The following is a 49,684-nucleotide window of genomic DNA, read 5'->3' as shown; positions in this document are numbered from 1 at the left end:
CGGCGCGGCCCGACCGTTCTCGAACAGACGGAAGCGAGAGCCTTGCTCAAGGTCGACGACGTCAGCATCCGTTTCGCCGGCCGCGACGGGGCCGCCACCCATGCGCTTCGCAGAACGAAGGCTCGTGCCTTGGCGGGGAAAAAGCTGACGACGTCGCGGGACCGGGGCACCGACGCGCATCGCAATCGACGCAAGGGAGATCCGACGTGCGATTTCGAACGCTCGCAGCGATCGCTCGACGCTGGCGGCTCCAGCCGCACCAGTGTCCGTTCAGGCAACGGCAGGCGCTGGCGATGATCGACGCCGGCGCGTCGTACCGGGAGATCTCGAGGGAACTCGGTTTCACCGGCGCCGAAATCGACGGCATCCTTCGCCAGCGATCCGCGACCCCGTAACGGCGGCGGAGCGTGCCGCTCGTCTCCCCGCAGCGACGGTCCCGCGTCCGTTATGGCCGTTGCAGATTACCGTTTCGGTAGGGCGACTCTCTATCGCGTCGCCGAACGCCTCCGGATAGTCCCATGGATAGTCTCGACAAGAAAATCCTGCGGCTTCTGCAGGGAGACGCGACGCTGGCAGTGTCCGACGTCGCCAAGCGCATCGGCCTTTCGACCACACCCTGCTGGCGGCGAATCCAGAAGCTGGAGGAGGACGGGGTGATCCGCCGCCGCGTCGCCGTGCTCGACCCAGCCCGCGTCAATCTCGGCGTCACGGTCTTCGTCGCCATCCGCACGAACTCTCACTCGATCGAATGGCTGCGGCGACTCTCCGAAGTGGTCCACGACTTTCCAGAAGTGGTCGAGTTCTACCGGATGAGTGGCGATGTCGACTATCTCCTGCGCGTCGTCGTCCCGAGCATCGCCGCCTACGATGCGTTCTACAAGCGTCTCATCGCCCGGATCGACATCCGCGACGTGTCCTCCTCCTTCGCAATGGAGCAGATCAAGTACACAACCGAGCTGCCGCTCGATTACGTAATTCTCGATCGGAGCGGTTCGCTTCCTGCGATCTGACTGCCAACGCACCGACGGATTGAGAGAGGGCCAACTTCTCGAGCGGCAGTGAACACGGCAGAGATTGATGCACCGATGGTCGCTGTGGAATCGCTGGCGAGCCGAGACTGCCGATTTGCCTCGGTTCGGCGCGCCAGCTTGCCTGTCCTTGCTTGGGAAACCTCGCGAGCGCGGTGGAGGCGCAAACGTCGTTCGTCAAAGCGAGGGACGGCTTCGTCACGACGTTCGGCGAGGTTCGCGACGCGGGCGCTCCCGTACCCGCAGCCCCACCGAACGAGGGGCGGCTCGTGAACTAACCTTCCGCCGTCGGGCGGTTGGCGGTGCTCGTCGGCACCATCCCGCAGGACGGCCGGCATCGCCCGGCCATCGTCTGAATCACCGGCGGTGCTCCCAACACGATTGAAGGTTTGGTCTGGTGGAACGAGCTGCCCGACAACGACCAGACCGCCCACCAGCATCGCGACGCCGGCATCGTGACGCTCTATCCCTCGCTGCGCGGTGGAGCCGTCAGTCCGCTCGGCGGCGGCGTGCGCCCCTACGCGTTCGACCAGAGCCACGCAGACGCCCTCTGGGCCAAAGCCGCGGACCTCGTCGGCGAGCGGTTCTGAGCCGCCGTGGCGGTCGCAGCAGCGACCCGACCCGTTGGCAACGGCGTTCGCCGAACCGTCGACGGGCCGCCAACTCCCATACGCGTCTGAAGGCCGCCAAGCCGGCTTTCACCCTCTACGGTCGTTCAACGCACCGCCGGTTCGGACCGATGGCGGCATGTCCGCTTCTGGGCGACCGATGTGAGAAATCCGTCCTTCAGGTCACGATCCAACTAGGACGTTGAACTGCGCAGTTTCCAGTCCCGGAAGCGGACGTTTCCGATCAGAGGTTGTACATATACGGATGAAACGGCTGATAGTGTGTCAGCTAAAGTTCCCCAGTCACGAACTGCGCCCGACCGTCGCCGAACGACCAGTCGTCGTCCGTGTTCTGCATAAAGGCGATCATGACGTCCGACGGCTCGATTCCACATTGCTCGCGCAGATCGGTGCAGAGGTTCGCGTAGAAGGAGAGTTTCTGCTCACGCGGCCGCGGACGGGAGACGACTTCGACCAGCACGAAGCGTTCGGTCCGGGGGATGTCCAGCCCGGTGTCGAGGGCGCGCATGTGCGATGCCTCGTGCTCGTGGACGATCTGGTAGCGGTCTCGCTCCGGCACCGCGAAGGAACGCACCATGGCGCCGTGCGCAGCATCCAGCAGGCGCCCCATTTCCTCCGTCGTCCGTCCCGTGTGGACGTGGAATTTCAACAGCGGCATGGGCTTCCTCTCTGTCCGTCGGCCAAAAGGGTCGGGTGCCCGTTACGCGTCGCGCCGCATGATCCATTCGACGGCGGGGTCCGGCACGAAGCGCCACTTCCGCAAGGGCCCCGCCATGACTGCGCGCCGCAGCCGACAGGCTGCCCGCTTCCACGACGGCGAGGAAGGCACGCTGATCGTCCCAGCCAAGTTCGCGCTCGCTCATCGCTTCTCGATGACCGGACTGTCGATCCTCGTCAATTCTGTCGACGCCTGCTGAAGCCTAGCTTGCCGTCCAGCAACTCAGGAGGGGCCGCCATGGCACCGCATACGGACAAGACGGTTTTCATCCTCGGTGCGACGGGCGGCATCGGCGGGGCGGTGGCACGCGTCGCGCTCGGGCGCGGCTGGAAGGTCCGTGCCCTGGTGCGCGACCCGCAGAAGGCCGGCCACGACTGGCGCGGCCACGACTGGCGCGGCGCGTGCGCCCCCGAATGGGTTCGCGGCGACGCGATGGTGCAAGCGGACGTGGTCGGCGCGGCGGCCGGCGTCGCGGCGATCGTTCACGCCGTGAACCCGCCCGGCTACCGGAACTGGCCGAAGGCGGTGCTGCCGATGATCCACAACACCATCGCCGCCGCACGCGCGGCTAATGGCGCGCGGATCGTCCTTCCCGGCACGCTCTACAACTACGACCCGCGCATCGTACCACGCGTCGACGAGACGACGCCGCAGCAGCCCCGCGGCCGGAAGGGCCGCATCCGCGTCGAACTGGAGCAGAGCCTCGCCGCCGCGGCGCCCGACGTCCCGAGCCTTGTGGTGCGCGCCGGCGACTTCTTCGGCTCCGGCGCGCGTCAGACCTGGTTCACTCAGGCTCTGGCGAAGCCGCCGCTCCAGCGGATCGTTGCGCCCGGTCGCGACGGGGTCGGACATGCCTGGGCGTATCTACCGGATCTGGCGGAGGCCATGGTGCGGTTGCTGGAACTGCCGCCGGGAGCGCTCGCTGCGGCCGAGCGGGTGCAGTTCGCCGGGTTCTGGGACGCCGACGGCAGCGGGATGGCGGCGGCGATCCGGCGGGCGACGGGGCGACCCGACCTGCCGGTGAAGGCGTTTCCCTGGTGGCTGATGCGCCTCCTGGCACCCTTAGGCGGCTTCCCGCGCGAGGTCCTGGAGGTCCAGTCCTTCTGGCGGCATCCCATGCGGCTCGACAACGCGCGCCTCGTGCGGCTGCTTGGCGAGGAGCCAGGAACCCCGCTCGACCAAGCCGTCGCGACGACGCTACAAAGCATGCCGAGGTGAACGGGCCGAAAGCGGTCCGGCAGCTTTTGGGCAGATCAGTTCGGTAAGCCGCCATTCCGCACATGATCCATCGAAGTCTTTCGACCGGGTTTCGGCAGTCCCCAGAAGCACGGCAAGCGATGAGGCCGAGCCCGATGCGGCGAAGCGTGGCAGACGCTCACGAGGTCTTGACGCGGCTTCGCCAGCATCAACCAGCCGACCGTCGCCATGCGATGCGCGGCTTACCCACTGGAATATCGATAGGATAAATCCGACCCATTGCGTTTTTCTTTTCATCTGATAATTGAGATGAAAGGAGGAGTGGAATGCGTGGAGAAGCTTTGCTCGCGATGACGGACATCGCGCGCAGCTTCGGCGGCGTGCGGGCGCTGGACGGCGTGTCGCTCGTGCTCCGGGCTGGCGAGATTCGCGCCCTCGTTGGCGAAAACGGTGCCGGTAAGTCGACGCTGATCAAGATCCTGTCGGGCGCCGTCCCACCGGAAGCCGGCTCGATCGAGTTCGACGGTCGTTCCCTTGTCGGAGCATCGCCGGCACAGACGCTCGCGGCCGGCATCGCAGTGATCTACCAAGAGTTCGCGCAGGCGCCGCACCTGTCGGTCGCCGAGAACATCGCGCTCGGCGCGCTGCCGCTTGGTCGTTTCGGCACGGTCAGCCGTGCGCGCATGCGCCGACAGGCGACGGACGTGCTGAAGCTCCTGAACGCCCGCATCGACGTCGACCGGCGCATCGCAACCTTGAGCGTCGCACAGAGGCAGATCGTCGAGATCGCGCGGGCCGTCGCGCGCGACGCGCGTCTGATCGTCCTCGACGAGCCCTCGGCCGTCCTCGGCGAAGCGGAGATCGGCGAACTGTTCCGCCTGATGCGGCGTTTGCGCGACGAGCGCGGCGTCGCCTTCGTCTACGTGTCGCATCGGCTGGACGAAATCTTCTCGGTCTGCGACTCGGTTACGGTGCTGCGCGACGGGCGGCACATCGAAACCGGCCCCGTCGGCGACTTCACGCGCGAGCGGCTAATCCGGCAGATGGTCGGGCGCGATTTGCATGCGCTGTACCCGGACCGGGACGGCAAGGCGCCGGGCGACGTCGCGCTGGAAGTGACGGGCCTCGATCGGCCGGGTGTACTCCGCGACATCGCCCTCACAGTCCGGCGCGGCGAGATCGTCGGCCTCTGCGGCCTGTCGGGGGCCGGACGTAGCGAGGTGCTGATGGCGCTCGCCGGCGCGGACAGGGAGGCGTCGGGCACGATCCGCGTCAACGGCCGGGAGGCGAGACCGCGTTCGCCAGGCGAGGCAATCCGGCTCGGGCTTGGGCTCATCCCGGAGGATCGCAAGACGCAGGGGCTCTGTCTCGGGCACAGCGTCGCCTTCAACATGTCACTGGCCGCCCTCCCACGCATGGCGAGGGGTGGGGTGATCGACGGGCGGCGCGAGCGCGACCGGGTCGAAACACTGATCCGGCAACTCCGGATCAAGACACCCACGGCCGCAGCGCGGGTCGGCAACTTGTCGGGCGGCAACCAGCAGAAATGCGTCCTCGCCCGCCAGTTGATCGCGAAGAGCGACATCCTCCTCATCGACGAGCCGACGCGCGGCGTCGATGTCGGGGCGCGGCGGGAGATCTACGACCTGATGGTGAAGCTCGCGCGGGACGACAACGCCGCGATCCTGATGGTCTCGTCCGACATGCCGGAAGTCATCGGCCTCTGCGACCGGATCTACGTCATGCGCGAGGGGCGCATCACCGCCGAGCTCGACGGGCCCACCGCCACCGAACACGAGATCATGCTCCATGCCGCCCAGTGATCCCGCAACCGGCACCAGCGGGCGAATGAACGCGTCGGCCACAGAGACCGAACCGAAGCGGCGGTCGCTCGACATCGGCGCTTTTCTCCGCCGGACCGGCCTGTTCTGGATCTTGCTGGCGCTCTGCATCGTCGCCGGCTTCCTGTCGCCGAACTTCTTCAAGTGGCCGAACCTCGTCAACGTCTCGCGCCAGGTGGCGCTCTACGGCATCGTAGCGCTGTCGACGACGATGGTGATCCTGACCAAGGGCATCGACCTGTCGGTCGGCTCCATCGTCGGTGTGGTCGCGGTCACCTGCGCCGGCATGCTGGCGGACGGTTGGAACGTGCCGGTCGTGGTCGCGAGTGGCCTCTCCATCGGCGCGGCGATGGGCGCGGTGAACGGCCTCGGCATCACGCTCGGCCGCGTGCCCCCCTTCATCATGACGCTCGGCATGATGGTGGTCGGGCGGGGCCTCACCCTGATGATCTCGAACGGCACGCCCGTGAACCTCGGGGCCGGCGACGGCGGCTCCTTCTCCTGGCTCGGCAGCGGGCGGATGCTCGGGCTCCCCGTGCCGGTCTGGATCTTCGCGATCCTGGCGCTCCTCCTCGGCTTCGTCCTGACCCGGACGGTGTTCGGCCGTTCGATCTACGCGGTCGGCAGCAACGAGGAGGCCGCGCGCCTCGCCGGCATCCCGGTGCAGCGGACGATCTTCCTCGTCTACGTCGTCAACGGCGTCTTCGCGGCGCTGACCTCGCTGATCTTCGTGTCGCGCCTCACCGTCGGCGATCCGACGGCCGGCACGGGACTGGAGCTCGAGGCGATCACCATCGTCGTCATCGGCGGCACGAGCCTCTTCGGCGGCGAGGGCGGCGTGTTCGGCACCGTCGTCGGCGCGGCGATCATCGCGGTGCTCGCCAACGTCCTCAATCTCTTCGGCATCTCGCCGTTCACGCAGCAGGTCGTGAAGGGCACCATCATTGTCCTGGCGGTCCTCGCCGAGACGCTCCGGACCCGGCGGACGTAGCCGCCGCGGACGCGCGCCACGCGGGAGGCGGGCGCGCGAACTCATCGAACGAGGAGGCAGCATCCATGAACCGTCGTGAACTCATCAGAAGCATCGGCGCGGGCGCGCTGATACTGCCGACCGGCCTGGGCGTGCTCGGCGGCCGCGCCTTCGCCCAGTCGACCTACCTCATCGGCTTCAGTCAGGCGCTGATGAATCATCCGCACCGCGTCGCGATGGCCGAGGTCAACCGCAAGTACTGCGAAGCGAACTTCAAGGACTCGAAGTTCGTCATGACCGACGCCAACGATCAGGCGACGAAGCAGGTGGCCGACGTGGAGAGCCTCGTCGCGCAAGGGATCAACGTCCTGATGATCAGCCCGGTGACGGCGCAGGCGCTCACCCCCGTCGTCAAGGACGTCATGGAACAGGGCATCCCGGTGCTCACCATGGACCGCAAGGTCAACACCGACGTCACCTGCCACATTGGCGCCGACAACAAGGTCATCGGCACCAACGCCGGCACCTACGTCAAGAAGCGCTTCGGCGACGGCGCGAAGATCATCGAGGTGCAAGGTACCGCCGGCGCCTCGCCGACGATCGACCGCTCCGGTGGCTTCCACGCGGCGCTCGGCGGCAATGCGGAGAAGCAGATCGTCGCGACGCAGATCTGCGACTACCGGCGCGAGAACTCGCAGAAGTTCGTGGAGGACTGTATCAACCGCTTCGGCCCGGGCGAGTTCAACGTCGTCTACGCCCACAACGACGAGATGGCGCTCGGCGCGATGCAGGCTCTGGAAGCCGCCGACCGGCTGAAGGACGTGGCCGTCGTCGGCATCGACGGGCAGGAGGAGGTCTACAAGGCGATCAAGGCGGGCAAGATCGCCGCGACCTTCGTCTACTCCTACCTCGGACCGGACGCGGTGATCCTCGCGCACAAGATCGCCACCGGCGAGAAGGTGAAGAAGGAGATCGTCGTCGACTCGCCGACCGTCACCGCCGAGAACATCGACAAGTTTCTCGGCACCGGCTTCTGAACCGGACGGCGGCGGCCGGCCAGCTTTGGCCGCCGCCGCCGGCAACCAGGCAGGACATCCATGAAGGCTGTGGTGATTCATGCGCCCGGCGATCTTCGAATCGACGAGGTGGGCGAGGAGCCGGTGGGGACCGGCGAGGTGCGGGTGCGGATCGCGGCGGGCGGCATCTGCGGCTCGGACCTCCACTACTTCCGGCACGGCGGCTTCGGCGCGGTGCGGCTGAAGGCGCCGATGATCCTCGGCCACGAGATCGCCGGCGTCGTGGCGGAATGCGGCGCCGGCGTCGCGGCCCTGCGCGTCGGGCAGACCGTCGCGGTGAACCCTTCCCTCCCGTGCGAGGCCTGCGAGTATTGCCGGAAGGGCCTGCAGAACCATTGCCTCGACATGCGCTTCCTCGGCAGCGCCATGCGCTGGCCCCATGTCCAGGGTGGCTTCCGCGAAACGCTGGTCTGCCGCGAGACCCAGGCGGTTCCCGTGCCGGACGGCGTGTCGCCCGCCGAGGCCGCATTCGCCGAGCCGCTCGCCGTCGCGCTGCACGCCATGTCGCGGGCGGGACCGCTCGTCGGCCGGCGCGTGCTCGTCACCGGCTCGGGGCCGATCGGGGTACTGGTCGCGGCCGCCGCCCGGCGCGCCGGGGCGGGCGAGATCGTGGTGACGGACGTCCTCGACGCGCCGCTCGCCTTCGCGGCGAGGGTCGGCGCGGACCGGACCCTCGACGTCGCCGCCGAGCCGGACGCGCTCGCCGCCTTCGCGGCCGGCAAGGGCACGTTCGACATCATGTTCGAGGCCTCCGGCAGCGGCGCGGCGATCGTGCCGGGCCTGGCGGCGCTGAAGCCCCGCGGCGTCCTCGTCCTGGTGGGCCAGGGGGGCGAGGCGGCTTTGCCGGTCTCGCTCGTCGTCACGAAGGAGATCGAACTGCGCGGCGCATTTCGCTTTCACGAGGAGTTCGCGACAGCCGTTTCCTTCATCGCGAGGCGGTTGGTCGACGTCGCGCCGCTCCTCACCGGGACGGTCGGGGTCGCCGACGCGAGGCAGGCCTTCGAGCTGGCCGGCGATAAACGCCGCGCCATGAAGGTACAGCTCGGCTTCTGACGGGCGGAACGGGGCAAAGATGCGCGATTCCTTCGATCTCGGCGGGCGCGTCGCGCTCGTCACCGGCTCCAACCGCGGCATCGGCCTCGCCGTCGCCGAAGGACTCGGCCGGGCGGGCGCCCGCGTCGTCCTGAACGGGCGCGGGGCGGAGCGGACGCAGCGGGCGGCGGCGGACTTGCGCGCGGTCGGCATCGACGTGCGCACGAGCGTCTTCGACGTCGCGGACGCCGCGGCGGTGGCCGACGCGGTCGAAAGGATCGAGCGGGAGGTCGGGCCGATCGACGTCCTCGTCAACAATGCTGGCATGCAGCACCGCGCCCCGTTCGAGGACTTCCCCGTGGAGGCGATGCGACAGGTGATCGAGACCAACCTGATGAGCGCGCTCTACGTCTCGCAGGCGGTCGTCCGGCACATGATCTCCCGCCGGCGCGGCGCAATCCTCAACGTCGGCTCGGTGCAGAGCGAGCTCGGCCGCCCGACCATCGTGCCCTACACGGCGTCCAAGGGCGGAGTGTAGATGCTGACGCGCGGGCTGGCAGCGGAGCTCGGGCCGAAGGGCATCCGCGTCAACGCCATAGCGCCTGGCTACTTCGCCACCGAGCTGAACGCAACGCTCACCGCCGACGCTGCTTTCTCCGAATGGCTCTGCCAGCGCACGCCGCTCGGGCGCTGGGGCGAGGTGGCCGAACTCGCCGGCGCCGCGGTGTTCCTCGCCTCCGACGCGGCCAGCTTCGTCACTGGCCAGATCCTCTTCGTCGATGGCGGCATGACCAGCGCTGTGTGAAGCGACTTCCTTCGACCGCGCTTCGCTCGAGCGTCGGCCCGGCTTGCGGTCCGCATCGGGCCGGCGCACCTTCCGGAGACGAGACGGGTCCGACAACGTGAAATCCAGTACCTTCGCAGCCAACGCTACGCCCTTTGCGCCGGGGCGCTCGACGGTCACGTCGGGCAACGTCACCGTCGACCTCGTCAACCGCCTCGGGTTCGACATCGTCACCGGCCGGGTCGACCAGGGCGCGCTCCTGCCGAACGAGGCGGAGATGTCGCTCGCCTATGGCGTCGGCCGCAGCGCCGTGCGCGAGGCGGTGAAGATGCTGGCGGCAAAAGGATTGGTGAACACGCGCCCGCGCCGCGGCACGCAGGTCAACCCGACCGGGGACTGGAACCTGCTCGACGCCGAAGTGCTCTTCTGGCTGCGACAGGCGCCGCCGGACCGACGCACGATCGTCGAACTGATCGAGCTCCGGCTCGGCTTCGAGCCCGAGGCCGCGGCGCTGGCAGCGCGGAAGGGCCGCGTCGCGCGGATCGCGGACATCCGGAGGGCCTACGAGTTGATGGAGTCCGCCGGTCCAGGCACCGTCGATCCGGTCGAGGCGGACTGCCGGTTCCATGAGGCTGTGCTGGCGGCGACGGAGAACCGCTTCTACCAGCCGCTCGGGTCTCTGGTCCGCACCGCCCTGTCGCTGACGGCGCCGGTCACAAATGCCCTGTTCGGCCATTCAGTTGGCGACCTCGAGGCGCATAGGGACATCCTCGTCGCGATCGAGGCGCACGACGACGCACTCGCCTACGATCGTGTCCGCCGCCTGCTGCGCAGCCTCGTCAACGCCGTGGAGCACGCCGAGAAGCTGCCCGCCAGCTCGACCATGACACGGCGTGCGTAACCCCGAACGAATGCCGACGAATCACCGGCGATGCCACTGATATGTGTAGCAAGCGGTCGTAGCGCGAGGTCCACCGCACCACCGCGGCTTCGGAGTGGCGCATGAGCTTACACGTACGAAAGTGCGGTCGAAGTTCGTCCGGCAAGGGCGTGCGCTTTCCTCCCCACGTTTTTTGAAACCGGACCGCCAGCTATTCGTGCCGTCCGGCTGTTCCAACAAGTTCTTGCTCTGGGCGCATCCTCGATGTCAACACCAGAATAACGAACCATGCTTTCGACCGTCGTATGGCCGGGCAGGCTTCGAACCGCTCGTAGGTTCGTCAGCCGGTCGCTTGAAGGCTCATGTCCTTATCAGCGGTGGTGAACGCACCGTCCCGCCACGTTCCCAGCAGCGCGGTCAATCGCAGCGGATCCTGTGGCTTGGCCAACAGGTAGCCCTGCACCTGATCGCAGCGCTCGCCTTGGAGGAACGCCATCTGCCCTGCCGTCTCGACGCCTTCCGCCGTCGTCGTCATGCCGAGGCTCTGGCCGAGCCCGACCACGGACCGGACGATCGCCGCGGCGCTCGGGTTCGTCTCGATCGCGCTGACGAACGAGCGGTCGATCTTGATCTTGTCGAACGGAAAGCTCTGCAGGTAACCGAGGCTCGAATAGCCGGTGCCAAAGTCGTCCATCGCGATCTTCACGCCCAGCGCCTTCAGCGCGAGCAGCGTTTCCAGCGGCTTCAGACTGGCGTCGAGCAGCAGCCCTTCGGTGATCTCGATCTCCAGACGCTCGGCCGGGAACTTCGCCTCCGCCAGCGTCGCGGCGACGAACGGCACGAGATCGCGATCGCGAAACTGCGCCGGCGACAGATTGACCGACAGCGAGATGCCGGGCCACATCGCCGCCTGCGCACAAGCCGTTTGCAAGAGCCAGCGTCCCATCGGCACGATCAGTCCGCAGGTTTCGGCGATCGGGATGAATACGGCCGGACTGATCCAGCCCCTTTCCGGATGCTGCCAGCGCATCAACGCCTCGACGGCGACGATCGTCCCCGAGCCGACGTCGACCAGCGGCTGATAGTGCAATTCGAGATCGCCTCGCTCGAATGCTTCTCTGAGATCGCCTTCCAGTTCCCGGCGTTCCGCGATCGCCTCGTTCATCTGCGCATCGAAGAAGCGGTAGGTGTTCCGCCCTTCCCCCTTCGCTCGGTAGAGCGCGACATCGGCATGCTGCAGCAGCTCCTCCGCGGTCCGGCCGTCGGCAGGTGCCAGCGCGATGCCGACGGACAGGGTGAGCGGGAACTTGCGGCCCTCGATCTCGACGCGGTCCTTGAACGCCGCGAGCAGCGCCTGGCACAAATCGTCCACCGCCGACACGCCGCTCTGCGTCGTATGGACCAGCGCGAACTCGTCGCCGCCGAGGCGCGCGGCGAACCCGTTCAGGCCGACGGCTGCGCGCAGCCGCTCCGCCACGATCTGCAGGAACTTGTCGCCGGCAGCGTGCCCCAGCGTGTCGTTGATCGTCTTGAAGTGGTCGATGTCGAGGCAGAAGACGGCGAGGGAGCTGTCGTTCGCCGCTAGGGCTTCCGCAAGGCGTTGCCGGAACAGGGCTCGGTTGGGAAGGCCGGTCAATGTATCGTGGGAGGCGAGATAGCGCAGCTCGCTCTGCGCCTGCTCGTTTTCGGCTTCCAGCTTGCGTTTGGCGACGAGGCCGTCGCGGAAGATCCGCAGCGCCCCGGCCATGGCACCGATGGCGTCGCGCCGGTTGTCGAGATCGATGGCAACGTCCGTGTCGCCGGCCGCGAGCCGCTTCGTCGCTTGCGACAGGCGGGTTAGCGGGCGCAGCGCCGCCACGCGCAAGAGGATGTAGATCGCTGCGAGCGTTCCGATGAGGATGGCAATCGCTTCGCCGATCTGCCGGAACAACCCGGAACGCCAGTTCTGCAGCGGCGCCGTCAGGTCGACCGCGGCGCCGTAGCCGCCAATGACCTCGCCCTTGGTGATGTCCATCATCGCCGTGTGGCATTCGGCGCACCGTGGGCTCGCGGCATGGCCCTCGCCGAGAACGACCGGTCGGGACAGACGGAACTGGTTGCCTTCGAACGACTGGCGAGGCTGACGCGAGGCGACGACCGCTTCATCGACCGCATCGCGCGGACCTTCGATCTCGGTTTCGCCGGCGGCGCGCTGGAAGTCGAGGACCTTTGGTCCCATGAACACCCAGAGCTTGGTACCCTGGCTGGCGCTGGAAAACTGCTCCATGCTGCCGTTCAAGGTGTCGATCGCCGGGTCGCCGTCTTCGATCCGGTTCCGATGCAGCATCGCCTGGATGTGGACCGCCTCCAGCATGTCGATGGCGGCGGTCGCCTGACGTTTGGCGGCGGCCTCGACGGCATGGCGTTCCTCGACGACATCCGTCCAGACGCTTGGGACCTGCACGGCGAGCAGCACCACCGTCACGGCGGCGAGGATGCCGTAGAGGAGCGAAACATGGCGAAAGCGCGCGAGCATCGGTTAACAGCCGTTGGTCGCAGGATCTAACCCGAACTTGCTTGAAGTCAGATTAAGTTAGGACAGTCTAGATGTGAGGTGACTCGCCGCAGCTCGTCCGCCTATGGGACGTTGCACTTTCCCCCATCGTATCGGCGCAACCCTGCCTGGGCTGAACGTCCGCTTTCAGAGCATCACGAAATGCCTATGATCGACCGCAACGGGCGCGAAGCTGCCCTGAGGTGTATAAGCTATCGCGGTTTTCGACCGCTCTTCAACGGCTGTGGTTCGGCGTCTTCTGAGTTCGGTAGGTCGAAGAAGGCGCTGACGTCGACGCCCAATGCGTTGGCGAGTCGATCGATGATCTCGATCGTCGGGTTGAATGTCTGCCGCTCGATGCCGCTGACGTAGCCGCGGTCAACGCCGGCATCGACGCCGAGGCTTTCCTGCGACAGCCCGCGCTCAACCCTCAACCGGCGCAGGTGCCATGCCACGCGGGCGCGTCCGTCCATGACGATGACGCACCAGCTTGCCGGCTATCAAACCATCGAATATCTTCGACATATTAGCTGTTCGCGATCGCCTTCGAACAGTTTCCTAAACTCGTCTCGGTTGGGTGCGTCCCTCGCATGCATGTCCGCATTCATCGAGGCACGCGGGAGATCGGCGGGACGTGCATTGAACTGCAGGCTGCGGACGGCGCGCGCCTCCTGCTCGACCTCGGCCTATCGCTCGGCGGCGACCCGGACGACGCGGCGACACATCCCGCCATCGATGGTCTCGCCGGCGGCGGCGATCTTTTGGCGCTCGTCCTCAGCCACGGCCATCTCGACCATTGGGGCTTGGCGCACCTCGCCGGTCCCGACCTGCCGGTCGCATTCGGCGCAGCGACGCACCGTATCCTCCGCGCTGCCGCCCCCTTCGTGCCGAAGCCGTGGGTCCCGACGAAGGCGGTCGAGTTCAGCTCCGGCACGCCGCTGCGCTTCGGCCCGTTCACGCTGACGCCGCAGCTCGTCGACCATTCCGGCTTCGACGCCTACGCGCTGCTCGTCGAAGCCGACGGCGAGCGGCTGTTCTATTCCGGCGACCTACGCGCCCACGGCCGCAAAGCCGCCCTGTTCGAGCGCATGGTCGCAAAGCCACCGCGCGACATCGACGTCATGTTGCTGGAAGGCTCGACGCTCGGCCGCCTCGATCCGAACCAGCGATTTCCGACCGAAGCCGACGTCGAGGCTGACTTCGTCGAGGCGTTCCGCGCCAGCGCCGGCATGGTGCTGGTCGCGGCCTCGGCACAGAACATCGACCGCATGGTGTCGATCTACCGCGCCGCCAAGCGCACCGGCTGCACCCTCGTCATCGACCTCTACGCGGCGGAAGTGCTGCGAGCGACCGGGAACGCAAACATCCCGCAGTCACACTGGCCGAACGTCGCCGTCTACGTGCCGCAGTACCAGCGGATCCGCATCAAGCAGACCGCACGCTTCGATCTTCTCGAACCGCACAAGGCGAACCGGATCTACAACGAAGACCTGAAGGGCATCGCCCCGAAGGCCGCGTTCCTGTTCCGCCCAGCGATGCTGCGCGATCTCGACCGCGCCGGCTGTCTCGAAGCGGCCAGCTGCATCTGGTCGCAATGGGACGGCTACCTCGCCGAGCCGCGGGGACAGGCGCTGCAGGCAGACCTCGCCGAGCGCGGCATCCCGCTCTGCTCCATTCACACGTCCGGCCATGCGGCCGTCGGCGACCTGCAGCGGCTGGCGACAGCCATTGCGCCGCGCCAGCTCACCCCGATCCACACCTTCCAGCCCGAGCGCTTTCTGGACCTCTTCGCCAACGTCCGACTGCGCCGCGATGGCGAATGGTGGCCAGTCCGGGACAGTGCCACGTGACCGTCGGCTCTCTCCTCTTTGCCGCTGTCTTTCCTTCCTACCAAGAGTCCCCACTGTGACGAGTTCCTCTACCTCTTCGCCAGCACCATCGTCCGGATCGGCCACTCCGACGTCGCTCGGTCCCCGCCGCGGCTTCTCGCCGGCCTTCGCCGCCGAGCTCTCCCGCTTGGTGCATGTCGCCGAAGGAGCCTGGCTGCGGGACGTGCTGCGGCATCCTGATCTCGTGCTCGCGGTGCGGCGCGACGCGCTCGCCGTCTACCATCGCGGTGCCTCGATCTTCCTTGCCGAGTTCGCCAACGGCCGGATCGTCCCGAAGACGCACGTGAAGTACCTGCAGCGCTCGCGCCAGGCCTACGCGTCGCTCGGCGACGACGGCAGCTTCGGGCTCGACCCGGCGGCGGCGATCTGGACGCGCTACGAGGGGCCGCAAACCCTCGCCGATATGCTGCGCGCCGCCACCAGCCTCGCCGGCCCGGAGAAGCTCGGCCTGCATGCGCTGCTCGTGAACAGCCCGCACGTCGTCGATACCGAGATCGTGCTGGAAGGCGGCACAGCAACGGCACCGGGGTCATCGTCCGCTCCGGACATCGCCGAGCCGCAGTCAGACCCGGCGGCAACCGGCAACCCCACCGATGAGCGGGTAGAGATCGCCGAGGCCATCGAGACCGCCGACGCTGCCAGCACGACAACGACCGAAGCCGCGACGATCGCCGATCCCGTCGCGACCCGCCTCGACCGGCTCGACGTCGCGACGCTGGAGGAGGGGCAGGGGACGATCCGTCTCGTGTTCCACGAGGCCAAGCACTTCGCCAACAAGGAGCTGCGCGCCGCCACCAGCCGCACGCCGCCGGTGCTCGAGCAGATCGCGCGCTACGAGGCGACGCTGCGCCGGCACGAGACGCGGCTCGTCGCGGAATACGCCGCCGTCTGCCGAGCGCTAGCCGAACTAGACGTGCTGCGCCGCGAGGTCGGCGGCGCCGCCGCGCCGCTCAATCCACTGATCCGCCGCGTCGCGGACGGGGCGGCGCTGCAGCTCGACCCGCTGCCTCGGCTCGTCGTGTTCGGCTTCGACGAGGATCAGCGCGCTGGCGCGGTCTGGACGAAGCACCGCGCCCGGCTCATCGAGGCGCTGGGGTCCCGCCGGCTCTACGCCGTCGGCAACACCCGCACGAAGGCGACTGCGGCCTTCTGGTAACAGTCGCGGCGCGATGGCGATGCGGAGGTTCATTCAAACCGGGCTCGCTTGAATACGGCTTCGGACGACCGGTTCGGACGTCTGCAAAAGCCAACGCCGTCGGTCCGCCACCGAGATCATCCCGTTCAGAGAAAGGCCCACCCCGCTGCCCGTGCTCGCCGTCGCTTACTATCGCGCCGTCCCTGACCCTGCGGTGGCGGAGGCGGAGCTCGCCGTGCAGCGCCGCTCGGTCGAGACCTGGGTGGCCGAGCACGGCGCGGCGATCATCGCCGAGTTCACCGAGACGGAGGGGGAGGGCAGGGCACGGCCGGTGTTCGGCGCGGCCCGCCGAAGGGCTGCGGAGGCCGGCGCCGTCACGCTGGTCGCCACCGACAAGCCGATCGGCCCGCGCGGTGCGTTCCATCCATCCTCGCCATACCGCGGACCGCAGATCGTCGTCATCGAAGACCCGGCGGCAATTGAACGGCGCGCTTGGGCCCAGACGTCGCGCGTCGTCGTCTACCTGCGCGACCCGGACGGCGATGCGAAGCTCACCGCCGTCTCGCTCGCTCAGCAGGAGGCTGCGATCGCCGATGCAGTCCGCTGCTCGCGCTACACCGTGCTCGCGACCTTCACCGAGCCGGAAGGGGGAACGCCGCCGTCTGCAGGAGCCGGCCAGCCGGACGACGCCGACCCCGCCCGCCCCGAACTCGCCCGAGCGCTGGCGCTCTGCCGTGCCGAGCGCGCCCGCCTGCTCGTCGGCACCGACCTGCGCCTTCGCGCCGGCGGCCAACCGCTCGATCTCGCCGGCATCGACGTTCCGCACATCATCGGCTTCAGGCCAGAACCAGTCTGGCCCGAGCGGATCGACTGTCCGTCAGACCTACCGGCGCCGGTCGCGCTGCAGTTCGGCACCGTCTGGCACGGCAACCGCCGCGCCCTCTACCTCGCCAACGGCACCGGCGCCGACCTACACGACGTCGTCGCCACCCGCGCCGGCTGGACGCTCGGCTTCGGCGACCTCACCGTCCTGCCGACACACACGGTCCGCATCGCGAAGCTCGCCGCCGGCATTGGCGTGCGCGTCGACACGCACGACCTGATGTTCGACGCCGACTTTGTCCTGTCCTGGCGCGTCACCGCGGCAACGGCGGACGGCCGGCGCTGGCAGGGCACCCTCACGCTGCCGAAAGGCGATCCCCGCAACCGGCAGCTCGGCCTGCGCGACTGGGCCCCGCTTCCGCCGGACGCGGACGCCGCCGCGAGCGATCGTCCCGCCGACAGCTGACGTCCGGCCCGCATGCGAGGTGTCCGCCACGCTGCGAACCGTCCTCCGCCACCGCTTCGCTTCCTACCCTGTTCCCGAGGCTTGCCACCATGCCAGACGCTCCTCCTCGCCCGCCTCGTCGCCGCAGCGCCCGCGGCGCGGCGCTTGCCGGTGCCGCCTGCCTCACCGCGGTACTGCCACCGATGGTTGCTTGCGCCGAGACGCTCGACAACCGCACGATCCAGGCGGCAACGCCGTACCCGACCGAGCTCGGCACAGCTGCGGCGTTCTTCCGGCACTACCCGGCGGCTCGCTGCGGCGAGCGCGCCTTCGACGCCGACACCGTCGTCTATGTCTGCGTCACCAACGGCCGGCCGCAGCAGTTCACCTTCGACACCGGTATCCCCGGCCTGCTCGTCCTCACCGGCGTCAGCCTCAACGGCGAGACCCCGAACCTCGACGGAAGCCTGCAGCAGCTGACCGCCGAGCTCGGGATCGCCGCCGGCACCGGCAACTCTGCCGAGACAGGCAACGGCGCGGCGCGGACTGCCGCCAACGCCAACCGAACAGCGGCGAAGCGGCCACCGCCCTTCGTCGGGGCCTGGGGTCAGTCCGCCGCGACCTGCGCCGAGCGCGACGACTTCTTCGTCAACACGCTGATCGGTCCGACCAAGCTGGTGCGCAACGAACTCGAATGCCGCATCACCGCGGCAAGCCCGATCGGCTCGACCTGGATCCTGGCGCTCGCCTGCGCGAACGCAGGCGATGACCTCGACACCCTCGCTCGCGTGACGCTCGACACTCCCGACCGGATGACCTTTGAGTTGAAGGACGGCACGAAGGAGAACTTGCGCCGCTGCCCAGGTCCGGTGCCGGCCGAGTACGAAAGCGTCTTCCATGAATGAGCGCGAGCCGCCCCCGTTCGGCGACGCGCCGTCCCTCGTCCCGCCCGTCGCGCCGCCGGACCCGCGCATCCTGCCCGGCGAGAAACAGCGTGAGGCCAAGGCCGAGCCCCGGTCCCGTCCCCGCTCGGCGCGCGAGGCGGACGCGTCGTTCTTCACCTCGCGCAAGTACGTGCTGCTTGTCGCCGGCCTCGTCGTCTTCGCCGGGGGCGCCTACAAGAGCGTCTTCGGTCCGACCTCGGCCGAGCGCAGCACCGCCGTTCGCGCCGACCTCGCCGCGAAGCACGGCAACGACGCGTCGACCGCAACGTCTACGGCACCGCTGTCACCCGTCGCACCGGTCGTGGTGGATGCCGGCAACGGGGCAGGCGGCAACCCGTTCGGCTGGCTGTGGTCGGCGGCGACCGGCACGATGACGAACGGCATGGCGCCGAGCGAGCTGATGCGCCGCAAGCTCGTCGCCGGCCCGATGCTGAGCGACATCGGCTTCACGCTCGGCGAGCTCGTCGCCGGCTTCGACACCTACATGCATCCAAGCTTCGAGCCGATGGACGCCGACCGTTTCATCCTGCGCATCAGCGGCACCGACCCCCTGTCGAAGGCGACCTACGAATACGCCTTCCGCTTCGTCGCGACGGACGGGCCGGAGGACTTCCCCAGCCGGCACGTTGAGTTCACCGGTCCCGCCGTCATCATCACCGACCTCGCGCTGAACGGCGAGTTGCTCGGCGAGAACGATGCCTTCACCATCCTCCTGCAGCTCCAACAGCAGGCGAGGATCATGCGACGGTGACCGTGATGCACGAACAGGACGAAGCGAACCCCAAGCCGACCGATCCGTCGTGGGCCGAGTACGATGCCGTTCCTTCGTCACGCGACAAGCGAACGGCTGTCGCCGACGACGCTGTGGTGCGCGACCGGGCTCGCGGCGCGCTGCTCGGGCTTGCCGTCGGCGACGCGCTCGGCACGACGCTGGAGTTCAGCCAACGCGACAGCCGTCCGCATCACGTCGAGATCACCGGTGGCGGGCCGTTCCGGCTGCGTCCCGGCGAATGGACCGACGACACCGCGATGGCGCTGGCGTTGGCCGACAGCCTCGTCCACTGCCGCAGCTTCGACCCGGACGACCTTATGCGGCGCTTCGTCGGCTGGTGGCGCGACGGCGACTATTCCTGCACCGGCAGCTGCTTCGACATCGGCACGCAAACCCGCGACGCGCTCGCCCGCTTCGAGTGGACCGGCAACCCCTATGCTGGCACCACGGCGGAAAGCGATGCCGGCAACGGCTCGCTGATGCGCCTCAGCCCCGTCGCGATCTACGCTCTCGACGACGCCGAGCTTGCCGACCGCATCGCCTGCGACCAGAGCCGCACCACCCATGGCGCACCGCAGGCCGTCGATGCCTGCATCGTCTTCACCCGCATCCTGCGCCATGCCATCCTCCGCCATGCGGATCCTCTCGCTGCGGCACTGGCGGCTACGGACATGGCAGCGCTGCATCCGAGCATCGCCGCGGTCGCGACCCGCAGCTATCGCACCAAGGACCGCGCGGCGATCTCGTCGTCCGGCTATGTCGTCCACACGCTGGAGGCGGCGCTCTGGTGCGTCCACAACACCACGAGCTTCGCAGAGGCCGTGGTGCGTGCGGTGAACCTCGCCGACGACGCCGACACCGTCGGGGCCGTCACCGGCCAGCTCGCCGGTGCGATCCACGGCGCCAACGCCATCCCAGAACGATGGCTCCAGACCCTGGCGTGGCGGGAGAGACTGGACGCTGCGGTCGACCAGTTGCTGCATGGAGGCAGTACTTCTTCGCCGGCAACAGTTGATCCGTGAGGTTTCTAGGCGCAATCGCCAGCACCGTCACCTGAAGCATGCTGAGCGCCAGGGCGGTCATCTTCGCCCCCTCCGGCTCTTAGAGCAGCGGCACCAATCGGTGAGATTGCGTTGTCATGCGGCGCGAACTGCATCCAGCGTAAGGGTCGGGATCTTCTCCAGCTCGCGCAGCATGGCGGCCATGGGGTACACGCCATAGGCGTTGCCTACACTCTTCGCCGCATGCCCCGTCATCGCGTCGACGATGTCCAGGCGCAGGTCATGCCGCCGCCCGAGGGTCTTGAACCGATGCCGCCATGAGTGGTTCGGTGCCAATCGCGTATCCGTCAGCCCGAGCTTGCGCACCCAGCGCCCGATCACCTTCGTGCCGTTGCCGCCCCGCTTTCCGAACTTGTCCGGCGGCAGGTCCGCAAACAGCGGTCCCGCCTTCACCCCTTCCACGAAACGCAGGAAGCCGTTCTCGATCAGCGCCGGATGGACCGGCAGCGCCCGCTCCGAGTTGGCGTTCTTCAGCGGTCCGGCTTCCGCTGCAAACCGCATCACCCAGATGCCCTCGTGCTGATGCACATCCTCGCGCCGCAGCTGGCAGGCCTCCGACAACCGCGCCCCAGAATAGGCGCAGATCCAAGGCACCCAGCGCAACACTACGCTCTTCTCCGCCATCGCCGCCTGCAGAACGATCGCCGCTTCGGCGTCGGTGAAGTCGCGCCGTGCTTCCGCCGCGACCTTCTTCACCGTCATCGTGATCTTCTCGGCTGGGTTTGCCTCCAGCTTCCGGTTCTCGACCGCCACCTGCAGGACCGCTCGCACCGGCGCGATCTTCGCGTCGCGCACCGTCTTCGGCGCGCGCTGCGCCTCCAGCATCGCGTTCTTCCAGCGGATGAGGTCCTCGACCGTCAAGCGACCGGCATCGCTGTGCCCGACGAACGCCGCCAGCTCCTTCAGGACGCGGCGCCATTCGTAGACGGTGCGTTCGCGCGGTTGCTTCTCGGCGATCCAAAGCTTCACGGCGTCATCGAACGATAACGACGTCTGCGGCCTCGATGGTGCCACCGGTCGAGTGGGTGCGAAGGCACCAGCAAAGGCACCTGACAGAATGTCCGACCCTTGCGCGGACGCGGCAAGCGCGAGGCTGGCTTGCTGCAGCACGACGCCGACGGCCTTGGCGAGCTTGCTCCTCCCGGCATCGTCTGTGCGCAGCCCGCGCCGCCGCAACAGTAGGTCCGCGCCTTCGAAGGCTAGCTCCCTCATTCGAAACAACGGCACGACGTTCAGGTCGACGCTGTCGAGTGAGGACCCCGCCGGCATGCTGGGCAGCCATAGCTGCACATACAGTTCGGACCGCCATTCCGTTTGCTGGCTCGGCTCGTCGCGATGCCGCTCGATCCAGTAGGCGTGCAGCTCTTGGGCGATCTCCAGCGCCTCGCGCTCGGACAACGCCTTTGGACCGGCACGCAGCATCGCCCAACGCGCGTCTACCTCGGCCAACACTTTAGAATGACGTTCTCGGGCCTCAACGGCATCCTTCGTGCGAAGGCTTACTAGCTCCTCGCGCTTGCCGAGCACCGCGATGAGATCGGCCGGCACGCGGCGGCGCAGCCAGTACATGCCCGTCTTTGGATGCTTGAACGGGCGCGCCATCGCCAGGACCATGTGTATCACCCGTGCGTATCACTCGGGCAGCACCAAGTCACTGTTATTGCGGAAACTCCTGCATCTCAAAGGACTTGAGAGAGGATTGGTGCCCAGGGGCGGAATCGAACCACCGACACTGCGATTTTCAGTCGCATGCTCTACCAACTGAGCTACCTGGGCGCATCGGAAAGCCGCGGCGAATCCGAGAACGCCGGCCTTATAGGAACAACCGACAAAGCTGTCCAGCCCGATCTCTCGGACAATGCTGCGACCATCTGCACGGTCGAACGAAGCCCAGTTCCGCTCGAGCCGATCGGATCTGGCGCGAGGCTGACGGCGGGACGCGCCGTCTCGGTCGTCGTTCTTGCGCTCCGGTGCGCACTATGGCAGAAGGCCGGCGCGCCAAGCTGCGGTAGCTCAGTGGTAGAGCACTCCATTGGTAATGGAGAGGTCGAGAGTTCAATCCTCTCTCGCAGCACCACGCGATCCTCAAGAACATCGTCGCGAAGTTTTTCTTCCGCTCGATCGGCGCGCTGATACCGCCGGTCGAACGGGGCGCGGTCCTTGGTTCATCCTGATCGTCTCGGAGGGCTGGCCCGCGGTCGGGACCGCCTTGCGCCGTGCGAGGAGTTTTTCCGTTGGCGCATGCGGCCCGTCGCGACGGCGTTGCGCGCGAGGTTGGTAGCGGCGACAAGCAGGGGCGCAGGCGGTAGGATGATGTTGATGGCGGGTCGGGCATGAGCGACGAGGAGCGCGAACAGCGGGAGAAGCTCGTGCGGTTCGGCGCGCTGCTCTACGAGCGGCGGCTGGCGCACGGGAGCGCCGGCAACTTGTCGGTGCGGCTCGGCGACGGCGCGATCCTGGTGACGCCGACGAATTCGAGCCTCGGCTTCCTCGAGCCGGACCGGATCTCGAAGGTCGCGCCGACCGGCGAACTGCTCGCGGGCGATCCGCCTTCGAAGGAGGCCTTCTTCCATCTCGCGGTCTACGAGGAGCGTCCCGCCGCCAAGGCGATCGTGCACCTCCATTCGACCCACGCGGTGGCGCTGTCCTGCCTTTGCCACGAGCGCGACGACGACGTGCTGCCGCCGCTGACGGCCTATGGCGTGATGCGCGTCGGCCGGCTGCCGCTCCTGCGCTATTTCCGCCCCGGCGACCGGGCGCTGGCGGAAGCGGTGCGCGAGGCGGCGAAGCGCCACCACGCGATGCTGCTCGCCAATCACGGCCCGATCGTCGCGGGAAGGACGCTGGAAGAGGCCGTCCACGCTTACGAGGAGCTGGAAGAGACCGCGAAGGTGTTCTTCCTCCTCGGCGAGCGCAAGGCGTCGCCGCTGAGCTTCGAAGCCATCGCCGAACTCAACCGGGCCTTCTCGAGCTGACGGCCTCCGGACGGCCGTGCGTTCAGGCCCGCGCCGCGGCGAGCGCCCGCCGGGCCCTTCGGGCGGCGAACTGCTGGTCGGCCAGGACGCCGACGAGGATCACCGCGCCCATCACCGCGAAGTTCAGCGACGAGGGGATGCCGAGGAGGTTCACGAGGTTCTGCAGCACCTGCAGAAGCACGGTGCCGAGCACGACGCCGACGATCGAGCCCTCGCCGCCGCGAAGCGAGCAGCCGCCGAGCACGGCGGCCGCGATGGCGTAGAGCTCGTAGAAGTTGCCGTGCGAGGAGGGCGAGATCGAGCGGGTGTACATCGCGAAGAAGATTGCCGCGACCGCCGTCAGCACCGTGCAGATGACGTAGGCGATCACCGTGACGCGGCCGGTCGCGATGCCGGAATAGCGCGCTGCCTCCTCGTTCTGCCCGAGCGCGAAGAGATGGCGGCCGAACACCGAGCGGTGCAGCAGCACCCAAGCCACCACCGCGACGACGAGCATCGCGATGAACGAGTGCGGCACCTCGATGCCGCCGCCGATGGGGGTGCGGCCCATCGTCAGCCGCTCCAGCGCCGGGAAGTTCATGCCGAAGGTGAAGCCGGCCGTGCCGTCGCCGGTGAGGAAGCGCGCGACGCCGCGGTAGATCAGGAGCCCGCAGAGCGTCACGATGAACGGCTGCATGTGGAGCCGGGTGATCAGGAGGCCGTGCACCAGCCCCATCAGGGCGCCGAGCGCCAACATCATCAGGACGGCGAGCGGCCAGGGCGTCCCGACATTCGCCACCTGTTCGACGAACAGGACGCCGAGGAGGGCGATGATCGAGCCGACCGAGAGCTCGATGCCGCCGGTGATGATCACGAAGGCCTGGGCGATCGAGAACAGGCCGAAGAGCCCAATGAGGTTCGCCGTGTTGGCGAGGTTGACGGGCTTGATGAACAGCGGCTGGCGGATCGCGACGATCGTGCCCACCACTAGGATGAGCACGAGAAGGCCGAGGTCTTTCCTATGCATGACGTGCTCTTTCCTCAGGCCCGCTCCCGCGGTCCGCACTCTGTCCGACCGCGAGCGCGAGGACGTTCGCCTCGCTGAAGTCGGCCCGCTCCAGCTCGCCGCCGATCGTCCCCTCGCGCATCACGGCGATGCGATCCGAAACGCCGATCACCTCCTCCATGTCGCTGGAGATCATCAGGACGGCGACGCCGGCATCGCACAAGCCCCGCATCAGCTCGTAGATTTCCTTCTTCGCGCCGATGTCGACGCCGCGCGTCGGCTCGTCGAGGATGATCGCGCGCGGGCGCATCGAGAGCCATTTCGCCAGCACCACCTTCTGCTGGTTGCCGCCGGACAGGGTGCCGGAGCGCACCCGGACGTTTCCCGCCCGGATGGCGAGCCGGCTCCGCTGCGCCTCCGCCACCGCCGCCTCCCGGCGGCGGCTGACGAGGCCGCCTCTGGCATAGGCCGCCAAGTCGGGCAGCGAGATGTTTTCCTGGATACTCGTCTGGAGCAGCAGGCCGGTGCGCTTCCGGTCTTCCGGCACGAGGTAGATGCCGTGCCGGATGGCATCCTGCGGCGAGGCGATGCGGAGCGGCGCGCCGTCGAGAGCGACCTCGCCGCCGACGAGCGCGTCGATGCCGAACACCGCGCGTGCCAGTTCCGTGCGGCCCGCGCCGACGAGGCCGGCGAGGCCGAGGATCTCGCCGCCGCGGACATTGAGGTCCACCGCGCTGTCGGGAAAGGTCGTGGTCCGCGCACCGCGGATTTCGAGGCCCCGGCCTTCCGGCGGGCGCGACGGCGGCACGTAGATCGATTTCAGGTCGCGGCCGATCATCAGCCGGATCATCCGGTCGTAGGTGATCTCGCTGCCGGCGAGCTCACCCGCGACGCGCCCGTCCCTGAGGCCCAGCACCCGGTCCGCGCAGGCGACGACCTCGTGGAGGCGGTGCGAGATGAAGACGACGCTGACGCCCTCGCTCCTGAGATCGGCGATGACGCCGAGAAGGTTGTTCGCCTCCCGGATCGACAGGCTGGAGGTCGGCTCGTCCATGATCACGACGCGCGCGCCCTGCGACAGCGCCTTGGCGATCTCGAGGAGCTGGCGCTGCGCGATCGACATCGCGGCGACCGACGTTTCCGGCCCGAAGTCGACCTTGAGGCGCTTCAGCAGCGGCGCGGCGTCGGCGCGCATCCGCTTCTCGTCGACGAGCCGCAAGGGACCGGCCCGCAGCGGTTCCCGGCCGACGAAGATATTGGCCGCGGCGTCGAGGTTCTCGAAGAGGTTGAGTTCCTGATGCACGAAGGCGATGCCGGCGCGGATCGCATCCGAGACGCCGAAGCTGCTCCGCTCCGCGCCGTCGACGACGAGCACCCCTTCGCTCGGCGCTTCGACGCCGCCGAGGATCTTCATCAACGTCGACTTGCCGGCGCCGTTCTCGCCGATCAGCCCGATCACCTCGCCCGGTCGGACCGCGAAGCTGACGTCCTTCAGCGCCGCGACGCCGGGGAAGAGCTTGCCGATGCCCTTGAGTTCCAGGAACGGCGCCGCAACGGACAGGGCGGCGGCGCGCTCGGCATGTTCGTTCGATGGAATGGCCACGCCTCCCCCGAGCCGGACGCGAAAAGCGGCCCGGACGCGGCACAAGCGCCCGGACCGCCGATGGATGCCGGGCGATCAGCCGCCGATGGCGGCCTTCAGTTCGGCCTGGAAGGCGTCAACATTGCTCTTGTCGATCATCCGGGTCGGGATGATGATCAGCTTGTTGTCGGGTATGCCCGACTTGTCGCCGTCGAGATACTTCGCCATCAGCTTCATGCCCTGATAGCCCCATTCGAAGGGCTGCTGCACGACCGTGCCGGCGAACGAGCCCTCCTTGACGGCGCCGAGCGTCACCGGGTCCTCGTCGAAGGCGATGACGGTGACCTGGCCGAGCTTGCCGGCCGCCTGCAGCGCCTCGTAGATCTTCGGCGGGTTGTAGGAATAGAACCCGACCATGCAGTTGATGTCCGGATTGGCCGCGAGCACGTCGTCGACGTTGGAGCGGGCCCGGGCGAAGTCGACATCGTCGCCGCGCACGTCGACGAGCTCGATGTTCTTGCCTTCGACCGCCTGCTTGAAGCCGGCGATGCGCTCCTTGGCGTTGTCGGCGCCGAGGAAGCCGACGAAGCCCATGCATTTGCCGCCGCTCGGCAGCGCCTTCACCGCGATCTCGCCGGCCTGCTTGCCGGCATCGGTGTTGGAGGAGCCGAGATAGGCGATGCGCTTGGAATCGGGCGCGTCGGAGTCGGTGGTGAACAGCGGCACCTGGGCGGCGATGCGGTTGAAGGCCTCGACCGAGGTCTTCGGATCGACGGAGGAGATCATGATCGCGTCCGTGCCGGCGGAAACGAGATCGTCCATCAGGGCGTTCTGCAGGGCGGCGGTGCCCTGCGCCGGATAGCGGAACTGCAGCTCGTAGTTCGGCAATTCGCCCTGCGCCTTCTTCACGCCGGCCTCGGCCAGCTTCCAGAAGTCGGAAGCGGCGTTGACGATGAAGGCGAGCTGCTTCTTCTCCTGGGCCTCCGACGCGGGCGACGCCAGGAGCGCCAAGCCCAGCACGGCCGAAAACACGGCAAGCGGTTTCATCATATCTTAGGTCTCCTCCCTCGACAGCCACCGCCCGCCCCGCGCCGCCCCTCATGGGCAGGCGAGCGAGCCGAACGGCGGCAATTCACGCTCGAACCCGCTGCCGGACGCCGCATTGCGGCGTCGGGACAGGTGTTGGTCCGAGTCATCCTCCGGGAGACAGGTTTATACGAGGCGCGAAACGCGTCAAGCTTATGGTCGTACCAATCGGCGCATAATTCGCACGACGGTCGGGGTAGCGGCTTCGAAGCTTCTCAAGGTACCTGACGACCGGGACGCGCCGCGGAGCGCCGCCGCAGGAGATATCCCAGCCCCAGCACGACGGCGGCGCAAAGCGCGCTCGCCGGCATTTCCGCGGCCTCGGCGACGCCGGCGCCGAGCTCGCGCGCCGCGAAGGGGTCGGAGAGCAGCATCCCGCCCGCCACCCAGCCGAGCAGCCCGGCGCCGGCCCAGACGAGGATCGGAAAGCGCGCGAGGAGCTTCATGATCAGCGTCGCGCCGACGACGATCAGCGGCACCGAGATCGCCAGGCCGACGATGACGAGCAGCATCGAATCCTTCGCCACCCCGGCGATCGCGAGGACGTTGTCGAGGCTCATCACCGCGTCCGCGACCGCCACGGTGCGAACGGCCTCCCAGAGCCGCGGGCTCGCCTCGACCTCGCCCTCGTCCTCGCCGCCCGACAAGAGCTTCACGGCGATCCAGACGAGGAGACCGCCGCCGACGATCTTCAGGAACGGCACGGCCAGCAGCGTCTCGATCACCACCGTGAAGGCGATCCGCAGGGCGACGGCCACCAGCGCGCCGAGCACCATGCCGGTCTGTCGCCGGTCGGGCGGCAGCCCCCGGCAGGCCATCGCGATCACCACGGCGTTGTCGCCCGACAGGACGATGTTGATCCAGACGATCTCGGCGAGCTGCAGCAGCTCGGTGCCGATGTTTTCCATGACAGGGAAGCCGATAGGAGGAATGCCGGGACAGGATGCGGAGCCGCGCCCCGCCGCACGGGAGATGCGATGGCCGGACCATCCGGGGCGGCCCGGCCGATGTCAACGCCCCGCTCGCTGCGGCCGCCGGGACGGGCGGAGCGGCGATGCCGGCGCGGTCAGCCCCGCGAGAGCCGCCGGAGCAGCGCGGCGACGGGCTCGGGCCGGCCGAGCAGGTAGCCCTGCGCGGCCTGGACGTCGAGGCAGCGCAGGACGTCGAGCTCGCCTTCCGTTTCGACGCCCTCCGCCACGACCTTGCAGTTGAACTGGCCGGCGAAGTTGACGAGCGAGGTGGCGAGCGCGAGCTTCATCGCATCCGAATCGATGGCCCGGACGATGCCGAGGTCGAGCTTCATGATATCGGGCCGGATCGCCAGGATGTGCCGCATGCTGGCATAGCCGGCGCCGACGTCGTCGATGGCGATCCGCATGTTGCTGGCCCTGAGGCAGGCGAGTTCGGCGACGAGCGGCGCGTAGTCGCGGACCTCCTCGTGCTCGGTCAGTTCGATCACGATCCGGTCGGTGGGATAGCCCTCGAACAGGTCCGGAAAACGCGGGTGGACGATCGTAGCGGGCGAGGCGTTCAGCCCGAGCTGGACGCGATGCCCGCGCCAGACCTCGCGATAACCGGCGAGCGCGTTGCGGATCGCGGCGAATTCGAGTTCCGTCTGCAGCCCGACCTCGACGGCCTCGCGGAACCACTCGTCCGGCGGGCGGCGCGGCTCCATCGGAAACCGCGCGAGCGCCTCCGCTCCCGCCACCCGCAGCCCGTCGATGAGATAGACCGGCTGGTACACCACGGTCGGGCCGCCGGCCTCCAGCACGGCGCGGACGCGGGCGGCCTTCTCGGAGCGGACGCTGCCGAGCTTCAGGTCCTTGTCGATGCGCCGCGCCGCGATGTCGGCGAAGGTGCGCAGCATGTTGAGGTCGCGCTGCCCGAGCGCCGCGTCCGGCTCGAAGGCGAAGCAGCAGAAGGTGCCGTAGATCCGCCCGTCCGACAGCCGGATCGGAACGCTGAGATGCGCGCCGACCGGCAGTTCGCGCGTCGCGGGAAGGCTCCGCGCCGCCGCAAACTCGCCCGTGTCGCGGATCAGCTCCGGCAGGCGGCCGTCCACGACGCGGGCGCAATAGGTCTCCGACAGGGGAGCCGCATCGCCCGCCCGGATCGGCGAAGGCTCGCGCGCGGCATCGACGTGGCGCAGGACGCGGGTTCCCCCCACGAACTCGCCGACGAAGGCGATGTCCATGTCGAGGTTCGCGCGGACCGTGCGCAGGATGTCCGCGACATCGTCGAGCAGGACGGCATGGGTCTCGGCGCTCGGCTCAAGCACGTCGGCCCGCTGCCCCATCCAGACCCCCTCCCGCCAGCCGCCTTCCGGCCGCGGACCTGTCCTCTATCTGCATGACAACAAACGAATTCTTCGCATTCGTTAACACAACGGGGATTGATCGTCGCACCATTGAGCGAGAGTGCCGGAAAGGTCAATGCTACCCCGGCGGGCAAAACGCGAAGAGGGGGAATCCGTTGCTTTTTACCGGACGCGAGGCCGGCCGGGCTATCGTCGGCACCATTTCTCGCCGGTGTTCGGCAAGGCCTGGGCGAGCCCGGCGCTCATCAGTTCCGAGCCGACGTCCCGGTGGTCCTCGGTCTCGATCTTCGCCAGTTGCCGGCCGCTCGTGTCGCGCCGACCGAGATAGGTCACCGTGTAGCCCTTCGACAGGAGACGCTGCAGGCGGTCGAGCGCGCGGAGCCCGAGGATCTGCTCCTCCCGGCAGTCGGCGCCCGGCGGATCGATCTCGGGTGCGTCCACGTCGGCGAGATGCCAGTGCGTGCCGCGCTGCCAGCCGGAATCGCCGTCGAAAAGGCAGGTCAGTTCGGCGGTCACCCGCGGACGGCTGCCGCACAGGGGAACCTCCTCGGCCCATGCGGGAGCGACAGCGAGGCAGCTCAGCAGCGCAGTCCAGACCAGCCGCATCGCATCCTCCACATCCGGCTGGCGTCGAGCCTAGCCAGTCCGCGGCCGTCTTCAAGAGGGGTGGGAGGGCAGCCGGTACGCGCACGGCGCGGCGACGCTCCGCGACGGAACGGGAGGACCCTATTGACGGCGGCGACCGGCTGGCTTCTAATCATTACAGGGGAATATATTACATTATTGTGTAATGGAGGCTTCGATGCGGTTCCGGCGGACAACGGCCATCCTCGCGCTTCTCGCGGCCATGGGTGCGGGGCCCGCGCCCGCCGCCGAGCCGCAACGCGGCGGCGTCGTCGACGTCGCGACCATCGGCGAGCCGCCGACACTGGACCCGATGGCCTCCACCGCCGACCTCGTCGGCATCGTCTCGCAGCACGTCTTCGAGACGCTCTTCACCTTCGGCAAGGACTGGCAGGTCGTGCCGCTCCTCGCGGAAGCGATGCCGGAGATCACCGAGGGCGGTCGCGTCTACACGATCAGACTCCGGCAGGGCGTCACCTTCCACGACGGCTCGGGCATGGACTCGGCCGATGTCCTCGCCTCGCTGAAGCGCTGGGAAACGGTGGCCTCGCGCGGCCAGCAGGCGGCGAAGAACATCGCGTCGATCGAGGCGCCGGACCCGGCAACGATCCGCATCACGCTGAAGGAGCCCTACGCACCGCTCCTGTCGCTGCTCGCCTTCAACAACGCCGCCGCGGTCATCCTGCCGGCGGAGGACATGGCGGTGCCGATGGAGAAGCCGGTCGGCACCGGGCCGTACATGCTCAAAGAACGCAAGCCCGACCAGTACATCCAGCTCGTCCGCTTCGACGGCTACAAGCCCCGCGAGGATGCCGCGAACGGCTACGGCGGGGCGCGCCACCAGTATCTCGACGAAATCCGCTTCGTGCCGGTGCCGGACCCGAACACCCGCGTCGAGGGCGCGGTCGCCGGCCAGTTCGCCTATGCCGACTCGATTCCCGTCGAATCCGCCGGCCGCCTCACCGGCGGCAAGACGGAAGCCCTGACGCTGAAGCCCTTCGGCTGGCCGGTCTTCGTGATGAACACCAAGGAAGGACTGCTCTCTGACGTAAAGAAGCGCCGCGCCGTGCTGACCGCGCTGAACCCCGAGGACATGCTGATCGCCGGCTTCGGCTCGACCGACTTCTACGCGGTGGACGGCGCGCTCTATCCGGACGGCTACGCCTGGCACAACACGCAAGGCGTCGACGCATACGGCCTCGGCGACGCGCAGAAGGCCGCCGCCGCCTTGCAGGAAGCCGGCTACGACGGCGCGACGCCGCTGCGCATCCTCACCAGCCGGCAGTACGAGTTCCACTACAAGATGGCGGAGGTCGCGGCCGAGTATCTGAAGGCCGCCGGCTTCCAGGTGCAGCTCGACGTCGTCGACTGGGCGACGCTGACGCAGCGCCGGCAGGACCCGAAGCTCTGGGACATCTTCATCTCGCATTCGCCCTTCCTGCCCGAGCCCTCGCTGATCGGCGTGATGCAGGACTCCTCGCCCGGCTGGTGGCAGTCCGAAGCCAAGACGAAGGCGCTCGCCGCCTTCAATGCCGAGAGCGATCCGGCGAAGCGCGCCGAGCTGTTCGGCGCGGTGCAGAAGGTGTTCTACGACGAGGTGCCGGCCTTCAAGGTCGGGGACTTCAACGCGCTCGCCGCCAAATCGCCGAAGCTGCAGGGCTTCGAGCCGGCCCCGTGGCCGTATTTCTGGAACGCCTGGCTGGAGAAGTAAGGCAGCCCGCCATGCCTCGTTTGCTCGCCCCGATGCTCCGCACGGTCCTCCATCGCCTCCTCGGCATGCTGGCGGTGATGCTGATCGTCGTCACGATCGTCTTCGTGATCGTGCGCGTGACGCCGGGCGATCCGGCGGCGGTGATGCTCGGGCCGGACGCGACGGCTGCGGACATCGCCAACCTCCGGGCGCAGTTCGGCCTCGACCGGCCGCTGCCCGTCCAGTACGTGCAATACCTGCTCGGCCTCCTCCAGGGCGATTTCGGCCGCTCGATCTTCCTCGGCCAGCCGGTGCTGGCGGCGCTCGGGAGCCGGGCCGAGCCGACCTTCTTCCTGACCCTGTTCTCGCTTGCCCTCGCCGTCCTGATCGCGCTGCCGATCGGCATCTATTCGGCCTACCGCCGCGGCTCGCTGTTCGACCAGGCCGCGACGACCGTCGCGATGCTGGCGGCGAGCGTGCCGAGCTTCTGGCTCGGGCTCGTCCTGATCCAGGTCTTCGCGGTGAGGCTCGGCTGGTTCCCGGCCTCGGGCTACGGCGGGCCGGGCACGACCCTCGCCGAACGGCTCGGCCATCTGGTGCTGCCGTCCGTCGCGCTCGGCATCGTGTCTTCCGCCCTGATCATCCGCTTCACGCGCGCCTCCATGCTCGACGTCCTCAACGACGACTACGTCCGCACCGCGCGCTCGAAGGGCATGGGCGAGGCGCGCGTCGTGCTCCGGCACGCCTTGAAGAACGCCGCGATCCCGATCCTCACCGTCGTCGGGCTCACCGCGGCGCTGCTCGTCTCCGGCGCGGTGGTGACGGAAACCGTGTTCGGCCTGCCGGGCGTCGGCAACCTCGTGGTCAACGCCGTGCTCCGGCGCGACTATCCGGTGATCCAGGGCGCGCTCCTCGTCGTCGCGGGCCTCTACGTCCTGATCAATTTCGCGATCGACATGCTCTACATCCTGGTCGATCCGCGGGTACGCGCCTGATGACCGCCGTCGCCTCCGCCACCCTCCCCGCTGCAGCCGCCGAGAAGAGCGGCGGCAACACGATGCTGCGCGCGCTCCTCGCCCGGAAGGCAGTCGCAGCCGGGCTCGTCGTGCTCCTCCTCATCCTTCTGCTCGCCGTCTTCGGGCCACTGCTCTCGCCCTGGTCGCCCTCGAAGCTGTCGCTCGTCAGCCGGCTGAAACCGCCCTCCGCCGCGCATCTCCTCGGCACCGACGATTTCGGCCGCGACATCCTCACCCGCCTCGCCGTCGCCGGCCGGCTATCGCTCACCGTCGGCTTCGCGGTGGTGGTGGTCTCCGCCCTTCTCGGCGTGACGCTCGGGCTCCTCGCCGGCTTCTTCCGGCGGCTCGACGCGCCGCTCGCCCGCCTCATCGACGCGATGATGGCCTTTCCGGACATCCTCCTCGCGATCTCGCTCGTCGCGGCGCTGGGTCCCTCGGTGGTCAACGTCGTCGCGGCGCTCGGCATCGTCTACGCGCCGCGCCTCGCGCGCATCGTCCGGGCCTCGACGCTGGTGATCCGCGAGCTGCCCTACGTCGAGGCCGCCCGGGCGCTCGGCGTCTCGACGCCGCGCATCATCCTGCGCCACGTGCTGCGCAATCTCCTCTCGCCGATCATGGTGCAGTCGACCTTCATCTTCGCCAGCGCCATGCTGGCGGAAGCGGGCCTGTCCTTCCTCGGTGTCGGCGTGTCGCCGAGCGTGCCCACCTGGGGCACGATGATCGCGCAGGGACGCCAGTACCTCGATCAGGCGCCGTGGATCATGTTCTTCCCCGGCCTTTCCATCGTCCTCGCCGTGCTCGCCCTCCAGCTCGTCGGCGACGGCCTGCGCGACCTCCTCGATCCCCGGCTTGCCAGAGACCTCTAGACCCGTGACCACGCAACCGATCCTCCTCCGCAACGTCCGCCCCGTCGGCTTCGCGCCCGGCGAGGCCAAGGCTCCGACCGACATCGTCGTCGGCGCCGACGGCCGCATCTCCCAGGTCGGCAGCACCCTGCTCGCCCCCTCCGGCGCGAAGACGATCGACGGCGGCGGCTTCGTCTCGCCCGGCTGGACCGATCTCCACGCCCATGTCTGGCACGGCGGCACCGACATCTCGATCCGTCCACGCGAGGCCGGCATGGCGCGCGGCGTCACCACCATCGTCGACGCGGGCTCGGCCGGCGAGGCGAACTTCCACGGCTTCCGCGAATACTGCATCGAGCCGGCGGCCGAGCGCATCCTCGCCTTCCTCAACATCGGCTCGATCGGCCTCGTCGCCTGCAACCGCGTCAGCGAGCTGATCGACATCCGCTCGATCGACATCGACCGGACGGTCGACGTGGCGGAAGCGAACCGCGACCTCGTCGTCGGCATCAAGTGCCGGGCGAGCCACGTGATCCTCGGCTCCTGGGGCATCACGCCGGTGAAGATCGCCAAGAAGGTCGCGAAGATCCTGAAACTTCCGATGATGATCCATGTCGGCGAGCCGCCGCCGACCTACGACGAGATCCTCGAACTCCTCCGCCCCGGCGACATCGTCACCCATTGCTTCAACGGCAAGCGCGGCGGCTCGATCGTAGAGGACGAGGACCTCTGGGACCTCGTCGTCAAATGCGCCGACAAGGGCATCCGGCTCGACGTCGGCCACGGCGGCGCGTCTTTCTCGTTCAAGGTGGCCGAGATCGCGATCGAGCGCGGGCTCCTGCCCTTCTCGATCTCGACCGACCTCCACGGCCATTCGATCGACGGGCCGGTCTGGGACATGGCGACCACCATGTCGAAGCTGCTTGCCGTCGGCATGCCGTTCGAGGCGGTCGTCACCGCCTCCACCACCGCGCCGATGTCGGCGGTGGGTCTCGCCACGGACGACCTCCTCGGCATCGGCAAGCCGGCGGAGCTGACCGTGTTCGACCTCGCCGACAGCGCGCTCGACGTGCGCGACAGCCAGGGCGCAACGGCGCGGCTCCATAAGATGTTCGAGCCGCGCTTCGCGATCCGCGGCACGAACGCCGTCGCCGCCTCGCGGCACATGCCGAAGGAAGGCACGGCGACCGTCTGCACCTGCGGGGCGCAGGGATGACGGAAAGGCTCGCCCCCGACACGCTCCTCGCCGTTCGCGACCTGAAGACGCACTTCGTCTACCGCGCCGGCGCGGCGGCGAAGTCGGTCGACGGCGTGTCCTTCGAGGTGAAGCGGGGCGAGACGGTCGCGGTGGTCGGCGAGTCGGGCTCCGGCAAGTCGGTGACGAGCCTGTCGATCATGCGTCTCCTCGCCGAGCCGGGGCGGATCGTGTCCGGCGAGATCCTCCACCGCGACCGGCAAGGCACGGTGCGCGACCTCGCGAAGGCTTCGGCCCGCGAGATGCGGGCGCTGCGCGGCACCGAGATCGCGATGATCTTCCAAGAGCCGATGACGAGCCTCAACCCGCTCTTCACGGTCGGCGACCAGATCGCCGAGATGATCCGGCTCCACCGCAAGGTCGGCCGCGCCGAGGCCTTGAGAGAGGCCGGCGAGATGCTGGAGCTGGTCGAGATCCCGGCCGCCCGGCGTCGCCTCCACGACTACCCGCACCACATGTCCGGCGGCATGCGGCAGCGCGTGATGATCGCGCTGGCGCTGGCCAACCGGCCCTCGCTCCTCATCGCCGACGAGCCGACGACGGCGCTCGACGTGACGATCCAGGCGCAGATCCTCGACCTCCTGCGCCGCCTGCAGGCCGAGATGGGCATGAGCATCCTGTTCATCACCCATAATCTCGGCGTCGTCGCGGAGATCGCGAAATCGGTCGTCGTGATGTATGCCGGCCGCGTCGTCGAGGAGGCGCCGGTGGCCGACCTCTTCGCGCGTCCGAAGCATCCCTATACCGAAGGCCTCCTCGCCTCGACGCCGAACGCCGCGCGCGACATCGCCGCCGACGGGGCGCGCCGGCCGCTCGTGCCGATCCCCGGCAGCGTGCCGCCGATCACCGCGCTGCCGCCCGGCTGCGCCTTCGAGCCGCGCTGCGCCTACGCCGCGCCGCGCTGCACGCAGAGCGTGCCGCCGCTGTTCGCGCTTGCGCCCGCCCGGCATAGCCGCTGCTTCAGGCACGACGCCCTGTGAGCGCGCGTCCCCAACCCCTTCCCGATCCGGCGGAACCGATCCTCGCCGTCGAGGATCTGGCGACCCACTTCACCCTGCCGCACGGCACGGTGCGGGCGGTGGACGGCGTGTCGTTCACCGTCCGGCGCGGCACGATCGTCGGGCTCGTCGGCGAGTCGGGTTCCGGCAAGACCACGGTCGGGCGCTCGATCCTCCGGCTCGCGCCCGCGACCGGTGGCGTGGCGCGCTTCGAGGGCGAGGACCTCCTGAAGCTGTCGGAGCGCCGGATGCGGCCCTATCGCCGCCGCCTCCAGATCATCTTTCAGGACCCCTATTCCTCCCTCAACCCGCGAATGCGCGTCGGCGCGATCCTCGGCGAGGCGCTGGGTGCGCACGGGCTGGCGACGGGCGCCGCCCGCCAGCCCCGCATCGCCGAACTCCTCGCCCGCGTCGGCCTCCAGCCGGAGCACGCCAGCCGTTTTCCGCACGAATTCTCCGGCGGCCAGCGCCAGCGGATCGGCATCGCGCGGGCGCTCGCGGTCGAGCCGGACCTCATCGTCGCCGACGAGCCGGTCTCGGCGCTCGACGTCTCGGTGCAGGCGCAGATCCTCAACCTGATGCAGGACCTTCGCCGCGAGTTCGGCCTCGCAATGCTCTTCGTCGCGCACGACCTCTCGGTGGTGGAATATCTCTGCGACGAGGTGGTGGTGATGTATCTCGGCCGCGTCATGGAGCGGGGTCCGAGTCGCGACGTCTACCGGCGGCCGCGCCACCCCTACACGAAAGCGCTGATCGCCACCGCCCCGGTGCCGGACCCGGCGGCCCGGCGCGAGCGCGTCGTCCTGCGCGGCGACATCCCGAGCCCACTCGACCCGCCGAGCGGCTGCGTCTTCCGCACGCGATGCCCGCACGCCGCCGCGATCTGCGCGCAAACGCGCCCGCCCGACGAGGCGGTCGGCCCCGGCCATTTCGCCGCCTGCCTCCGGCAGGGCGAACTCGCCGCCGCCGGCCTTCTCTGAAGCCGTCGATCCTCCAGGAGCCTGCCGTTTTCCCGTGTCCACCGTCTCCATGCCTGCCGCCGCCCGCCCGAGCCCTTACGACCGCCTCGCCGCGCTCGGCATCGCGCTGCCGCCCGCCGCGCCCCCGATCGCCAATTTCGTGACGCATGTGCGCGAAGGCGGGCTCCTCTACCTGTCGGGCCAGGGTCCGCGCGAGGCGGACGGGCGGATGCATACCGGCAAGGTCGGCACGGAGGTCGAGACCCGCGACGCCTACGCCCATGCGCGCCTCACCGGCATCAACCTCCTCGCGGTGATGCACGAGGCGCTCGGCGATCTCGGGCGCGTGCGCCGGGTGGTGAAGCTCCTCGGCATGGTCAACGCGAGCCCGGACTTCGCCGACCATCCGGCGGTGATCAACGGCTGTTCCGATCTCCTCATCGATGTCTTCGGCGAGCGCGGCCGCCACGCCCGCTCGGCGGTCGGCTTCGGTTCGCTTCCCGGCCGCATCACGGTCGAGATCGAGGCGATCGTCGCGGTGGATTGAGGCGATGTCACCCCGCCCGCCGCCAGCCGAGCCGCGCCTCGATCTGCCCAGCCGAGCGGCGCACGGCCTCGGCATAGCGCTCGCGCGCCTGTCCGACCTTGAAGTCCGGCAGCACGACGGAAACGGTGGCCGCGCAGGCGCCGCCCCGGTCGAGCACGGGCGCGGCGACGCAGGCCACCGAATAGGCCGACTCGCCGGCCTGGATCGACAGCCGCTCGGCGAAGGCGGCAGCCGCCTGGCGGCTGAGCGTCTCGGGGTTGAGTTCCGCCCGGCCCGTCGGCGAGGCCTTCGCCGCGCGGCGGAAGATCGCGATCCGCTCCTCCTCCGCCAGATGACCGACCAGCAGCCGGCCCGACGCCACCCAGTTCAACGGCACGCGCGAGCCGACGCGCGACGTCACCTGGAAATGGTCCTCGCCCTCCGCCATCGCCAGCACCACCATCATGTCGTCGTCGCGCCCGCAGATCTGGATCGTCTCGCGAAGATCGCGATTCAACTCCAGCATCTCCTCCTTGGCGACCGCCATCAGGTCGATCGAGCGCTCGTAGGCGAGGCCGTAGTGGTAGAGCCGCGGCCCGAGCCAGACCGTCCCGCCCTCGCCGCGGATCAGGATGCCTTTCTCGGCGAGGTCGTCGACGATCGTGTAGACCGTCGAGAGCGGGGCTTTCAGCGATTGCGCCAGGTCGTAGGCCGTCGCCGGCCGGCCGGTGTCGCGGAGCTGGTCGAGGATCTGCAGCATGCGCTCGATCGCGCCGACGCGCGAGCGCCGCGGCTTCGCCTCGCCGGACCCGTCCTCCCCAAGCGCGGTGGTTGCTGCATCCATTCGTCTCGCCGTCCGATCGAAAGCCGCCTCGCCTGTTCGAAACATAGCGGTCCAAGGCGGGCAGCGAAACCGCCTGGAGGCTGTTCGACACCTCGTCGGCGGAGGGCCGGCGAGGGATTTTTCGTCGCGCGCAAGGAGCCAAACGCAGTCGATGCCGGCGGCATCGGCGAGGCTTGGCAACGAAGTGGCGGCGGAAAAGACCCGGCGGCCCGACCCGGGCGAGGTGTCGAACAGCCTCCTGCAACAACGGAAAGAACGCCATGAGCGACGACATCCGCCGGCAATACGGCCTCCGGCCGATCATCAACGTCTCCGGCACCATGACCTCGCTCGGCGCGTCCATCGTCGTGCCGGAGGCGGTCGAGGCGGTGCGGGCGGTCTTGCCGCAGTTCGTCGAGATCGGCGAGTTGCAGAAGCATGCGAGCCGGACGATCGCGCGCCTCACCGGCGGCGAGGCCGGCTTCGTCACCGCTTCCTGCGCTGCGGCGATCACGCTCGCCGTCGCCGCGACCATGACCGGCGACGACCGCTATGCCATCGAGCGCCTGCCGGACACCTCGCGCTTGCCTCGCGACGAGGTGGCGATCCAGAGCGGCCACCTCGTCGGCTACGGCGCGCCGGTCGACCAGGGCATCCGGCTTTCCGGTGCGAAGGTGGTGCCGGTCGGCCAGGCGACGAGCGCGGAAAGCTGGCAGCTCGCGGGCGCGATCACGGAGCGCACGGCGGCGGCGGTCTACGTCGTCTCGCACCACGTCGTGCAGTACGGGCAGATGCCGCTCGCCGAGTTCGTCGAGGTGGCGCATGCGAAGGGCGTGCCGGTGATCGTCGACGCCGCGTCCGAATACGATCTCCGCGGCTTCCTCGCGCAAGGCGCCGACCTCGCGCTCTATTCCTCGCACAAGTTCCTCGGCGGCCCGACCGGCGGCATCGTCGCCGGCCGCAAGGACCTCGTGCGCGCCGCCTATTTCCAGAACGGCGGCATCGGCCGCGGCATGAAGGTCGGCAAGGAAGGCATCGTCGGCACGATCGCGGCGCTGGAGGCGTGGGAGAAGCGCGACCATGCCGGCATCCGCGCCCGCGAAACCGCGGCGCTCCGTCTCTGGCGCGACACGCTGGGGCCGTTCGCCGGCGTCGACGCCCATATCGATCCCGATCCGACGAAGAACCCGCTCGACCGCTTAAAGGTGCATGTCGAGCCGCACGAGGCGCGCACCACCGCCTGGGACCTCGCCGACAACCTGGCGAAGGGCGAGCGGCCGGTGATCGTGCGGGACCACGAGGTCGAGCACGGCTATTTCTACCTCGACCCCTGCAACGTGCATCCCGGCGAGGCGGAGATCGTGGCGGCGCGCCTCACCGAGGAACTGGAAGCGGCGCGGCGCTCCAACACGACCGCCGCGACCGATCTCCTCGACCGCCGCCGGCGGAAGGCCGCGAACAACTGGCCGGACTGAACCCGATCAGCCCTCGTCGTGCGGGTCGACGCCGCGCCGCCAGTAGGCGGTAACGGAATGCCGGTCGCGCGGCAGCTTCAGGACCTTCCGGCAATGGTGCCGGAGTCGCTGGAAATCGCCGAACTCGGAACCCGACCAGCGGAACATGTCGGCGTCCCCGCCGTCGTTCGCGCGGGCGAGCAGCGCCTGCGACAGAAGACCCGTCGTGCCGGCGGCGCGCCCGCCTCGCGGCAGCCAGACGAGCTCGACGCCGGGCGGACGGCGGATCTCCTGCCGGTCCTCCTCGCACGGGATCTCGATCAGCGCCGCGCCGGTCGCCTCCTCCGGCAGTTCCTCGAGAATGCGGGCGATGGCCGGCAGCGCCGTCTCGTCGCCGGCGAGGAGCAGCCGGTCGGCGGGCAGCGTGTCGTCGCCGCCGGGACCCATGATGCCGACGACGTCGCCGGCCCTGGCGTTCCGCGCCCAGTCGCCGCCGGGGCTCGCCCCCTCGTGCAGGACGACGTCGATGTCGAGAAGACCTTCCTCCGGCACGATGCGGCGGATCGTGTAGACCCTGACCGTCAGCCGCGCCTCGCCTTCCGGCCAGACGGGGATCGCCGCCGGCCCCGCATGCGGCCAGACCGGCGCGCGGCCCGCCGGCGGGATCAGCAGCCGGATGTGGAGGCCGCCACGCGCGAAGCGGGCGAGGTCCCGGCCGCCGAGGCGGACGCGGCGCATGCCCGGCGTCACGTTCCAGCTATCGACGACCCGGAGTTCCCGGAATTGCGGCAGGTCGCTCGTGCCCGCCCCCTCGCCGCTCCAGCGGACGACGGATTCGTCGGCGCCAAGCGCGTGGCAGACGGTGTAGGCGATCATGTATTTCATGGTCGCCAGCGACCCGGCGTCCTCGGCTTCCGCGAGGATGACGACGCGGTCGCCCTCGCGCCGGATCGTCGCCTCCGCGCCGTAGAGCCTGAGCGCGAGTTCGCGCCGCGCGCCGCGGCCGCTGCTGGTGCCGTAGGGCGCGAAATGGCCGAGGAGGTCGGCCGGATCGGCGACTGCGTCGAGCACCAGCGTGGACGCGAGGCGCGTCACCCCGAGATTCGATCGCGACATGGCCATCCCCTTCGCTTCTGCAATACGGGACGGCTCGTATATATGACAGCGATAGTCAACAATCCGGACGGACCTTGAGGCTGGAAACCGGTTGGTCCGACTCGCCTTGCCTACATCCGCCATCTGGCTGTGGCGCGCAGGCCACGGCGAACCAGGCCTAAACCGTTAAGAGTGCTGATCTTTTAGAGTCTTTCCAGACTGCGAAGTGAAATAGCGGCGGTCCACGCAAAACATCGGGAACTCCCGGTGATAAGATGAATTTCGAGGTCATGTTTGTCTTTTCAGATGCCGCCAAGTGTGACATCGCGAAGCCAACCACCTCTGAAGGACCCGCCATGCCGCATCAGCCCGTCGCCGTCGCCGCAGCGCTCGCCCTCCTCGCCGCCGCCGTTTCGGGTGCCGACGCTCAGGAGGCGCCGAAACCGGCGGACCCGATCTCGATCGAGCTGAACAAGCTGGAGGCGGCCGGCGAGGACTGCCAGGCGACGGTGGTGGCGACGAACGGCGCCGCCCGGCTCGACAGCCTGAAGCTTGATCTCGTGGTCTTCGACGGCGAAGGCGTCGTCGCCAAGCGCCTTGCGGCCGAGCTCGGCCCGCTCGCGGCGAAGAAGACCGTGGTGAAGACCTTTCCGGTGAAGGGGCTCGCCTGCTCGTCGATGTCGCGCGTCGTCCTCAACGACGTGATTTCCTGCGCCGGCCCCTCCGGCCCGGTGACGGACTGCATCGACCGGCTGGAGCTGAAGGCCCGGGCCAAGGTCGAGTTCGCGAAGTAGGGCGGGATGATCCGGATGCGTCGCCTCCTTCTCGCCGCCATGCTCGCATGGCCGACCCTGCCGGCGCTGGCCCAGGAAGCCGCGACCGGCGCCCAGCCACCCGCCGCCGCCACGACGACCCAGCCGCGCGTGACGAGCGAACCGCCGCCCGTCGCCGTCGAAACCGCGCCGGCGGCCGTAACCGCCTCCTCCCCGGCCACCTCTCCGGCCGCCGCGCCGCCGGCAGCCGCCGCGGGCGTCCTGCCGCACGACCTGTCGCCCTGGGGCATGTTCATGGCGGCGGACAGCATCGTGAAGGCGGTGATGATCGGCCTCGCCTTCGCCTCGCTCGTCACCTGGACCGTCTGGCTGGCGAAATCGCTGGAGCTCGCCGGCTCCACCGCGCGCCTTCGCCGGGCGGCGGGGCTGCTCGACGCGGCCGGATCGCTGCGGGAAGCCGAAGGCTCCGGCACCAAGGGTCCGGCGGCCGACATGGTCCATGCGGCGGGAGCGGAAGTGCGCGCCTCGCACGATGCCGTCGCGGGCCTGAAGGAGCGCGTCGCCTCGCGGCTGGAGCGGATCGAGGCGGGGGCCGGCCGGCGGATGATGCGCGGCACCGGCGTCCTCGCGACGATCGGCTCGACCGCCCCCTTCGTCGGCCTGTTCGGCACGGTCTGGGGCATCATGAACGCCTTCGTCGGCATCTCGAAGGCGCAGACCACCAACCTCGCGGTGGTGGCGCCGGGCATTGCCGAGGCGCTGCTCGCCACCGCCATCGGGCTCGTCGCGGCGATCCCGGCCGTGGTGATCTACAACGTCTTCGCCCGCTCCATCGCCGGCTACCGGGCGCGGCTGGCGGACGTGTCCGCCGAGATCCAGCGCCTCGTCTCGCGCGACCTCGACCGTGTCGAGGCGCGCGGCCACCCCATCCGCGCGATGGCGGCCGAATAGGACACCGGACACATGGCAGCCAAGCTCGACAGCGGCGACGACCTGACCGAGTCGCACGAGATCAACGTCACGCCGTTCATCGACGTGATGCTGGTGCTCCTGATCATCTTCATGGTGGCGGCCCCGCTCTCGACCGTCGACGTCGCGGTGGACCTGCCGGGCTCGACGGCGGCACCGCAGCCGCGGCCCGAGAAGCCGCTCTATCTCACCGTGAAACAGGACCTGTCGCTGAACCTCGGCAACGATCCGGTGCCGCCGAACGGCCTCGCCGGCGCGCTCGACAGCTTCACCGGCGGCGACAAGGCGCAGCGGGTGTTCCTGCGCGCCGACAAGACCGTCGCCTACGGCGACCTGACGGAGGTGATGAATCGCCTGCGCGCCGCCGGCTACCTGAAGATCGCCCTCGTCGGCCTCGAAACCCTGCCCGGCTCCGGCGTCGGAGCGGCGGCGACGCCCTGACGATGGCGGCAGGCGGGCGGATATACGGCGGCCGGAGCGCGGCGGGCCTCGCGCGGCGCGACCGCGGCTTCGAGTTCATGCGCTGGGGTCTCAGCTTCGCGGCGGTGGCGGCGATCCAGGGCGCGCTCGTGGTCGGCTATCTCGCGCACGACACGCCGCCGCCGGCGAACGAGGCGCCGGAAGCCGCGATCATGATCGACCTGCCGCCGGAACTCGCCCTGCCGCCGGCGGAAAGCGTCGAAAGCGTCGCCTCCAGCGCCGCCGAGGAGGTCGAGGCGCCGGAGGCGACGGAACCGCCGCCGCCCGATGCGGTGGAAACGCCGGCGGAGGATGCGCCGGCGGAAGCGGTCGAGGACATGCCGGAGATCGACCTCAGCGAATTGCCGCCGCCCGAGGAGGTGGAGGCGCTCGCCGAGGAAGCGCTGCCCGAGACGCCGGCGGAGGAACTGGCGGCTGCGGCCGAGCCGGAGGCCGTGGAAGCCGTCCCACCGGACGAGGTCGTGGTGTCCGAGGTGGCGCCGCCCCCGCCGCCGAAGCCCCGCGCCCAGCCGCGTCCGAAGCCGCCTGCCAAGCCGAAGCCGCCCGTCCGCGAGGCGCGGCCGGCCCGCACCGCCGAGCCCGCGACGCCGCGCCGACAGCAGGCGTCGCGCGCGTCCGTCGCCGGGCAGCGCGCCTCGGGCGCCGGCGCGCCGGACAAGAACGCCCTCACCCGCTTCATGTCGGGCGTTCGGGCCGCGATCATGCGGCAGGAGCGCAGCGTTTCCGGCCAGGGCGGCGGGCGCACCGCGACGGTGAGCTTCACCATCTCGGCCAGCGGCGCGCTCGGCGGCATCTCGGTCTCGAAGAGTTCCGGCGACCCGGCGCTCGACGCAGCCGCCGTCGCCATGGTGCGGCGCGCCAGTCCCGTCGGCCCGATCCCGGCCGGCGTCGGTCGCTCGTCCGTCCAATCCCGCATCCCGGTGCGGTTCGACTGACGCGAATCGTGTCGCTCGCCTTGCCGGATCGCGCCGGCAGCGCGATGATGACGGCGAACGCCCATCCGCCGAACGGTTCGGGCGACGGCCGCCGGTGCGCCGGAGGCCGCGACGAACGGAGCCATGCATGAACACGAGCGAAATCGCCTTCGAGCGCCGGCCGCACGCCAATCTCGTGCCCGCCAACGAGCGGGCCGAGCAGCTGGCCAATCCGGGGTTCGGGCGCGTCTTCACCGACCACATGGTGACGATCCGCTACAAGGAGGGCGTCGGCTGGCACGAGGCGGCGGTGCAACCGCGCGTCGCCCTGACGCTCGATCCGGCGACCGCCGTCCTCCACTACGCGCAGGAGATCTTCGAGGGCATGAAGGCCTATCGCACGCCGGAAGGCGGCGCGGCGCTGTTCCGGCCCTTCGCCAATGCCGAGCGCTTCGCCCGTTCCGCCGACCGCATGGCGATGGCGCCGCTGCCGGAGCGCCTGTTCGTCGAGGCGGTGCGGCAGCTCGTCAAGGCCGACCGCGACTGGATTCCGGACGGGCCGGACGGCAGCCTCTACCTTCGCCCGTTCATGATCGCGAGCGAGGTCTTCCTCGGCGTCCGGCCGTCGCAGGAGTACCTCTTCGCCGTGATCGCCTCGGCCGTCGGCAGCTACTTCAAGGGCAGCGGCAACGGCACTGTCACCGTCTGGGTGTCCGACGACTACTGCCGCGCCGGGCCCGGTGGCACGGGCGCAGCGAAATGCGGCGGCAACTACGCCGCCAGCCTCAAGGCGCAGGCCGAGGCGCAGGCGATGGGCTGCGACCAGGTCGTCTTCCTCGACGCCGCCGAGCGGCGCTACGTCGAGGAACTCGGCGGCATGAACGTCTTCTTCGTCATGGACGACGATTCGCTCGTCACCCCGCCGCTCGGCGACATCCTGCCCGGCATCACGCGGGAATCGGTGATGGTGCTGGCGCGCGACATGGGGCTCGGCGTCCGCGAGGAACCCTACGCGATCGAGGCATGGCGGGCCGATGCGGCGAGCGGGCGCCTCACCGAGGCCTTCGCCTGCGGCACGGCGGCGGTGATCACGCCGATCGGACGCCTGCGCTCGAAGGCCGGCGACGTCACGATCGGCGACGGCGCGCCCGGCCGCCTGTCCATGCGGCTTCGCGACGCGCTGATCGGCATCCAGCGGGGCCGAACAAGCGATCCTTACGGCTGGATGGAAAAAGTGTTCTGACGACAAGGCCGCCCCGCAGGGCCGGACGCCGGCCCGCGGCGCGCGACGTCAGGCTGGCGCAACGCTCAGTGAATTCAATTGGTTCGGGCTCGACGCCGAGCCGAAACCCAAGAGGTTGAAAAAGCGCATCAATTTAGTTTGACATGCCTTCCCGGCTCTTGCCGCTTCCGCCTCTCGGCGCAGCCTTCTGCCGGCCAATATTATCCGTCTTGGTTTGCGTTCGGCGTCGATACGACCCAGTTGCATGGTGACGGCGGTCCTGTTCGGATCGGCCCGATCGACGACGGTGGCACGCTTTACCAGCGGAGGCAGCATGTCGAACCTCTTGTTCAAGTCCTATGCCGAGACCTACGAGGCGCGGCGGCAGACGGCGATGAGCCTGTCTGACTATCTCGACGGCTGCCGCACTGACCCCCTCATGTATGCCGGGCCGCACGAGCGGCTGCTCGCCGCGATCGGCGAGCCCCGGTTCGTCGACACCGCCAAGGATTCGCGGCTCGGGCGGATCTTCATGAACCGCACCATCCGCACCTATCCGGCCTTCGCCGAGTTCTACGGCATGGAGGAGACGGTGGAGCGCATCGTCGCCTTCCTCCGCCAGGCGGCGCAGGGGCTGGAGGAGAGGAAGCAGATCCTCTACCTCCTCGGCCCCGTCGGCGGCGGCAAGTCCTCGCTCGCCGAACGGATCAAGCTCCTGATGGAGGAGCAGCCGATCTACGTCCTGAAGGCCGGCGACGAGCTTTCCCCGATCTTCGAGAGCCCGCTCGGCCTGTTCGATCCCGAGACGATGGGACCGATCCTCGAAGCCGAATACGGCATCCCGCGCCGGCGCATCACCGGCCTGATGAGCCCCTGGTGCGTGAAGCGGCTCGACGAGTTCGGCGGCGACATCAAGAAGTTCAAGGTGGCGAAGCTCACCCCCTCGCGCCTCCGGCAGATCGCCGTCGCCAAGACCGAGCCCGGCGACGAGAACAACCAGGACATCTCCTCGCTTGTCGGCAAGGTCGATATCCGGCGGCTCGAGATGCACGCCCAGCACGACCCGGACGCCTACAGCTATTCCGGCGGCCTCAACCGCGCCAACCAGGGCGTCCTCGAATTCGTCGAGATGTTCAAGGCGCCGATCAAGATGCTGCATCCGCTGCTGACGGCGACGCAGGAGGGCTCCTATGTCGGCTCGGAGAACATCGGCGCGATCCCCTTCACCGGCATGATCATGGCCCATTCCAACGAGGCGGAATGGCGGACCTTCAAGAACAACAAGAACAACGAGGCATTCATCGACCGCATCTACGTGATCAAGGTGCCGTACTGCCTGCGCGTCGACGAGGAAACGAAGATCTACGAGAAGCTCGTGAAGAACTCCGAGCTGGCCGCCGCGCCCTGCGCGCCGGAGACCCTTGAAATGCTGGCGAAGTTCGCGGTGCTCTCGCGTCTCAAAGCCCATGAGAACTCGTCCTTGAACTCGAAGATGCGCGTCTACAACGGCGAGAACCTGAAGGAGGTGGATCCCCGCGCCCGCACCATGCAGGAATACCGCGACGCGGCCGGCGTCGACGAGGGCATGGACGGCATCTCGACGCGGTTCGCCTTCAAGACCCTGTCGGCGACCTTCAACCACGACACCGAGGAGGTCGCGGCCGACCCCGTCCACCTCATGTACGTCTTGGAGCAGGCGATCCGGCGCGAGCAGTTCCCCGAGGAGGTCGAGAGCACCTATCTCGAATTCATCAAGGCCGAGCTCGGGCCCCGCTATGCCGAGTTCATCGGCAACGAGATCCAAAAGGCCTATCTCGAATCCTACAACGACTACGGCCAGAACCTCTTCGACCGCTACGTCGCCTATGCCGACGCCTGGATCGAGGACCAGGACTATAAGGACCCGGACACCGGCCAGCTGATGAACCGGGAGTTGCTGAACGCCGAGCTTTCGAAGATCGAGAAGCCGGCCGGCATCGCCAATCCGAAGGATTTTCGCAACGAGGTCGTGAAGTTCTCGTTGAGGTCGAGAGCGTCCAACGGCGGCAGGAACCCGTCCTGGACGAGCTACGAGAAGATCCGCGACGTGGTCGAGCGGCGCATGTTCAGCCAGGTCGAGGACCTGCTTCCGGTGATCTCCTTCGGCTCGAAGAAGGACTCGGACAGCGAGAAGAAGCACGACGAGTTCGTGGAGCGCATGATGCGGCGCGGCTTCACCCAGCGCCAGGTCCGGCGCCTCGTCGACTGGTACATGCGCGTTCGGCAGGCCGGCTGAGACCGCCGCCGCCCCGGAGTATGGTCAGGCCATGCATATCGTCGACCGCCGTCTGGATTCGAGCGGCAAGAGCATCGCCAACCGCCAGCGTTTCATCCGGCGGGCGCGCGGCGTGGTGCGCCAGGCGGTGCGGGACGCCGTCGCCTCCCGCTCGATCCGGGACGTCGGCGAGGGCGGCGCGGTGTCGATCCCGGCGAACAGCGTCCACGAGCCGACCTTCCGCCGCTCGGGCGAGGGGGGCGTCCGGGACTACGTCCTTCCCGGCAACAAGCAGTACGTCGCCGGCGACCGCATTTCCCGGCCGCCGGAAGGCGGCGGATCCGGCTCGGAAGGCGCGGAGGACGGCTCCGGCGAGGACCAGTTCTCCTTCGTCCTGACGCGCGACGAGTTCCTGCAGTTCTTCCTCGAGGACCTCGAACTTCCCGACATGGCGAAGCGCGAGGTCACCGGCGAGGCGCAGGCGAAGCGCCTGCCGGCGGGCTTCCGCACCACCGGCTCGCCCGCCGCCCTGTCCGTGCCCCGCACGCTCCGCCGCTCGCTGTCGCGCCGCATCGCGCTGAAACGGCCGGACAAGGAGCGCTTGCGCGCGCTGGAAGCGGAGATCGAGACGCTGGAGCGCTCGGGAACCGAGCCCGCCCGGCTCGCCGAACTGAAGCTCGAACTGGAGGCGCTGCTCGGGCGCGTCCGCTCGATCCCGTTCATCGACCCGGTGGACCTTCGCTACCGCCGCACGACCCAAGTGCCGGAGCCGACGGCGCAGGCGGTGATGTTCTGCCTGATGGACGTGTCCGGCTCGATGGACGAGCACATGAAGGACCTCGCCAAGCGCTTCTTCTCGCTGCTCTACCTGTTCCTGACCACACGCTACAGCAAGGTTTCGGTCGTCTTCATCCGCCATACGCACGAGGCGCAGGAGGTGGACGAGGAGACCTTCTTCCGCTCGCGCGAAAGCGGCGGCACGATCGTCTCGACCGCACTGAAGGAGATGCAGCGGATCGTCGCCGAGCGCTTCCCCGCGGACCGCTGGAACATCTACGCCGCGCAGGCCTCCGACGGCGACAACGTCTCGGGCGACAACGCCCTCGTCGCCGAACTCCTTCGTTCCGGCATCCTGCCGATCACGCAGTACTACGCCTACCTGCAGGTCGGCCGGGCCGACGAGGGGCGCTCCTACCTGCCGAGCCGGGAGTCCGGACTCTGGCGGGCGCTGGAGGGCCTGCTCGGCGAGGCGGTGCCGCTCGCGATGCGGAAGGTCGCCCAGGCGCGCGACATCTATCCGGTCTTCCGCGACCTCTTCGAGCGCAAGGCCACGCGGAAGGCATCGGCATGAGCGCGCTTCCCTCCGACCTGTCCCGCCCGCCGCTCTTCACCGGCGCCGACTGGGACTTCGACACGCTGGAGCGCATCTACCGCGCGGTGGAGCGCGTCGGCACGGAGGAGCTCGGCCTCGACATCTATCCGAACCGGATCGAGGTCATCACCTCCGAGCAGATGCTCGACGCCTACGCCTCCACCGGCATGCCGCTGTTCTACAAGCACTGGAGCTTCGGCAAGCGGTTCCTGCGCGACGAGACCATGTACCGGAAGGGCTGGCAGAGCCTCGCCTACGAGATCGTCATCAATTCCGACCCCTGCATCGTCTACATCATGGAGGAGAACACCGCGACGATGCAGGCGATCGTGCTCGCCCATGCCGGGTTCGGGCACAACCACTTCTTCAAGAACAACTACGCCTTCCGGCAGTGGACCGACGCGTCGGGCATCCACGACTACCTCGCCTTCGCCAAGAGCTACGTCGCTTCCTGCGAGGAGCGCTACGGCGTCGAAGCGGTGGAGCGCGTCCTCGACGCGGCCCATGCGCTGATGGACCACGGCGTCCACCGCTATCACGGCCGGCACCACACCGACCTTCGCACCGAGGAGAAGCGCGAGCGCGAGCGGCGCGAGCACGGCGAGCGGATCTTCAACGACCTCTGGCGCACCGTACCGGGCAAGAAGGCGGCGGCGCGCAAACCCGGCGAGGCCGAGCGGCGGCGCGCCCTTCTCGGCCTGCCGGAGGAGAACATCCTCTACTTCCTGGAGAAGACCGCGCCGCGCCTCGCGCCCTGGCAACGCGAGATCGTCCGGATCGTGCGGCTCATCGCGCAGTACTTCTACCCGCAGCGCCAGACCAAGGTGATGAACGAAGGCTGCGCCACCTTCGTCCACCACCGCATCATGACGCGCCTCCACCAGACCGGCGAGATCGGCGACGGGGCGTTCATGGAGTTCCTCCATTCGCACACCAACGTCGTGATGCAGCCGGACTACGACGACCGGCGCTACGGCGGCATCAACCCTTACGCTTTGGGTTTCTCGATGATGGAGGACATCGAGCGGATCTGCCTCGACCCCGACGAGGAGGAGCGGCGGCTGTTCCCGGCCTTCGCCGGCTGCCGCGATCCCTATCCGGTGCTGCGCGACGCCTGGGCGAACTACCGCGACGAGAGCTTCCTCACGCAGTTCCTGTCGCCGCGCCTGATGAAGAAGCACCGGCTGTTCCGCATCGTCGACGACGAGGACGAGGACGAGATCGCCGTCGCCTCCATCCACGACGAGCGGGGCTTCCGGGAGGTTCGAGCCTCGCTCGCCCGGCAGTTCGACGTGTCGCGGCAGGACCCGGACATCCAGATCGTCGATGTCGATCTCGAGGGCGACCGGCGGCTCCTCATCCGCCATCAGGTCGCGGACGGCATCCGCCTGGAGCCGCGCGACGCGAGGCGCGTCCTGAAGCATCTCGCCAACCTCTGGGGCTACGAGGTGCGGCTGGTCGAAGCGGACGAGGACCGCACCTACGCCACCTACGATGCCGCGCCGGAGCCTGCGTCCTGAGGCGCCGCTGTCAGCCCCGGAACTCGTAGTCCCGCAGCGATTCCGGCCGCATCTCGATCGAGAAGCCGGGCGCGGTCGGCGGCATGTAGGCCGCGTCCCGGATCACGCAGGGTTCCTTGAAGTGCTCGTGCAGGTGGTCGACATATTCCACCACCCGCCCCTCGCGCGTCCCCGAGATCGCGACGTAGTCGATC

General features: G+C 68.7%; 47 protein-coding genes, 2 tRNA genes and 1 pseudogene (1 of these 50 only partly in view). 35 read left to right on the top strand and 15 right to left on the bottom strand.

Annotated features, from left to right (window positions below):
• From F6X38_RS19230 to F6X38_RS19220, 3 genes are all read left to right on the top strand, one after another.
• Positions 1–297, top strand: a 297-nt coding sequence (locus tag F6X38_RS19230; RefSeq protein WP_210248899.1) for a hypothetical protein, incomplete at its 5' end; no start/stop codon positions are given.
• 221 nt (positions 298–518) lie between these two features.
• Positions 519–1,010, top strand: coding sequence for an Lrp/AsnC family transcriptional regulator (locus tag F6X38_RS19225; protein ID WP_150972535.1), 492 nt, complete (start codon positions 519–521; stop codon positions 1,008–1,010).
• 407 nt (positions 1,011–1,417) lie between these two features.
• Positions 1,418–1,618 (top strand): hypothetical protein, encoded by a 201-nt coding sequence (locus tag F6X38_RS19220; RefSeq protein ID WP_150972533.1) that lies wholly within the window; start codon positions 1,418–1,420, stop codon positions 1,616–1,618.
• Between the two features lie 307 nt (positions 1,619–1,925).
• Here F6X38_RS19220 and F6X38_RS19215 read toward each other — a convergent pair whose 3' ends face one another.
• The gene (locus F6X38_RS19215) at positions 1,926–2,315 is read right to left on the bottom strand and encodes a tautomerase family protein (RefSeq protein WP_150972531.1); all 390 of its coding nucleotides are present in this window, start codon (positions 2,313–2,315) and stop codon (positions 1,926–1,928) included.
• A gap of 58 nt (positions 2,316–2,373) precedes the next feature.
• Between F6X38_RS19215 and F6X38_RS23725 the strand changes: the two genes are divergently transcribed.
• The 8 genes and pseudogenes from F6X38_RS23725 to F6X38_RS19180 all read left to right on the top strand — a co-directional run bounded on the left by F6X38_RS23725 (position 2,374) and on the right by F6X38_RS19180 (position 10,176).
• Entirely contained in the window at positions 2,374–2,574 is a 201-nt protein-coding gene (locus F6X38_RS23725) for a hypothetical protein (protein WP_210248898.1), read from the top strand.
• A gap of 38 nt (positions 2,575–2,612) precedes the next feature.
• Complete coding sequence (locus tag F6X38_RS19210) at positions 2,613–3,593, top strand: NAD(P)H-binding protein (protein ID WP_150972529.1); 981 nt, start codon at positions 2,613–2,615, stop codon at positions 3,591–3,593.
• Positions 3,594–3,898: 305 nt separating this feature from the next.
• Positions 3,899–5,395: a sugar ABC transporter ATP-binding protein gene (locus F6X38_RS19205; protein ID WP_150972527.1), complete on the top strand. Its 1,497-nt coding sequence runs from the start codon at positions 3,899–3,901 to the stop codon at positions 5,393–5,395.
• A gap of 25 nt (positions 5,396–5,420) precedes the next feature.
• Positions 5,421–6,404, top strand: coding sequence for an ABC transporter permease (locus F6X38_RS19200; protein WP_150972526.1), 984 nt, complete (start codon positions 5,421–5,423; stop codon positions 6,402–6,404).
• A gap of 65 nt (positions 6,405–6,469) precedes the next feature.
• Entirely contained in the window at positions 6,470–7,420 is a 951-nt protein-coding gene (locus F6X38_RS19195) for a substrate-binding domain-containing protein (protein ID WP_150972524.1), read from the top strand.
• A 60-nt stretch (positions 7,421–7,480) separates the two neighbouring features.
• A complete protein-coding gene (locus F6X38_RS19190; RefSeq protein ID WP_150972522.1) occupies positions 7,481–8,512 on the top strand; it encodes an L-idonate 5-dehydrogenase in 1,032 nt (343 codons plus the stop codon).
• A gap of 19 nt (positions 8,513–8,531) precedes the next feature.
• A pseudogene (locus tag F6X38_RS19185) lies at positions 8,532–9,296 on the top strand (glucose 1-dehydrogenase).
• A 97-nt stretch (positions 9,297–9,393) separates the two neighbouring features.
• Entirely contained in the window at positions 9,394–10,176 is a 783-nt protein-coding gene (locus F6X38_RS19180; protein ID WP_150972520.1) for a FadR/GntR family transcriptional regulator, read from the top strand.
• Positions 10,177–10,495: 319 nt separating this feature from the next.
• On the opposite strand, the gene F6X38_RS19175 is transcribed toward F6X38_RS19180, so the two are convergent.
• Both F6X38_RS19175 and F6X38_RS19170 read right to left on the bottom strand, forming a co-directional pair.
• Positions 10,496–12,670 carry a putative bifunctional diguanylate cyclase/phosphodiesterase gene (locus F6X38_RS19175; RefSeq protein ID WP_150972518.1) on the bottom strand — a complete coding sequence of 725 codons (2,175 nt, stop codon included), beginning with the start codon at positions 12,668–12,670 and terminating at the stop codon, positions 10,496–10,498.
• A 230-nt stretch (positions 12,671–12,900) separates the two neighbouring features.
• A complete protein-coding gene (locus tag F6X38_RS19170; protein ID WP_343033241.1) occupies positions 12,901–13,143 on the bottom strand; it encodes a helix-turn-helix domain-containing protein in 243 nt (80 codons plus the stop codon).
• A gap of 135 nt (positions 13,144–13,278) precedes the next feature.
• Here F6X38_RS19170 and F6X38_RS19165 point away from each other — a divergent pair, with 135 nt between their 5' ends.
• From F6X38_RS19165 to F6X38_RS19140, 6 genes are all read left to right on the top strand, one after another.
• Positions 13,279–14,538 carry an MBL fold metallo-hydrolase gene (locus F6X38_RS19165; protein ID WP_150972514.1) on the top strand — a complete coding sequence of 420 codons (1,260 nt, stop codon included), beginning with the start codon at positions 13,279–13,281 and terminating at the stop codon, positions 14,536–14,538.
• A gap of 166 nt (positions 14,539–14,704) precedes the next feature.
• Entirely contained in the window at positions 14,705–15,733 is a 1,029-nt protein-coding gene (locus F6X38_RS19160) for a hypothetical protein (protein WP_150972512.1), read from the top strand.
• Between the two features lie 151 nt (positions 15,734–15,884).
• The gene (locus F6X38_RS19155) at positions 15,885–17,000 is read left to right on the top strand and encodes a recombinase family protein (protein WP_150972510.1); all 1,116 of its coding nucleotides are present in this window, start codon (positions 15,885–15,887) and stop codon (positions 16,998–17,000) included.
• Between the two features lie 182 nt (positions 17,001–17,182).
• Positions 17,183–17,884 (top strand): hypothetical protein, encoded by a 702-nt coding sequence (locus F6X38_RS19150; RefSeq protein ID WP_150972508.1) that lies wholly within the window; start codon positions 17,183–17,185, stop codon positions 17,882–17,884.
• The gene (locus tag F6X38_RS19145; protein WP_150972506.1) at positions 17,877–18,674 is read left to right on the top strand and encodes a hypothetical protein; all 798 of its coding nucleotides are present in this window, start codon (positions 17,877–17,879) and stop codon (positions 18,672–18,674) included. Before F6X38_RS19150 ends, F6X38_RS19145 begins: the two co-directional genes overlap by 8 nt.
• Before the next feature lie 5 nt (positions 18,675–18,679).
• The gene (locus tag F6X38_RS19140) at positions 18,680–19,717 is read left to right on the top strand and encodes an ADP-ribosylglycohydrolase family protein (protein ID WP_150972564.1); all 1,038 of its coding nucleotides are present in this window, start codon (positions 18,680–18,682) and stop codon (positions 19,715–19,717) included.
• A gap of 114 nt (positions 19,718–19,831) precedes the next feature.
• On the opposite strand, the gene F6X38_RS19135 is transcribed toward F6X38_RS19140, so the two are convergent.
• A complete protein-coding gene (locus F6X38_RS19135; RefSeq protein ID WP_246191443.1) occupies positions 19,832–21,370 on the bottom strand; it encodes a site-specific integrase in 1,539 nt (512 codons plus the stop codon).
• Positions 21,371–21,456: 86 nt separating this feature from the next.
• A tRNA-Phe gene (locus F6X38_RS19130) sits at positions 21,457–21,532 on the bottom strand.
• 226 nt (positions 21,533–21,758) lie between these two features.
• On the opposite strand from F6X38_RS19130, the gene F6X38_RS19125 reads away from it, so the two are divergent.
• Together F6X38_RS19125 and otnC are read left to right on the top strand one after the other, a co-directional pair.
• Positions 21,759–21,833: transfer RNA gene (locus F6X38_RS19125), tRNA-Thr, on the top strand.
• Between the two features lie 256 nt (positions 21,834–22,089).
• Positions 22,090–22,731, top strand: a complete 642-nt coding sequence (otnC, locus tag F6X38_RS19120) for a 3-oxo-tetronate 4-phosphate decarboxylase (RefSeq protein ID WP_150972504.1) — start codon at positions 22,090–22,092, stop codon at positions 22,729–22,731.
• A gap of 22 nt (positions 22,732–22,753) precedes the next feature.
• On the opposite strand, the gene F6X38_RS19115 is transcribed toward otnC, so the two are convergent.
• From F6X38_RS19115 to F6X38_RS19090, 6 genes are all read right to left on the bottom strand, one after another.
• Positions 22,754–23,737 carry an ABC transporter permease gene (locus tag F6X38_RS19115; protein WP_150972503.1) on the bottom strand — a complete coding sequence of 328 codons (984 nt, stop codon included), beginning with the start codon at positions 23,735–23,737 and terminating at the stop codon, positions 22,754–22,756.
• Positions 23,730–25,319, bottom strand: a complete 1,590-nt coding sequence (locus tag F6X38_RS19110) for a sugar ABC transporter ATP-binding protein (RefSeq protein ID WP_425482892.1) — start codon at positions 25,317–25,319, stop codon at positions 23,730–23,732. Before F6X38_RS19110 ends, F6X38_RS19115 begins: the two co-directional genes overlap by 8 nt.
• Before the next feature lie 75 nt (positions 25,320–25,394).
• On the bottom strand, positions 25,395–26,348 hold the full coding sequence (locus tag F6X38_RS19105; RefSeq protein WP_425482891.1) for a sugar-binding protein: 954 nt from the start codon (positions 26,346–26,348) through the stop codon (positions 25,395–25,397).
• Positions 26,349–26,599: 251 nt separating this feature from the next.
• On the bottom strand, positions 26,600–27,292 hold the full coding sequence (locus tag F6X38_RS19100; RefSeq protein WP_150972501.1) for a TerC family protein: 693 nt from the start codon (positions 27,290–27,292) through the stop codon (positions 26,600–26,602).
• 158 nt (positions 27,293–27,450) lie between these two features.
• A complete protein-coding gene (locus F6X38_RS19095; RefSeq protein WP_150972499.1) occupies positions 27,451–28,680 on the bottom strand; it encodes a sensor domain-containing phosphodiesterase in 1,230 nt (409 codons plus the stop codon).
• Between the two features lie 207 nt (positions 28,681–28,887).
• Complete coding sequence (locus tag F6X38_RS19090) at positions 28,888–29,307, bottom strand: thermonuclease family protein (protein WP_150972498.1); 420 nt, start codon at positions 29,305–29,307, stop codon at positions 28,888–28,890.
• 196 nt (positions 29,308–29,503) lie between these two features.
• Between F6X38_RS19090 and F6X38_RS19085 the strand changes: the two genes are divergently transcribed.
• The 7 genes from F6X38_RS19085 to F6X38_RS19055 all read left to right on the top strand — a co-directional run bounded on the left by F6X38_RS19085 (position 29,504) and on the right by F6X38_RS19055 (position 36,635).
• Entirely contained in the window at positions 29,504–31,036 is a 1,533-nt protein-coding gene (locus F6X38_RS19085; RefSeq protein ID WP_425482890.1) for an ABC transporter substrate-binding protein, read from the top strand.
• A 32-nt stretch (positions 31,037–31,068) separates the two neighbouring features.
• The gene (locus F6X38_RS19080; protein ID WP_150972555.1) at positions 31,069–32,010 is read left to right on the top strand and encodes an ABC transporter permease; all 942 of its coding nucleotides are present in this window, start codon (positions 31,069–31,071) and stop codon (positions 32,008–32,010) included.
• Between the two features lie 62 nt (positions 32,011–32,072).
• Positions 32,073–32,897 (top strand): ABC transporter permease, encoded by an 825-nt coding sequence (locus tag F6X38_RS19075; RefSeq protein ID WP_246191447.1) that lies wholly within the window; start codon positions 32,073–32,075, stop codon positions 32,895–32,897.
• A 4-nt stretch (positions 32,898–32,901) separates the two neighbouring features.
• Positions 32,902–34,092, top strand: coding sequence for an amidohydrolase/deacetylase family metallohydrolase (locus F6X38_RS19070; RefSeq protein ID WP_246191442.1), 1,191 nt, complete (start codon positions 32,902–32,904; stop codon positions 34,090–34,092).
• Entirely contained in the window at positions 34,089–35,111 is a 1,023-nt protein-coding gene (locus F6X38_RS19065) for an ABC transporter ATP-binding protein (RefSeq protein ID WP_150972492.1), read from the top strand. Before F6X38_RS19070 ends, F6X38_RS19065 begins: the two co-directional genes overlap by 4 nt.
• Positions 35,108–36,109, top strand: coding sequence for an ABC transporter ATP-binding protein (locus tag F6X38_RS19060; RefSeq protein ID WP_150972490.1), 1,002 nt, complete (start codon positions 35,108–35,110; stop codon positions 36,107–36,109). The genes F6X38_RS19065 and F6X38_RS19060 overlap by 4 nt, the downstream gene beginning before the upstream one ends.
• A 49-nt stretch (positions 36,110–36,158) precedes the next feature.
• Positions 36,159–36,635: a RidA family protein gene (locus F6X38_RS19055; RefSeq protein ID WP_202618032.1), complete on the top strand. Its 477-nt coding sequence runs from the start codon at positions 36,159–36,161 to the stop codon at positions 36,633–36,635.
• A 7-nt stretch (positions 36,636–36,642) separates the two neighbouring features.
• Here F6X38_RS19055 and F6X38_RS19050 read toward each other — a convergent pair whose 3' ends face one another.
• A complete protein-coding gene (locus tag F6X38_RS19050; RefSeq protein ID WP_150972486.1) occupies positions 36,643–37,458 on the bottom strand; it encodes an IclR family transcriptional regulator in 816 nt (271 codons plus the stop codon).
• Positions 37,459–37,718: 260 nt separating this feature from the next.
• On the opposite strand from F6X38_RS19050, the gene F6X38_RS19045 reads away from it, so the two are divergent.
• Positions 37,719–38,912 carry an aminotransferase class V-fold PLP-dependent enzyme gene (locus F6X38_RS19045; RefSeq protein ID WP_150972484.1) on the top strand — a complete coding sequence of 398 codons (1,194 nt, stop codon included), beginning with the start codon at positions 37,719–37,721 and terminating at the stop codon, positions 38,910–38,912.
• A 6-nt stretch (positions 38,913–38,918) separates the two neighbouring features.
• On the opposite strand, the gene F6X38_RS19040 is transcribed toward F6X38_RS19045, so the two are convergent.
• Positions 38,919–40,007 carry a siderophore-interacting protein gene (locus F6X38_RS19040; RefSeq protein WP_150972482.1) on the bottom strand — a complete coding sequence of 363 codons (1,089 nt, stop codon included), beginning with the start codon at positions 40,005–40,007 and terminating at the stop codon, positions 38,919–38,921.
• Positions 40,008–40,342: 335 nt separating this feature from the next.
• Here F6X38_RS19040 and F6X38_RS19035 point away from each other — a divergent pair, with 335 nt between their 5' ends.
• The 5 genes from F6X38_RS19035 (at position 40,343) to F6X38_RS19015 (ending at position 44,365) form a co-directional block, all read left to right on the top strand.
• Complete coding sequence (locus F6X38_RS19035) at positions 40,343–40,780, top strand: hypothetical protein (protein WP_150972480.1); 438 nt, start codon at positions 40,343–40,345, stop codon at positions 40,778–40,780.
• A gap of 15 nt (positions 40,781–40,795) precedes the next feature.
• Complete coding sequence (gene exbB, locus F6X38_RS19030; protein WP_161992835.1) at positions 40,796–41,710, top strand: tonB-system energizer ExbB; 915 nt, start codon at positions 40,796–40,798, stop codon at positions 41,708–41,710.
• A 12-nt stretch (positions 41,711–41,722) separates the two neighbouring features.
• Positions 41,723–42,169 carry a TonB system transport protein ExbD gene (gene exbD / locus F6X38_RS19025; protein WP_150972476.1) on the top strand — a complete coding sequence of 149 codons (447 nt, stop codon included), beginning with the start codon at positions 41,723–41,725 and terminating at the stop codon, positions 42,167–42,169.
• A gap of 2 nt (positions 42,170–42,171) precedes the next feature.
• Positions 42,172–43,143 (top strand): energy transducer TonB family protein, encoded by a 972-nt coding sequence (locus tag F6X38_RS19020; protein ID WP_150972474.1) that lies wholly within the window; start codon positions 42,172–42,174, stop codon positions 43,141–43,143.
• Between the two features lie 127 nt (positions 43,144–43,270).
• Positions 43,271–44,365 carry a branched-chain amino acid aminotransferase gene (locus F6X38_RS19015; protein WP_150972472.1) on the top strand — a complete coding sequence of 365 codons (1,095 nt, stop codon included), beginning with the start codon at positions 43,271–43,273 and terminating at the stop codon, positions 44,363–44,365.
• Between the two features lie 48 nt (positions 44,366–44,413).
• Here the strand turns inward: F6X38_RS19015 and F6X38_RS19010 are convergent, their stop codons facing one another.
• Entirely contained in the window at positions 44,414–44,680 is a 267-nt protein-coding gene (locus tag F6X38_RS19010; protein WP_150972470.1) for a hypothetical protein, read from the bottom strand.
• Between F6X38_RS19010 and F6X38_RS19005 the strand changes: the two genes are divergently transcribed.
• The 3 genes from F6X38_RS19005 to F6X38_RS18995 are packed head-to-tail and all read left to right on the top strand — an operon-like array spanning position 44,679 to position 49,490.
• A complete protein-coding gene (locus tag F6X38_RS19005; RefSeq protein ID WP_150972468.1) occupies positions 44,679–46,619 on the top strand; it encodes a PrkA family serine protein kinase in 1,941 nt (646 codons plus the stop codon). The genes F6X38_RS19010 and F6X38_RS19005 overlap by 2 nt on opposite strands.
• Positions 46,620–46,650: 31 nt before the next feature.
• Entirely contained in the window at positions 46,651–47,949 is a 1,299-nt protein-coding gene (locus tag F6X38_RS19000; RefSeq protein ID WP_150972467.1) for a YeaH/YhbH family protein, read from the top strand.
• The gene (locus F6X38_RS18995) at positions 47,946–49,490 is read left to right on the top strand and encodes a SpoVR family protein (RefSeq protein ID WP_150972465.1); all 1,545 of its coding nucleotides are present in this window, start codon (positions 47,946–47,948) and stop codon (positions 49,488–49,490) included. Before F6X38_RS19000 ends, F6X38_RS18995 begins: the two co-directional genes overlap by 4 nt.
• 10 nt (positions 49,491–49,500) lie before the next feature.
• Here the strand turns inward: F6X38_RS18995 and F6X38_RS18990 are convergent, their stop codons facing one another.
• On the bottom strand, positions 49,501–49,684 hold the 3' end of the coding sequence (locus F6X38_RS18990) for an L-fuconate dehydratase (protein ID WP_150972463.1). It continues 1,091 nt past the right edge of the window; 184 of the gene's 1,275 nt are visible here — the last part of the coding sequence; its start codon lies beyond the right edge, outside the window — the gene reads right to left on this strand; the stop codon is at positions 49,501–49,503.

Source organism: Plantimonas leprariae, assembly GCF_008802405.1.
Taxonomy (GTDB): domain Bacteria; phylum Pseudomonadota; class Alphaproteobacteria; order Rhizobiales; family Rhizobiaceae; genus Plantimonas; species Plantimonas leprariae.
This window is presented reverse-complemented; position numbering and strand designations above follow the sequence as displayed.

Bases quoted from the DNA above. Each gene is read 5' to 3' on its own strand.
- F6X38_RS19215 (WP_150972531.1), bottom strand. From the start codon at position 2,315: ATGCCGCTGTTGAAATTCCACGTCCACACGGGACGGACGACGGAGGAA.
- otnC (WP_150972504.1), top strand. From the start codon at position 22,090: ATGAGCGACGAGGAGCGCGAACAGCGGGAGAAGCTCGTGCGGTTCGGC.
- F6X38_RS19165 (WP_150972514.1), top strand. From the start codon at position 13,279: ATGCATGTCCGCATTCATCGAGGCACGCGGGAGATCGGCGGGACGTGC.
- F6X38_RS19205 (WP_150972527.1), top strand. From the start codon at position 3,899: ATGCGTGGAGAAGCTTTGCTCGCGATGACGGACATCGCGCGCAGCTTC.
- F6X38_RS19145 (WP_150972506.1), top strand. From the start codon at position 17,877: ATGAATGAGCGCGAGCCGCCCCCGTTCGGCGACGCGCCGTCCCTCGTC.
- F6X38_RS19100 (WP_150972501.1), bottom strand. From the start codon at position 27,292: ATGGAAAACATCGGCACCGAGCTGCTGCAGCTCGCCGAGATCGTCTGG.
- F6X38_RS19140 (WP_150972564.1), top strand. From the start codon at position 18,680: ATGCACGAACAGGACGAAGCGAACCCCAAGCCGACCGATCCGTCGTGG.
- F6X38_RS19045 (WP_150972484.1), top strand. From the start codon at position 37,719: ATGAGCGACGACATCCGCCGGCAATACGGCCTCCGGCCGATCATCAAC.
- F6X38_RS19015 (WP_150972472.1), top strand. From the start codon at position 43,271: ATGAACACGAGCGAAATCGCCTTCGAGCGCCGGCCGCACGCCAATCTC.
- F6X38_RS23725 (WP_210248898.1), top strand. From the start codon at position 2,374: ATGATCCATTCGACGGCGGGGTCCGGCACGAAGCGCCACTTCCGCAAG.
- F6X38_RS19085 (WP_425482890.1), top strand. From the start codon at position 29,504: ATGCGGTTCCGGCGGACAACGGCCATCCTCGCGCTTCTCGCGGCCATG.
- F6X38_RS19040 (WP_150972482.1), bottom strand. From the start codon at position 40,007: ATGTCGCGATCGAATCTCGGGGTGACGCGCCTCGCGTCCACGCTGGTG.
- F6X38_RS19080 (WP_150972555.1), top strand. From the start codon at position 31,069: ATGCTCCGCACGGTCCTCCATCGCCTCCTCGGCATGCTGGCGGTGATG.
- F6X38_RS19010 (WP_150972470.1), bottom strand. From the start codon at position 44,680: ATGCTGCCTCCGCTGGTAAAGCGTGCCACCGTCGTCGATCGGGCCGAT.
- F6X38_RS19195 (WP_150972524.1), top strand. From the start codon at position 6,470: ATGAACCGTCGTGAACTCATCAGAAGCATCGGCGCGGGCGCGCTGATA.
- exbB (WP_161992835.1), top strand. From the start codon at position 40,796: ATGCGTCGCCTCCTTCTCGCCGCCATGCTCGCATGGCCGACCCTGCCG.
- F6X38_RS19050 (WP_150972486.1), bottom strand. From the start codon at position 37,458: ATGGATGCAGCAACCACCGCGCTTGGGGAGGACGGGTCCGGCGAGGCG.
- F6X38_RS19115 (WP_150972503.1), bottom strand. From the start codon at position 23,737: ATGCATAGGAAAGACCTCGGCCTTCTCGTGCTCATCCTAGTGGTGGGC.
- F6X38_RS19150 (WP_150972508.1), top strand. From the start codon at position 17,183: ATGGTTGCTTGCGCCGAGACGCTCGACAACCGCACGATCCAGGCGGCA.
- F6X38_RS19105 (WP_425482891.1), bottom strand. From the start codon at position 26,348: ATGATGAAACCGCTTGCCGTGTTTTCGGCCGTGCTGGGCTTGGCGCTC.
- F6X38_RS19225 (WP_150972535.1), top strand. From the start codon at position 519: ATGGATAGTCTCGACAAGAAAATCCTGCGGCTTCTGCAGGGAGACGCG.
- F6X38_RS19190 (WP_150972522.1), top strand. From the start codon at position 7,481: ATGAAGGCTGTGGTGATTCATGCGCCCGGCGATCTTCGAATCGACGAG.
- F6X38_RS19200 (WP_150972526.1), top strand. From the start codon at position 5,421: ATGAACGCGTCGGCCACAGAGACCGAACCGAAGCGGCGGTCGCTCGAC.
- F6X38_RS19005 (WP_150972468.1), top strand. From the start codon at position 44,679: ATGTCGAACCTCTTGTTCAAGTCCTATGCCGAGACCTACGAGGCGCGG.
- F6X38_RS19065 (WP_150972492.1), top strand. From the start codon at position 34,089: ATGACGGAAAGGCTCGCCCCCGACACGCTCCTCGCCGTTCGCGACCTG.
- F6X38_RS19035 (WP_150972480.1), top strand. From the start codon at position 40,343: ATGCCGCATCAGCCCGTCGCCGTCGCCGCAGCGCTCGCCCTCCTCGCC.
- F6X38_RS19095 (WP_150972499.1), bottom strand. From the start codon at position 28,680: ATGGGGCAGCGGGCCGACGTGCTTGAGCCGAGCGCCGAGACCCATGCC.
- F6X38_RS19000 (WP_150972467.1), top strand. From the start codon at position 46,651: ATGCATATCGTCGACCGCCGTCTGGATTCGAGCGGCAAGAGCATCGCC.
- F6X38_RS18995 (WP_150972465.1), top strand. From the start codon at position 47,946: ATGAGCGCGCTTCCCTCCGACCTGTCCCGCCCGCCGCTCTTCACCGGC.
- F6X38_RS19175 (WP_150972518.1), bottom strand. From the start codon at position 12,670: ATGCTCGCGCGCTTTCGCCATGTTTCGCTCCTCTACGGCATCCTCGCC.
- F6X38_RS19020 (WP_150972474.1), top strand. From the start codon at position 42,172: ATGGCGGCAGGCGGGCGGATATACGGCGGCCGGAGCGCGGCGGGCCTC.
- exbD (WP_150972476.1), top strand. From the start codon at position 41,723: ATGGCAGCCAAGCTCGACAGCGGCGACGACCTGACCGAGTCGCACGAG.
- F6X38_RS19135 (WP_246191443.1), bottom strand. From the start codon at position 21,370: ATGGTCCTGGCGATGGCGCGCCCGTTCAAGCATCCAAAGACGGGCATG.
- F6X38_RS19055 (WP_202618032.1), top strand. From the start codon at position 36,159: ATGCCTGCCGCCGCCCGCCCGAGCCCTTACGACCGCCTCGCCGCGCTC.
- F6X38_RS19075 (WP_246191447.1), top strand. From the start codon at position 32,073: ATGCTGCGCGCGCTCCTCGCCCGGAAGGCAGTCGCAGCCGGGCTCGTC.
- F6X38_RS19210 (WP_150972529.1), top strand. From the start codon at position 2,613: ATGGCACCGCATACGGACAAGACGGTTTTCATCCTCGGTGCGACGGGC.
- F6X38_RS19090 (WP_150972498.1), bottom strand. From the start codon at position 29,307: ATGCGGCTGGTCTGGACTGCGCTGCTGAGCTGCCTCGCTGTCGCTCCC.